This is a genomic window from Cytophagales bacterium (assembly GCA_033344775.1).
Taxonomy (GTDB): domain Bacteria; phylum Bacteroidota; class Bacteroidia; order Cytophagales; family Cyclobacteriaceae; genus JAWPMT01.
In genome coordinates, this window is sequence record JAWPMT010000005.1 from 1,707,918 (window position 1) to 1,765,588 (window position 57,671).

Here is a 57,671-nt window from a genome sequence, read left to right on the forward strand (position 1 = left end):
GTATGTGAAACATCACCATTCCTATTATGTTCCACTTCGCCATCTCCCCAATCAATTGTAAAGTCATATCCTTCCCCGATGGTATTTATAAATACCTGATTTTCTGCTGATATTCCAGGATTATCCGTTTTCCAAACGGTAATAAATTCACTTTGTGCTGAAAGCTGGTTAACAACACCAATAAACATTAATAAATAGCAAATCAATTTGCTCGAAACGCCTCTCATTGTTTGAATAGTTTAGTCTTCATTCAAACTTAACGAATATTCAGATCAAGGGTAGTCGCTTTATGAACAGAAGCTCTACATTTGAGAGATGGCCAATTCCCCGTTACCTCGCTGGCATGAGCTGGTAGAAAAGCAAGACATCTCCATCTTCGACGAGATCTTCCATGATGATTGTGTGTTCTATTCTCCCCTGGTTTTCCAACCCAAGGAAGGCAAAGCGCTTACCAAGCAATTCTTGTCAGCGGCTGCAAGAATGTTCAATGAAGCAGAGCATTTTACCTATGTAAAGGAAGTGGTCGATGAACAAAGTGCCGTGTTGGTTTTCCATTCAAAAATCGAGGGTATTTTCATTGAAGGCATTGACATGATCACCTGGGATGAGCAAGGTCTGATCACCGAATTCAAAGTGTTCATACGGCCGATGAAGGGCATCATGAAAGTCGCCGCTACCATGCAAAAGCAATTGGGACTCAAAGGACCGACCTTTGGGCAACGGCTAAAGATGTTGTTTAGTGGGGGGTGAATCCCTTTTTAAGGCAGCAACTCATCAAACTAAATCGCCAAAAGAGATACCCTAGTCAGGCACTCGGTCTTTTTTGCCCTCCTATCAGAACTTAAGGTCAAAAAAACCCCTGCCGGGCGCCCGGGATGACGATTTTAGCTCAACTCAATTTCTGTTTCAGGAATAAGCCGATCTCTTTTTGGAGTATATTACTGTGTGCTGGATAACCAATGCCTTCCTTGAACATGAAGGGCAAGAAAAGAATTGCTAATTCCGTCATGCCCAGAAACATCAATAGGCTACCAAAAGCACTTGGAGGTGTCCAATGGATAGAAAGTTCATTTTTATCTACAGAGATCTGCGCTCCTACCAGGGTTGATTTACCAACGATGATGCTTTGCTTGCCTGCTCCATAAGTTCGGACAGAATATTTTTCTGAAAATCGATCTTTAAGGATAGCTGTCAATTCAGGAATAGAGGGCAGTTGCTTAGAAAATTCGATCCTCACGTCTTTAGTAGTTGGTTATCTTTTTTTGTGAATACGTCAAAAAACAAAACAAGTTTATCCTCATTCATTTGATCACGGTAAATTCCTTCCTAATGCTCGTTCAAATTCACTTCCAAAGGGCGCATCTAAATAAGGAAGAACAGCACCGTCGTAATTAACGATCGTATTTATGTCGTAAACAGAAGTATTAATTGGATCATTGACGTAATCATCAGACTCATCTCCAGCAAAAAAGCGCCAGCCACTGTCGACATCCAGAGTTGGAGCTTCCCGATACATATATCCTATTTTATCTCCTTGAACTGTGATTCGATCTGTGGCAAAGCAAGCCCCTCTGTTCGGGGCAGTTTCAATAATCTCTTCCCTACCTAGTTTTAATGTTTTCTTGGTCATCTTCTATAAAGATAACAGTTACCTCAAGGATGGACATTCACTCATCCCGCAATGACTCCACGGGGTTGGCGACAGATACGCGATAGGTTCGTGCCCAAACGGTGATTAAGGCTACCACTACAATCATCAAAGCGGGTACAATAAACAACAGTGGATTCAGCTCAATCCTAAAGGCATACCTGCCTAACCAGCTTTGTACCAAATACACCGTCAGAGGCATGGCTATGCCCATACCGATCACAATCAAGACAATGAATTCCTTAGAAATCAGACTCACCACCTGTGCCACTGAAGCACCCAATACTTTTCGGATCCCTATTTCCTTGGTCCGCTTGGCCACGGTAAATGACGCCAACCCAAACAAGCCCAGACATGTGATGATCAAGGAGAAGATGCTCAGGCTTCCAAATACCCTTCTGAAACGCTCGTCTGCTTCATATTCTTTTCCAAACTCCTGATCCAGGAAAAAGAAATCGAAGGGACTGTTCGGAAACAACTCCTGAAACTGGCCTTCAATGGCTGCAATCTGTTGAGGCAAATCCTCCGTACTGAGCTTGATACTCATGTAATTACCCCATTTGCCCTGATTTGGCGGAAAGATCATTGGGATGTAATTATCCTTGATGTTCGTCTGGTGAAAATTCCTGATCACTCCAATGACCCTACGTGGTGCCCCCCACATGTCAATCTTTTTGTCGATCACCTCAGCAGGATTAGTAAATCCCCATAGCCGAATCGCCTCCTCGTTCACCATGACAGTACTGAAGGTATCAGAATTGATGAAATTCCTACCTGCCAGTAACTCCATTTCCAGTGTTTGCAGATAAGCCGTATCGATGAAGACGACATAGAAGTTGAAATTCCTCTCTTCCTCACCCAGGATATTGAGCCCGGTTGTACTCCCCATCTGAGAAGTCGGGAGTCCTGGCACACAGTTAGAAAGCGCGGACGTTTTGACAAACGGGTATTGCTCCACTTTTTCCTGAAAAGTCTCAAATTTGGACATCTCCTCTCCTAATGGTGTTCTGATGACCATTACTTCTTCAAAGTTGGCCCCCTTATCCAGGTTCCTCAGAAATTGCAATTGTTCATTGGCGGTGATCGTCTGAACCAATAAGAATAGCGCAATGGCAAATTGAAAAATTACCAGCCCTTTTCTAAGGATCGTCCCCGACTGACTGTGACTGTACTTCCCACGCAAGATGGTAACCGGTTTGAATCTAGCGATAATGAACGCCGGAAATGAACCAGACAACACCACACTGACCAGAAAAAGTGCCACGAGCGTTAGCCAGAAGTCTTGTTCCTGAAATATATCAAGCTCCATTGGTAGCCCGGCCAGAAATTTAAATGGATCCACAAATAGACCCACCAGAAACACGGTCGCTAAAATTGAAAGAAAGTTGATGACCAGTGATTCGGTAAAGAATCTCATTCGCAATTGTCCGATAGAAGAACCGATCACTTTCCTTATCCCTACTTCCTTGGCCCTGTCCATCGATTTGGACGTAGACAGATTGACGTAATTAACCATAGCGATCAAAATCACTAAAAAGGCAACTCCCATCAGAAAAAGCACGGTGGTCGCATCGCCATTCTTTTCTACTTCAAAAGACTTGTCCGAATACAAATGAATGTCCTTGATGGCTTGTGCGATCACCTGTTCTTCGTCAAAGTTTTCTACCTCCATCATACGAACTGAAAAAGGCACCAGGGCTTTTTGAAAATCGGCAACCATACTGGCATCCTTAAGTTGAAAGTAGGTATAAGTATCGTTCATGTTCCATGGACTCTCCCGACTGGCCAGATAAGCATTTTCAGCGGTCTCATATGAAACCAAAATATTGACCTTGAGATGCGTATTGGGTGGGCTATCAGGAATGATTCCCACAACCTTTGCTTTGAAAGCGAGCATGTCCACAGTCTTACCCAGTATTTCTGTCGTACCAAAGTATCTTTTTGCGTAAGATTCGGTCAAAATCATCTCATTGGGCTGCTCGAATATGGCCTCCGGATTCCCTTTTAAAAGTGGGTAATGGAACATCTGGAAAAATTCAGGTTCCACAAAAAACGCTCCCCCAACAACCCTAAAAGTCTTCCCGCTTTGCTCAGACCGCATCAATAACTCATCAATTTCAAAGGCATGCGCAAAAGCTTCGACTTGCGGCAATTCATCGGCAATCATCTGTCCCAGGGGATGATAGGTTTCACAATCCTGGTCGCTTACTGTTTCACCGTCGAAGTAGTCCGTGGTGAGACGAACAACCCTGTCAGCATTGGGATTATAGCTTTCATAGCTTTGCTCAAAACCAACGTACCAAAAAATCAAAAGCGCGATGGCAAAGGCAGACGACAGGCCAATGATATTAATCGCGGCATATAGCTTTTCACGTCGGATCAGCCGAAAAGAAGTTTTAACATCATGAAGAAACATAGTATATGGATTGAGTTTTTGATCTTTAATTGATTTCAGGATTCCGGGACGCAGGAATTTCACTGCTTGCCAGATGTATCGCCAACTAGCCTTCTTATTGCCTTTTAGCGCTAATTGTTCCTCGAATTGCTCTTCCAGATCACCTAATACAAACTCTATCAGCTCTTTCTTACACAAGCGTTGTAAGAGCCAAACCATGAATGCAGGAGGTGATCTTTTTTCACCTGACATCAGATGGAATTCATTTGCAATTGTGGGATCATTTTCCAGAGTTCGGTTCGAGATTCCTTCATTTCTCTGAGTAACGCGAGCCCGGCATTGGTGATCTGGAAGTAGCGCTTGCGACGACCACCACGTGCAGCAGTAGCTCCTCCTACCTTGGAAGAAACAAGGCCTTTTTCTTCCAATCGATAGAGGGTCACATGGACCGCACTTAAGCTAACCTCACGGTTTTGGTGTTCTTTTATGGCCTTAACGATGGTATTACCATAAGCTTCATCCTTTAATAAGATAACCATCGTTACCACCAACTCTTCAAATTCACCAAGGTACAACTTTCCCATTTGTATATAAATTGTTAAACAAATATACGGAGCATTTGTATATAAGTTGTAAAAGAAATGCTCAGGTGACTCAACAGCCCTCTTAAACTCAACAAAATTCAAGTGTACGCAATTCAAAATTTTAATATTAATTATGACTTTGAAGTGTCACAAAATGCAGGAGCTTTTGTCTTTCGTAATAGACCTAAAATCCTGTAATGAGCGACATTGAAATGCGGACTTTTGCAAAAGGCATGATGCCCATTTTGCAGCAGTATAAGCAAACTTCCTATCGAAAAGCTTTTTGGCAATTAAGCAATTCGATCATTCCTTTCATAGGGCTGTGGATTGCCATGTACCATGCCTTCTCTTATCACCTCCTCCTTTTTTTCGGGCTGGGCCTCATCAATATGTTTTTCCTGGTCAGGATTTTCATCATCCAACATGATTGCGGCCACCACTCATTTGTGAAGTCCAAAAGAATGAGAAACGTCGTTGGATTCCTGTGCAGCATCTTTAGTGCAATGCCTTTCACCTATTGGGCTGACTCTCATAGTTACCATCATAATCATAATGGAAAGCTGGAAAATCGGGACATTGGCGATATCAACACACTGACGGTAAAAGAATATCAGTCCATGAATCGATGGGACCAACTGAAGTACAAGATCTTTCGATTCCCTCCTGTGACGTTTCTCATTGGCCCTATCATCTACTTCATCAGAAATATGCGACTTCCACTGGTCGTTCTCAACAACAAAAAAGCCAGGGCTTATTGGAGTGTGATTATCAATAATATTGTGGTCATCGGAGGCATGCTTACTCTGTGCCTGGTCCTGGACTGGAAAGCCGCTTTGGCAACGTATCTGACCGTACTTTATTTTTTCTCTGTGATCGCTATTTGGTTCTTTTTCGTTCAGCACCAACATGAAAATGGCTATAAAAGATGGGAGGACAATTGGGATCATTTTGTGGCTGCATTAAAAGGCAGTACCTATTACAAATTGCCCCGATTGATGAATTGGCTTACCGGCAACATTGGCGTACACCATATTCATCATCTCTACTCCGCCATCCCAAACTACAACCTGGTACGTTGCATCAAAGAAAATCCAGAATTCAGTAAGTATTCCACGGTGGTTACTTTCAAAGAAAGTCTGAGTTTCATGAATCACAAACTATGGGATGAAGACAATCAGAGAATGATCACTTTCAGGGAATTTAGACGGTCGTATTAATGCAAAACCACGTAGGTCAGCTGCGGATAAACATGTTCATAAAGCAAAAAATCCTACTTGTCCAGATCAAAAAAAGCTAAAGTCACACTTCGAGAACCTCAGCGTGACCTTAAGAATCCATAATCAAAACTTCCGCACGTAACTTACATAAGGTATTGGCGTAGTGTCCGTTACAATCAATCCCAGGTCAAAAGAGTTTTTCTTACCGATGATCCTTACCCCCTGGATACCGAAATATGGAAGATCACTTTCACCAAATGGGAGGAAATAATTCTCGGAAAGGAGCGCGAAGGAGGTACTAAATCGATGGAAGCCTGAGACGGACACAAGACCGCCATTGTCTGCATCACCTTCGACAAAAGGAATTCCGAGAGAAATGGACATGTTGCTTTCTGTTGTACCAAAAGTGGTAACACCATAAGGCAGCAAAAACTGGCCACCTCCATTAGGTAGCACGACAAGCATGCCGGCCCCTACGTAGATTTTTTCGCTTGTCTGATACCCCCATTTTGGGGTGAGAAAGAAAATGGGCTGCCCCAGAAACGTAGAAACAAGCTCCAGTCCTCCTCCTACAGAGAAATGATCTGTAAGTCCGAAATTCACGAAATTGGATGAAAGCAGCACATTCTGATAATACCCTTCCCCTTGTTTAAGCGGGATAGCTGTTGGGGCAAAGAAATAGCGTGTTTCGTTCGGATTGGGATACCGAAACCTGGTATCAGTCATCTCATCCAAATAATCCACAGACTCAATCTGTGAGGTAGGCACATTGATCTCTCCTCCCGCAGTTTTCAATACCAAAATACTGGCATCCTGAGAAACAATGCTTCCGACATAGACTTCTTTATTCTTGAGGTTGACCCGGATCAGTTGCGCGCTTGTGGAGTCTGTTTCCTGCGCATTGCTCAAATAACCAATAATCAGTAAAAATGCGAGTATCGCAATCCTTTTCATGTTTTGCAGCATAAGGTTAGGCATAAGGTAATGACACCTAAGCAACGAATATAGTGTCGGAATATTTTTGCAGAACTTAACGAAAAGGCATACCATTAACCCAGCCTACTAACGACATGCGCGTACCGCTGGTGATTGGCGTAACTCGATGCATCACATAAGAAGGAAAAATAATCATGGTTCCTGGTGTTCGAGGGGCATTATGTGCCTGGTCGTTGATCATAAACTGCAAATCACCTCCTTCGTACTCGTTTGGCTCACTTAGTTGCACAGACATACTCAGTTTTCGCTGAGAGACAGGCCCCGCTCCAAAATCCATGTGCCAGTTAAATTGGTCATTCTTATCGTACCTGGCCAATTGAAGCCCTTCATTTAACCCAAGTATTTCGAATAGAAAACGCCTGTTATTCTCTTCAATGGCACATCTCGCCAATCGTTCAAAAATCCAATTGACAGAGTCATGTGGGTTGATAAAATTGATGGAGGAATTTCGAAGCTGTTGATCATAAGGACCACTAGCCGATCCAGCCAAATGTGCTGCTGACGCTCCTACCGGATTCCACAATTCCCGAATAGCGGCTACTTCCTGTGGCGCAAAAACGTTTTCAAGAATAACATAATCAGCATAGTCGTTTTTTACTGGTAAACCAAAGGTGTATTGAATGGGCATAAATAGGAAGTTGATGATATAAATTACTGGAAAATTAGAAGGTATTACCTTAATGACACTCAACGAAAAGGTGTACCATGAACCCATCCAACCAGGGACATCCTGGTTCCAGAAGTGATTGGTGTCACTCGATGCACCATGTAGGAGGGAAAAACGATCACCGTACCGGCAGCACGCGGCATATTATAGTGTTTGTCATTGATCATGAACTGCAAATCACCACCTTCATATTCTTCCGATTCACTCAACTGAACAGAGACACTTAATTTTCTGGTAGAAGCAAGGGCACCACCATAATCCATGTGCCAGTTGAACTGATCCGTTTGATCGTATTTGGCCAGCTGTAGCCCCTCATTTAAGCCATGTAATTCAAAGTTGAACCAATGTGTATTTTGTTCAATGGCGGCTCGAGCGATCCGCTCAAAGATCCAACCCATCTTTTCATCGGGTAGCAGCAAATTCAAAGAAGATTGACGCAGGTTCTGGTCCTGTTGATTGCCTTCCGTGCTGTTGAGCAAAGAATCATATACATTTTCAGGATTCCACAGGTTTCGAATAGCAGCGAGTTCATCATTCGAAAAGACACTTTCTACCACGACATATTCAGCATATCGAGTTTTTATCGGTAATCCGAAAGTATATTGGCCGTTCATTGGTTGTATAGTTTTTTGCTAATATTGTCAAATTCGAGGAAACATAAATTGGCCTTATCGCCAAAATTTCATTCTGTTCATGCGTATCCTAAAAATCCTTCTTAAAATCATGCTCGTCTTTGTGGTCATTGTCGTGTTCTTTGTGGCTGGAGTGGCCATTTTCATGTATACCTCCCCACAATTTGGTGGTAAACCTAGCGCAGAACGTCTGAAAGAGATAAAAGCCTCTCCAAACTTCAAAGACGGAGTTTTTCAAAATCAGATCGAGACGATCATGGACATGAGTCTGAGCAAAATGCCCGATCTATTGAGGGAGCAATTTTTTGGTAAGCAGGTCCGATCCCCAGAAAAATCACATCCTGTAAAATGGGATGAAGGCAATGCAAATCAGGTAGATTCTTTGGTGTACGTTACCTGGTTTGGGCACTCAGCTTTTCTGATCGAAATGGAAGGGAAACGCATTTTACTGGACCCTATGCTTGGAGGCGCCAGCGCACCGGTTTCTTTTTTGACCAAACGATTTAAGTATGATCTACCTATTGATCTGGATGACATTAAGGACATAGATGCGGTGATCATTTCGCACGACCATTACGATCACCTGGACTACCCTACCATCGATAAGATCAAAGGAGAAGTAAAGCACTTCTACACTGCTTTGGCGGTTGGCGAACATCTCAAACGTTGGGGTGTTCCTGCGGAAAATGTCACCGAAATGGACTGGGGACAATCCATCAAATTAGGCGACCTGGAAATAGTTTGTACTCCTTCGCGCCACTTTTCAGGACGTGGATTCTCTGATCGCAATAAAACCCAATGGGCTTCCTGGGCACTACTCGGTAAAAACAGAAAAGTCTATTTCAGTGGAGACAGTGGCTATGGCCCACACTTCAAGACCATTGGCGAGCAATACGGCCCGTTTGATTTCGCCTTCATCGAATGTGGGCAGTATAACGAACGCTGGTCCGCAATACACATGTTCCCGGAGGAGTCCGTTCAAGCCAACATCGATGTAAACAGCAAGGTGATGATGCCTATCCATTGGGGTGCTTTTAACCTGTCCCTACATGACTGGCGGGACCCAATACAACGCGCTCGCAAAGCAGCGGATGAAAAAGGAGTCAAAGTGGTCAACCCGTACATTGGCGAGCGATTTGAGATAAGTCAGGAGGACATCAGTGAGCCCTGGTGGGAATAAATGGAAAAACTGGTATTCTTACTTATTCATTTTTCAATCGCTTACTCATCTCATCCGCATCAATCAGGAACTTTTCGGCCTCACCCGTCAATAAATAACCTGAATAGCCATTCGTGGTAACCATAAATGCGAGCCCGAGATCGTCATACAATTTGAACTGTGACATAAAATCACCGTTGTTTCCTCCATGCTTAATTACCTTGCCATAGGGAGTGGTCTCTATGAACCATCCCAGCCCCACGTGTTCGGTAATGTCGGATAACCCTTCATCATTTTCATCATAATATTCGTTCTGCTTGCCCAGCATCATCTCATAAGTTGCTGGCTTAAGGCCCTTTCGCTGATGGATAGCATTTGCGAACTCCATGTAGTCTGCGGGCGTAGTAACTAAGCTCCAGGCCACACCAGGTTCATTCGGAAAATCGATCATTCCAGGATAACCATCATAATGGCCATTGGACTTATGTTCGATCCCGTATGGATGCGTTTGGTAGTAAAAGTTTTTCAAACCAAGCGGCTCGATCAATTCTTCCTGAAACAATTGATTCATGCTTTTCTTGGTAATGGCAACGAGGACTCTTTTCAAATATTCAAAACCCTCACCCGAGTAACCATAACCTTTCCCTGGTTCAAACCTGAATTCAATTCTCGGGCCATTGGACCAATTGGGAAAACCCGTCTGATGAGAAAGCACATGCCTTGCGGTAATCAATTTTGAATATTCCTGATCCTTGATCAGGTCAAATTCCAGGTGTTTGTAAAGTGGTTCATCCAGATCAATGATCCCTTTTTCGTATAAGCGCATCACCACAAAAGCGAATGTGGGTTTGGTAATGGAAGCCACTTCAAACAGCGTATTCTCAACTACAGGATCCCCAGTATAGTTGTTTTTGACCCCATAGGTATTTTGATGAGTGATTTCTCCATCCTTCCAGGCTGCAAATGACGCCCCTTCAATTTCATAATAGTCCATGTAGGCTGCTATGGTGGCATCAATCTTTTTCCGGGAGGCATCCGTCATATCACCCAATAAGTTGCCTGAGCGAGGCAGATTGGGCTCAGGGTAAAGTCGCATCACCAATTCACGGACATTGTTTTGCTCAGGTTTAATGGTCACTTGTTGGTTCAAATCAGGATCTACTCGATAGTAACCTTCATCCCGAAGAAAGGTATTGGCACCCAGATTCAAAAGCCATTCTCCTGAAGGTAAAACAGCAGAAAAGTCCCCTTCCTCACTCACTGGCAGGTAAAACCATCGATCATTATTTTCTACCGATCGGGCACTTACAAAACTTGGTATAAGGTTGGTAGTATCCTTCCAAACCACTTTCCCGGAAAGGGTACCAACAGTCAATTCGTCATCGGCAAAAACGATTGAACCAATTCTACCCGGTTGAGAATTCGAGCTTTTTCCGCTTCGACCTACCCAACCTAATACCGTTTGTTCTTCCTCATCCTGATCTACCACCATATGCCCTACTCCTATGACTTGACCAATAGTGATGGATTCATTCAAGGTATATTTCAATTCGATGATTGTCGCATTTTCCGAGGTATTGATTTTGTAATCCACTTTCTCCCAGGAAATGTAATCCTGCAACAATGGATCCCAATGCTGCGCAGGGTTGGTCTGATCTTTGAAATTTTCGGCCATGGTGTACCGCACAATTCCCGACCCTTTCAGGTCATATTGTTCATTGACATAGAAGGAATAAGTGTCCTGATTGTTCCAGGCCGGTTCATCCTTTTTAATGAGATCATCATCCTTGATGACCATACCAAAATAGAGTGCATTTTCTTTCAAGGAATAACCGGTTTGAAACGTAGCCGTGAGGTCCGACTCAGCATTTAGATCTGCCCCCCACAGCTTATTTTTGACAGCTATAACTACCGCTTCTTCAGGCCAGTCGCTGAGATCACCATCGATGGAAATATCAGTAATTGGGTAGGCATACGTAATGAATTGATTTGTGGTGGACTGCTTATTCTGTCCCAATAAGAGAAGGCTGCATGTCCAAAAAGTAAGGAATACTGAGATTTTGACTTTCATCTGTTGTTAGGTTAATTCTGATTCGAAAAGTTGTTATTCAAATCAAAGACCTCCACAGATTGAAATGGTTGCATTCGTTACTAAGCTTAAGAACCTGAATATCTCATTAGCTGGCTCACCAGAGCCATTCCTATCCTATCCTAAAAAAACAAGAAAACGAATTAACCCAATAACCACTAATTACTACTCTTCTCTCAAATAGCGGATCGGATTCGAAAGTGCCGCCTTTACAGACTGAAAGCTCATGATGAACAGTGAAATGCCAAGCATTAACAAGCCTGCCCAAATAAACGTCCAGAAGCTGATTGGTGCTCGATACATAAATTCCTCAGACCACCGGTTCATGACCCACCAGGAGGCTGCAGAAGCCAATACAAAACCAATGCCCATCAACCTCGTGAAGTCAACGGTCAGAATGGTCAGTAAATGCGCAATCGGAGCACCCAGGACCTTTCTAACCCCGAGTTCTTTGTTGCGGCGTTCAATCATGTATGCCAACAAACCCGTCAAGCCGAGTCCGGCAATTAAGATCGCCAGCGCAGCATAGAGATTGATCACTTTACCCAGGCGTATAGTAGGTGCAAAAATTTGCTCATATTCCTGATCGGAAAACGTATATCTCAATGGCCTGTTAGGAGAGAAAGCCGACCATTCTTTTTCAATTTTCTGTAGCATTTTGGTCATTTCCTCACCTGAAGGTTCTCTTTTGAAAGTCACTGAAAGCATCCTTCTCGGCAAATGGATATTCCCCCCACCTTTGTAGTACAACACAATAGGCGACTGCTCCCAGTTCACTTCTGTGATAAGAGGTTTGAAAACGCCAATGATCTGCGTCTTCAGGTTGTCATAAAGCAATGTACGACCAATCGCTTCCTCCGGACTTTGAATATCAAAACTTGCAAGTACCGACTCATCTACCAATATGTGGTTCTTATCCGCCGTAGACCCTGTAAAGTTTCTACCTGCGACCAACTCCATGCCATACATGTCGATGAAATGCTCATCAATGTCCATGAATGAAAATTGAATCTCTTTTTCCGACTCAGCGAGTTTTAATCCTTCGTCAATATCCCAGAGATAAGGCGGCGTATCTGACGAAAAACTCACCGCTTCTACTTCAGACATGGCTCTTATTTTTTCTTCAAAAGAACCCATGGATTGCTTAAGCCGGTTCACATCTTCGATGACCAGCTTGTTGCTGCGATCAAAGCCCAGGTCCATTTCCATCCAGTGCTGCACATGCTGCCGAATGATCATCGCTCCAGAGATCAAACCAATGGAGATCGTGAATTGTAAAATCACCAGGGCATTTCTTGTTAAGATTCCCGATTTACCATGCTTCAGCTGACCTTTCATCACTTCCAAAGGCCTGAAAGCGGACAAAACAAATGCTGGGTAAAGGCCTGCCACGACACCAACCATCAATATTGAAGCAATTCCTGCTCCTAATATGATCGGATCAAATAGTAAATCACCAGGAAGCGGCTTACCCGTGATGAAGTCCATGAAGGGCAACAACAAACCAATCAGGACAAAACTCAGCACGATGGCCAACGCGCTAAAACACATCGCCTCCACCAGAAATTGTTGTACCAATAATTTTTTATTGGAGCCCAAAGTCTTTCTGATGCCTACTTCCTTCCCTCTTTTAGCTGCCCTGGCAGTGGTGAGGTTCACGAAATTGATGATGGATAATAGCAGGATCAAAACTGCGATCGTGCCAAGGATGTAGATCGTCTTGATGTCTGTGGTTTGATTGAGTCTCGAAAAAACATGATGTGAGAACAAACGGATATCCAGCATGGGTTGAATGTACATATCCCATTCCTCACCTGATGCCAGGAATTCTTCATAGGTGATGCCTTGATATTTCGGCAAAAACGACCCCAGGTATTTTCCAGGAACTTGCGCAACTTTCTGTGCAACAAGCTCCGGATCTGCATCCGGTCTCAATCTGCCAAATGTCACGAAAGTAGTCCACCACCAGGTATCACCACCATGTTTCAGCCGTTGGATAGTTGACATGGAAGTCAAGGCGTTGAATTGGATGTGCGAATTGCGAGGAACATCTTTCGCGATCCCTGTCACCTGATAAGAAACCTGATTACCGATCTCTCCCAACAAGATCTGCTGACCGTACGCACTTTGATCTCCAAAATATTTCTTAGCGATTGATTCGGTCAGTATGATGCTGTTGGGATTGACCATTGCTGTATTCGGGTTTCCCTGCAACAAAGGGAAAGTAAATACCTTGAAGAAGGTAGAATCCACTGCATAGAGCTTTGTCTCCTCCAGCATCTTACTTCCCGCGACCTGGGTATGGACCAACTGATCGTCGATGGGATGCACCCTTGTCATAACATCAAATTCGGGAACTTCCGCCTGAATGGCTGGCATGACTCCCGGTCCCGTCGAACCGAATAAGTTGTCGGTATCACCCCAGATAAATGTCTGGTTGATGCGATAAATATTGGGTGCGTGCTCGTGAAAAGTATCGTATCGCGCTTCATCAAGCACGTACATGCCAATGTAGAGGCAAGCAGAGAAGCCCATGGCCAGTCCCAGTACATTCAGGATTGAAAAAACTTTCTCCTTTCGGGCACTGCGCAGTGCCATGGTCACGTGAGAATTAAACATATGATTAGATGTTTTCTTTCGAAATGGTTTGATCAGGGAAGGGCGTAACAGCGCCATCACATCCTTCCATAGAGAAAAGTTGCTTTTGAACCGGCTGCTTTGAGCAGCATTGCGGTCAAAGCGCTCCATCAGGTCCCCTTCAAGGTCTTCCAGAAATTCTTCACGGCAAAACCACCTTAAGCAGCGAACTGCCCATTTAGAAGGTTGTATTGATTCATTCATCGTGCAGTACTTCTGTTGGATTTCTGGTGGCCGCTTTCAATGCTTGTGAACTCACCGTTAAATGTGTGATGAGTAGCGTACCGATTCCGGCTAGTACGAATACCCACATCTCAAGATCTACTTTGAACGTGTAGCTGGCCAGCCAACTGGACATGAGGAAATAGGAGATTGGAATGGCAAAAATGAGCGCAATCAATACTAACCACGTGTACTCCTTAGACATTAATTGCCAAAGGTTCAGAATAGAGGCCCCTAACACTTTTCGAATACCGATCTCCTTGGTACGACGTTCGGCCGAATAAGCGGCCAATCCCAATAGGCCAAGGCAGCTGATCAAACATGCCAACAAGGTAAAGAAGCTACTCAGCCTACCTACTCGCTCTTCCAAATCAAATTTTCGGGCATAAACATCATCCACGAATTCATAGTGGAAAGGGGTATTCGGCAGTAACTCATCAAACGTTTCTGAAATGGCAATCAAAGCCTCAGATGTGCTAACCTCAGGATTGATGCGAATGAACGTATTGCTCATTTCCATATCCGCCAGTATCATGATGGACTCCTGTACAGGCTCAAAAGGAGACCCCTTCAACAGATCCTTCACCACGCCAACGATGCGAAATTTTTCAAGACCCGCATATCCTCCTCTGGACGTTATGGTCTGTCCGACTGGGTTCTCCATACCCATCACCTTCTGAGCAGCTTCGTTAATGATGATTCCACCACCTTGATCACTGGTAATATCCCGTGAAAAATCACGACCTTCCACGACTTCCCAGCCGATGGTATTGCCATAATCGTAGTTGACGATCACCATGTTAAAAGTAGGATCATAATCTGCTTTTCCATCCCACATGAAATCATCCATATTGCCCAAAGTGGTTGTAATCGGATAATTGGCCTGAGCGATATCCGTCACCATTCCTGTAGCAATCAATTCCTGGCGAAGCAGCTCATACTTTCCCTCAAATTCAGGCGAGGTGGATCGTAATGTCAACAAACCGCTTTGGCTGTAACCCACCGGGCGACTTTTCACGAAGTTGATCTGGTTTTGCACCACCAAACTGGTAATGATCAGGATCATCGAAATGGTGAATTGAAAAACAACGAGTGTTCTTCTTCCCAAAATGGAGGAGCGGCCAGAAAACCCGATCTTTTTGAGCACAGAAATGGGCTGAAAGTGTGATAGATAGAACGCCGGATAACTTCCTGAAATCAAGGCCGTAGCCAATGTAAGTGCCAACCCTGCTAACCAAAAAATGGGCTGATCAAATGGCATCACTAATTGCTTATCTGCTACTTGATTGAACCAGTCCAAAAGTGACCAGGCAGCAACAACGGATAACAAAAAGGCTAAAAACACATAAAGGAAAGACTCAGTAAGAAACTGACGGATCAACTCTATGCGAACGGAACCAAAAGTTTTTCTAATGCCTACTTCCTTCGCTCGCTTTTCGGAACGTGCGGTACTCAGGTTGATGAAATTGATACAGGCAAGCAACAAGACAAAAATGCCTACCATCCCATACAAGATGACGAACTTCCATGTCTCACTTAATACAGGAACACCATTCTCAAAATCTGACTTAAAATGCCAGTCGTTCATGGGATGAGCAAAAGCCCTTGGATAGCCATTCTGATTCCCGGTATGGCCTTTCATCAGATGTTCTATGGATTCGGAAGCGGCTACTGAAGTAGCTCCTTCCGACAGCTTTCCATATATCCACATGTTGTAATTGTCCCAGGCGAAAAGCCAGGGCTTCCCAGTGATGAACCGATCTAAGGAAATGAAAAACGATGCATCATTAAAAGTAGAATTTCTTGGGAGATCTTCATAAACCCCGGTTACTTCAAGGTCCACAGCATTATCCATGGTGATGAATTTCCCAATCGGGTTTTCACGATCAAAGAGCTTATCGGCCAGGGTCTGGGACAAGAAAATGCTATTCACATCTTTCAATCCACTTCGAGACCCCTGAAGCATCTTAAGAGAGAACATCTCTGCTCCTCCATCTTGCATGTAATACCCCTTCTGTGAAAATCTTTTGCGGCCATTCGCAAAGGCACGCTCCTCCAGTCTGCCCCGAATGATCACTATTTGATCAAATAAGTCTTTGTACTGCTCGTCAAGGATTGGCCCCAGCTTTCCTGGCAATGGTCGGCTCACAAATGTCTCTCCCTTTGAGGAATTCTTGCGCAGAATCTGTACGATCCGATTCTTCTGATCGTGTACTTCGTTGAACGTGAACTCATCGTGTAGCCAGAGCCCGATCAGGATAGCAATGGTCATACCGAGTGCCAGCCCTCCGATGTTCAGGAATGAATACCATTTGTTGCGCAGCAGATTACGGTATCCGATTAAGAAATGATGTCGTGTCATTGCATTTGAGTGTTGAGTGTTGACCTTGAATTGAATGATCCCTGGCCGAAACAATTTCAATACATCGAGTAAGAATTGCTTTCGGGCATAGGATCGACCTTTATCTTGCATGTTCAATTCATAGCGCTCCTGCAGATCTCCTTCCAGATCTTCCACATAGTCTTCCCGACAATACCACCTAAAAAAATTCAGGGGCCATTTGGGCGCTTGATGAATTTCTTCCATAGTTAATCTTTGAGAGCAATTTGAGGAATCGCGTTCCAGAGTTTCATTCGTTGTTCTTTGGTTTCTTCAAGTACCTTTCTACCTTGCGAAGTGGGTTTAAAAAAGCGTTTACGCTTGCCGCCTCTGATCTTCGTGGCTTCACCCAGTTCCGATTCCAACAGTCCCTTATCTTCTAATCGTCGAAGGACCGTTTGCAAAGAACCAATGCTTACTTTCCTGCCGAGTTGCTTTTCCATCTCGTCAATGATGGCAATCCCGTATGCCTGACCATGCAATACACAGACCGTCAACATGACAACTTCTTCAAACTCCCCAAGGTGATATTTTCCCATCGAATTAATATTTACCTTAAATGTAGTTTATAATAATACGGAGATGCAAGGAATAAGGTTTAATTTTTACCTAACTTGTAGTTTTTAATCAATCAAAGCCATGGAGGCCCTTCAGAACCTGGCCATCTTCTTTTTGATCTGTCAATTCCTCTCCGGGACGCTCCTAGTCATCGGTGTTCAATTTGATGAAGAAACTTTCAAAAAATCCAGCATTACGAAACACAGAGCAAGACCTGGGGTTTTTAAAGCAGCAAGACTATTTAGCTCAACATCACGTCCATTTTTCATGGCGATCTACTTATTGAGTTTGATTTTCGTCCTCTTTTCGTATTTCGCTGTTTTACTATTGGTAGGTCACTCGATCTTTACTCTGATCAGTTGATCATCGTGTGATATTTCTGATTGATTTCTGTTAAAATCCCCCAACCCCTTTTGATAAACAAGGGGGAATATTGGCCTCAAATCAGAAAAATCATAGTGGGTTGATGCTTCTTACTGATCTATCTTTGATCAAATAAACGCTTATCCCTTGAAACAAAGCATTGCCCATGTTGCGCTAGTCGTCAATGATTACGATGAAGCCATTGCATTCTACACGCAGAAACTAAATTTCACACTGATTGAAGATACTCCACTCAGTCCTGAAAAAAGGTGGGTGATCGTCTCCCCTCCCGGTGCGAATGAATGCAGTCTGTTATTGGCTAAAGCTTCTGGTGACGAACAACAGGCAAGTGTAGGTAATCAAACCGGAGGCCGTGTCTTCTTATTCCTGTTTACTGATGACTTTTGGAGGGATTATAATGGCATGGTGGAAGAAGGCATCAAATTTGTTCGAACAGCAGAAGAAACAGAATATGGGAAGGTTGCTGTGTTCGAGGACCTGTATGGAAACAAGTGGGACTTCATTGAGCCGACGCATAAGAATAAGTGGTTTAGTCACATACAAGGATGAACTTCTTAATTCTCAGAGTCTTCAGAGAATGACTCTGAGTAGGCTTAAAATGATCTACAAGAATCTCAATCCAAGGAGCAACCACTAACAAACTTTGAGATTCCGGTATTTCTCCGTGTCACTCCCAAAACCGGAATGACGGTTTTTATTAAGGTGAAGTACACATTTAAAAGTATAGTATTAACCGGCAATGTCGATCTTATCAACCGATCGAAAGGAATACCGCATTTGCAGTAAACTACGGTTTCAATCATTGGTGGTAACAATGCTTCAGGTAGTTTCCCAAGATTTGTATTTTGTACAATCACTTAGACAAATCAGATCATGGGACTATTCAACAATCTCTTCGGCAAAAAAGGTATGCAAGTCAAATTCGACAAGGACATGGAATCCTATGCCGTAAAACTCCACACCAGTATTCTATTTGTGGGCACCAAGGAAAAGTGTCAAACTTTCGTTGAGAATTATGGGCAGATGAATTGAGGAAATCACAATAATGCAATCGTCAACTTAAGTCAAAAAAGTAAACGTCATTCCCGGCTTGATCGGGAATCTCAATATTATTTAGCATATCCATTATTGAGATTCCTGCCTACGCAGGAATGACGCTTAAGTAGACGATTTAAAAGAATGCCTACTGCACCGCTTCCAGGGCGTCGATCAATCCATAGCCATAATTGCTATTTCTGGAAGGATAGAAATCAGAAGCGTTTTTCAAACGATTCAATACTTGGTCGCGGGTTTGATTAGGATTAGTGGCCCAAACCAAAGCTGCTATACCTGCGGTAGTGGCCGTGGCAACAGAAGACCCGCCTACATTCGAAGGTTGATTGCCGCTTTCTGCCAGGGTCAATGAAGTGCGGTCATTATTAGAACCACGCTGCATTACTGCTACAAAATCTACCTTACTTCCTTTATGACAGGTGTTGCACTGGTTGTAACCATTGTCCTTGATTCCCGTCACCGCCACGGTTTCGTTCATGGTAGCAGGGAAGATCACTCCAACGAAACTGGTGATGGAAGTTGAAGTACCTGCTGCGGCAAAGATCAATTTGCCTCTATTGTAAGCATATCGAACAGCATCAGCTACCTGGCCGCTGGAAAAAGGTGTTCCCAAAGACATGCTGATGATCTTTACATCGCTGCGATTTCCGGCCAATACCAAGGCGTCAGATACGCCATTTTTCTCACGACCACTTTCAATCACGACATCTCCCGTACCTCGAATACTCACGAGATTGGCATCATACGCCACACCTAAAGATGAGCCTCCACTTGAACGTGGAGCAGTAGCTGCACCTGACATTTGGGTTCCGTGACCACACTGATCATCCGGACCGTCAGGGCTGGCCCACCACCACCAGGAGCTCACATAGGTTCCAAATTTTGCTCGATACCTACCAGTAGACTCTCCTGAGCTGAACTGACTGTTCAATTTTGCCTGATCGGGTGAGATCCCTGTATCGATGACTGCTACTGTTACATTATCGCCTGTACTGATGCTCCAGGCACTGGGAATGTTCATGTTGTAGAAATTCCAGGGAATTTTAGCAGACGGAGAAACGGTCACATAATCGGAAGAAGGAATACTGAAATTGGGATCATTGCCACAGCCCAACTTACTTTCAATCCGTAATTCGGAACCGATCGCTCCTTCAGCAGGAATGTATGTAGCGGGTTCAGAGTAGCGTACCTGGGTCAGTTGTCGCAATCGATCCAGTACTTCCACTTCACTAACTTTCAGGTGAAAATAAGGCAAACTTTCATGCACATTCAGGACTTGCTCCCGCGCAATCTTATTTACCCCGAGTTGGTCATAGACTAGCTGAATCTGATTGATCACGTTGGTTCGAGCCTCTGTCCACAGCTGGCTTTGCAGGTCTAGCTGATGTATCTGCTCATTGACATTGCCAAAGCCTTCTGGCTCATAGCCAATTACCAAAACGGAATCGTGATTGACCAGTACATTCCAGACAACTTCAGTGGAAGCCATGCTCCATTCAAACTCTCCATTCTGCCTTAGAATGTTATCGATTTGAGAAGAAACTTGTTGTTGGGAAAGCTGGGTGACTTGCCGTTGTTGGATCGGCAATACTTCTGATTCTTGATTCGATTTGCAACCAATAAGGCATATGAGCCCTATGATCACAGGAATTCTGAGATTTTTCATTAATGGGTTTTAGGTTGATTAAAAATTCTCTTGGAAGAAAATGAATTTCAGCCAGAAAGGGAAGGAACTAATGGAAAATATTATGCATGCCGAGTATTTCTAAACAAAAAAACGTCGCATATGGGGCCGTAGCGACATTTAGCACTCGGATTCCTGATACGAAAAGGCTGTCCAGTCATGGAAGGGTCTAGCCTTAGTCGGTGTTATTCCAGGGACATACTGAGCTAGACAGTCGTTGACCAAAAGACGCAATCGGCAGCAACTATCTGGGGTATTCGATTTGGAGGCATGCAAAATGATCATCAAAAGAGATACCCTGACCGGGCGTCCGGTATTTTTTAGCTCATTAAAAAGTTACTTCAAATAAACCGGATGACGATCAAATTATTTAGTCCGCTGTAGACTGACTGATCTGATTTTCGATAAATGTTGATACGCTGAACCAAAGTTGTTTTTCGTTGGTCAATTCATCTACACCTGTTTCCCGCTGATTGAGGTCTAATATATATTGATCCAGGGCTTTGGCTGAAAGCTCATATTTCAGCATCAAGCTGTCACGGACTTCAGGTTTGTTTACGAACTGCTGGTAAGCGATGGTTTCCTGCGTTTCTTCAAATACTTTCTCAGCTTTGCGCCTTTCTTTCTCGGCCGCAGTAAAAAAAGTAAACGGCCCATGGATGACCATTCCAAGTCCAAAAATGGGCACTTCATTGCTTTGTGCAGGGGATTTCACCGCTCGAATGTCACCTGCTTCAAGGGACTTCTTGGTGACTTCTTGGCCTATGCCATCAATTTTAATGGGTTGTGGCCGATACCTTCGGGGTACGCGGTAATTCACCTCCGCGAAAACCATGACAGAAGAGAGTTCCATTACTGTTGCAGAAAGTGTGATCTCCAGGCTGCGATTGACCATGGACGCATCAATCACCACATGATGTGGCTCATATCCAATATGCGTCACTTTCAGCGTGTCTCCAACTTGCACATCCATGCGAAACAGTCCTCGCACATTGGAAACAGTCCCAACATCTCTGTTCAAATTGATGATATGCGCTCCGATCAGCGGAGCATTGTCTCTATCCATTAGATAACCTGAAAGGCGGTCCTGCGGCAGGTCCTGGGCGCAAACAACTCCTCCAAATAGACATAAGATCAACACTACGTTTCGCATCGCACCGTGAATAACGTCACATTAGATCAAATAGTCATGCATGTGCGACGACATTTAACCTTTTTTGTGATAAGACTCCTGGTCCTATCACACCCCCATTTGGCTGATTATTTGTCCTTTATTTGTCTGGCTAGTTGTATTGGCAGGCGACCTGTGAAAGGTCGTTGTGTATTGAGTAGTAAAGTGAGCGGCACTTTTACGCCATGTGACTTTTCATGAAAGCCCGGCATTTGGCTTTGGTACCTACAAATAGAATACTGGCATTTTCACGAACCACTGTATAAGCATCAAGGCCTTCATTGAACTGAATTCGCATGCCCTTTTTGAAGAGGAAATTTCTGATGAAGTTCATAGTTTTATTATTTTATTTATATTTTAACTCAATTTAATACCATTTTGTTGCTTTTTCACCCACTTATTTCAAATATTTTTTCCATCAGACGGTCTCGAAATGTGTATGCGCCAAATACCCTTTTCATGAGATTTTTCCCCTCTAAGCACCTGATGTCAAAGCATTCTTCTTAATTTGTTCTCGTAATAACCGTTTGTAACTTTTATGAAATCACTGCCTGCATTGTTTCTGGCATGCCTGTGCCTGAATTTTGCCTATGCGCAAACGGTAGTTTCCGGGAAAGTCACCGAAGAAGGGAATGACATTGGGATTCCGGGAGTTACCGTTGCTGCAAAAGGATCATCCGCCTCGACCATTACTGATGTATATGGAGAATTTCAACTTTCCGTTCCCGAAGGAACTGCTGCTCTGGTCTTCTCTTCGCCAGGAATGCTCACCAAAGAAGTGCCATTAGGATCACAGACTGTGTTCAATACGTCCCTGGAGCCTGACAATTCCGTGGGATCTTCGGATGCCGTATCGATTGGTTTCGGGGAACAATCTGCTTCCGAGTTGACCAGTAGCATTGCCCAAATCAAATCCGATGATATTAGCGACGCACCCGTCGTAGACCTGGAACAAGCCAATCAAGGACGGGCCTCCGGTATTTTTATTCAGAATAATAGTGGTAAACTAGGAGAAGGTACTTCCATACGTATTCGTGGTGGATCTTCTTTATCTGCTTCCAACCAGCCCCTGTACATCGTTGATGGTATTCCGCTTGCTTCGGGTTCTCAAAATGACATTAACCCTGCCAACATTGAATCGATGGAAGTGCTTAAGGATGCCTCAGCATCTGCGATCTACGGTTCACGGGCCGCCAATGGGGTGATCATCATCACTACTAAATCCGGGAAGTCCGGTAAAATGAAGATAGAAGCTGACTATCAATTTGGGATTGGCCAAACGCCTAAAACCCTGGATCTCTACACGCCACAACAGTACAATCAACAGGTGATTGAGTTTACCTTGAGAGCCATTAGCCTTGATGGAGAGATTACCCGGGCAAATCTTGAAAGATGGGCTGCTCAGGGAAGCAGCACCATTCAACTATCAGGAACAGATCCCTCAGGAATTGATGAAATACGAATTCCGGTACTGGATTCTTTGACATTTAATACCGACTGGCAGGATGAAGTATTCAGAAATGCCATTTCCAATCGGGCCAACGTGAATATCTCCGGAGGAACTGATCAATTCAACTACTTTGGCGGCCTTTCTTTCATGGACCAAGAGGGTATTCTGATTGGCAATGACTTTCAGCGATTAAGCGGACGTTTGAATTTAGGCAGTCAGATCACTTCTGCATTATCTGTCGATCTGAGCCTGAACTATGCCGGCACCAAAGACAATCGACTGAATGATGACCAGGACCTGGGTTCTCCATTACAAGCCATTGTGTTACCCCCCTCCGATTCATTCGATCCGAATGATGCTTATCGCTTACGGGTAAGAAGTCTGGAATACAACCCACTGACAGAGATCAATTTTGCGGACAATATTGAAACTGGCAACAGCCTGATCGGTAATCTGAATTTGAAGTATGATTTCACTGATCAATTATCTCTGAATGTACAAGGTGGTACGGATTTCTTCGATTCGAGGATCGAACGACGACAAGGGCCAGAAACGCTGGAGGGTGCGGGAACAGGCTTATCTCGACTCACGGAGATAACCGTAACCAACAACATTTTTACCGGCTTTTTAGATTACAGCACCACGGTAAATGACAATCGACTTTCCGCGGTATTAGGAACTTCTTATCAAACATCTACGACCGAAACCGCATTTAGACTAGCGCGAGTAAACTCCATCAGCACCTTGGATGGGCTGAGCAGTACAGATGCCAGTTTGCAGGATGTCCCAATAGCAGACTCGAAGTTTTCCTTCCTCTCCTTCTTTACCCGGGTGAATTACAACATTGATGATAAATACATTTTTCAATTGAGTGCACGTGCAGATGGTTCCTCCCGGTTTAGCGAGGACAATCGTTTTGGGTACTTCCCCGCACTTTCTGCCGGATGGAATATCCATAACGAAGATTTCTTCAGTTCAAACACCTTCGGCACGCTAAAGCTCAAAGCTAGTTACGGATTGATCGGTACCACTCCTGAGGAGGATTTCCTATATCGATTGAATTACATCAGTGTTAACTACGGCATTGAAGACGGCATCCGAGTGGCCAACCTGGCTAATGCAGACCTGAAATGGGAAACCACAGCACAGACAGATATCGGACTGGAACTTGGGGTGCTAAATGACCGGATTACAGCATCAGTAGATTACTACCTCAAGCAAACGGAGGATTTACTTTTTCCAGTACCCGTGACACAGACTTCCGGCTTTTCGGCAGTGCTTCAAAATGTCGGTAGTATGGAAAACAGTGGTTTTGAATTTAGCATCAGTAGCCTGAACGTATCAACTGGTGACTTCTCCTGGTCTACCAGTTTCAATATCTCTACGAACAAAAATGAGATCACAGACCTGAACGGTCAAAATGCCATCGTTGGTGTTAATGCTTTTCTGGAAGGCCAGGCATCAGGAGTATTTTATACCCGTCGATATGTTGGTGTAGATCCAGGGAATGGTCAGGCACTGTATGACAATGGGGTCGGCGGAACTACCACGGATTGGGAATCGGCACCCAGAATGGTGATCGGTGATCCGAATCCTGATTTCTTCGGCGGTCTGACGAACAATGTCTTCTACAAAGGACTAGAATTGGATTTCTTGTTCCAGTTTGTGCAAGGTGTAGACATCTATAATGCCACAGGAGAGTTCTTATCGAATAGTGGTATCCTGAATCTGGGGCAAACAGCGAATCAGGTAAATCGGTGGTATGCACCTGGAGATAATGCACCATTTCCGGTCATGAACCCTTTTCAGGAAAACACGAACCCCTCTTCACGATTTTTGGAAGACGGCAGCTATATCCGTTTGAAGACACTCACCCTGACCTACAATTTCCCTAGCGAAATAGTCTCTAACTGGGGATTGAGCTACTTCAAATTCTATATCGGTGGGCAGAACCTCCTGACCTTCACTGACTACTCGGGTTATGACCCGGATGTCAATTACATCGACCCGAACTTCGGGACCATCGAACGGAACATCAGCCGAGGTATCGACAACTTCACTGCGCCGCAGGCCCGAACCATTATTTCAGGAATTAAAATCGGATTTTGATCATGAAAATGTTTAGATATACCACTCTTTTTGTGCTGTTGCTAACCGCTTTTTCATGCGACAGTCTACTAGACATAGATGCTGATGGCACCATCAGCGGTGATGTGCTCACCAATGACGCTGCAATTGAAAGCGCATTGATTGGTGCTTATTATAGCTTCGGAGGTATTTCCGACGGAAACGACGGAGGAGAATTACTTGGCGGTGACTTCTCAATCATTGCCACACTATTGGGAAGAGCCAATGGTCAGGAGATTTTCTGGTCTTCTGCAACAGGTCCTGCTTACGCCAATTTCATTGACAAGGACATCATTAATACCAACACGCGGGTGGAAGCCAACTGGCGAAGAGGTTATGAGGTGATCAATTCGGTGAATGGTATCCTGGCCAACATTGAGAATGTGTCTTCAGCCGGCGACCGTGATCGCATTCGAGGTGAAGCACTGGCCATACGGGGCATCCTCTATTTCGAGATGGTCCGACTGTGGGCACCACAATATGATGCAGATGGCGTTTCTCCTGCCTCTACTCCTGCTATTCCAATTATCGATTCGCCAATCACTGATGTCAACGAGATTTCAACTCCTTCAATCAGTACCATCGAACAAGTATACCAACAAGCCGAGAGCGACCTGACAGATGCTTCCAATTTACTACAATCACTGGGCACAAACGGCACACGCTTGTCATACTATGCATGCCAGGCTTATTTGGCCAGAATGTCCATGCAGCAGAATAATTACATCGATGCATTGCTGTACTTGAATGAAGTGATCACATCCGGGGCTTATGCCTTGACAAGCACACCAATGGGTGCTTTCAACAATAGCGTCAACTCTACAGAAGACATCTTTGCGATTCAGCAGACTTTGTCCAATACTTCCGGAGATCGTACCACAGGAACGGGTTTGGTCAACTTTCTGTCGCCTTTGTCTGAAAGTGGTTTGGGAACCATGTCCATCATCCGGTCATCACTGACTTCTTCCACACCTTTCAATAGCCCCCAATTTGATGACGAGGACCTGAGATGGACACTGGATGTAGATGTCAATGCAGCCACAATGTTTGCTGATGTGAATACAGCCTTCATCAAGAACATCCCTAACAACAATAACGATCTGTTGTCTACCACCAAGTACCTGCGTGGTGATCGGGTGTTACCAGTAATTCGACTGGCAGAAATGCACTTATCAAGAGCAGAAGCCCTCTACGAGATCAATCCTTCTGTGATCAACACAACGGCTCTGGATGACTTGAACCTCATTCGAAACCGGGCTGGTCTTCCCGCACTTGCTTTGGCAGATTTTGCTGACCCGGCAGCCTTCCTGGCCAGTGTGAAGCTAGAACGCAAACGAGAATTATTGTTCGAAGGGCAACTCCTTCATGACCTCCGTAGATGGGGAGAATTCGTAGGTACACCATTTGGATTGTCCGACCCATGGGGCGACAATTTTGTGTTACCGATCCCACAAACTGAAACGGATACTGGAACTGGGGGATGATTAGTTTATAGGTATTCGTTCCTGGTTTGGAAATGAAATTTGGAAGCCGGTCTCAATGGATCGGCTTTTTTATTTCTTGCCATTCCACCACACCAACTGATCATCATTAATGCAGAGATATGAGTCAGCCATTTTGATTGCTGATCCACATAAATCAGGCAAGGCAGTTTCCTTCTTTTCTCCGGAATTGAGATCTATTTGAATTAAAGAAGTACCGAAGGAATAATACAATTGATCTCCAATCAGTCTAACAGCAGAAGCATCTTCTTCCTCTACTTTCCGAATAAGATTCCCAAAGAGATCAAAAATGAAAATACCCTGGTATTGATCCACTAATATCAGTTGCTGCTGGCTGGCTCCGAAATACACCAGGCCTTCCAGGTCAAACCCTATTTGTAAGACGACTTCATGCAATACATTGCCCGAAAACCGGTCCACCTTGGTGATGCGAAATGGGTCGATCTCCAGCAGCCAGAGTTGCCGGTCCACACTGGGCGAGGCTAACCACACAAATGATGACGTCCATTGGTTCAGGTCATAAACGACCGGATTGGCCAGGAAACGGTCCAGAAACACGACTTGTTGATTATCCCTAACAAAGAAGAAAGGATTGAGGCTATTCTGTGCTTCCAGCGAGGTAAAGGGAGCCAAATTAGGCTGGGAGAAGTTCGCCAGTTCCTGCCCTTCCTTATCTAACTTCAAAAGTTGATCATCAGCCAGGGCGACAAAAATGTTCTCTTGAAAGTCAATAGAAACAGCCACAATCTCCGAATCGAAAGCTTTGACAGTAGTAGCTTCCCAGGACTGTGCCTGCGTGGCCTGAATGACAAAAAGGAATAGCCAGCAGCTATTGCTCCTCAAATTTCTCCAGCAGCAGTTTTTCACCATCGAATGAAGCATAGGTACAATGTTTAATCCACTCCCCCAGGTTTACATAGCGTGACTCACCTACTTCGATATCCAATGGTAGGTGCCGGTGCCCGAATAAATACGCATCGTAGTGCTGTTGCTGCTCATGAGAACGAACAAATTGCAACAAGTATTCTTCTTCACCCAGGAATTCTGCATCCTTTACCGCATTCTTATTCCTGCTTTTATTGGACCAGGCCTTCGCCAGCCAAACACCTACATTAGGATGCAACCATTTGAACAACCACTGGCAAAGGCCGCTGGCAAAAAAGCCTTTCAGGAACTTATAGAAGTGATCACCAGGGCCTAAGCCATCGCCATGTGCCACAAAAAAGGACTGTCCAGCCATCTTAAAATTCACAGGTCCATAATAGACAGGAATACCCAGTTCTCTTGGGAAATAGTCGAACATCCACATGTCGTGATTTCCGGTAAAGAAAATGATTGGAATACCTCGCTCTCTCAACGAGGCGATCTTTCCTTGAAAGCGAATGAATCCCATTGGGATCACATTGTTGTATTCGAACCAAAAATCGAAAATATCACCGACCAAAATAATCCCTGCGGCATCCGATTCGATCTGATCCAGCCATCGGATGATTTTCTTTTCACGCGCCAGACTTTCCTCATGATTGGGGGATCCCAAATGAAAATCACTCGCAAAGTAGATCTTCTTACTTGCGGGTATTTCTCTAAAATCAATATTGACTTGAATGTCTTTTTCTAATGTGCTCCCCAAAATCGGTTGATAAGGCAGTTCGGAAGCAATATTAGCAGAAGCAGGGGAGGACTAAAAGTTTGTGCGATCAGTTTGGTAGGGTGGCATCTGCATCTTTGACCAGACGGACACTAAAGCCATAGGTCTTGTAGGCATAATTTCTGTAGAGCCGGCCTTCCTTCTTTTGGATGAATCGCAAGGCAGCCAGATCCGTCTGTTTCATGCTGGTATCCGTGGCGGTCCAGTAGTAGCCACTTTCCTCCAAAAACGCATATTCATCCCCATCAAAATGAAGAAATCCGCCATAAAGGCCTTTAAATCCAGATTGACCATCAGTTTTCAGGGATCGGCCTATGGGATTTCCCCGCCAATCCAGCGAATCGGTTGTTCGGGTGTCCATGCCTAGCGTCTCTTCGAGCTTTTTCCAATCTGCATCACTGGGCAATCGCCAACCGTCAATCTGATCAGCGACTTCTTTGGCCTCATACCAATTGTACAACGCTCCATAAGTCTCACAATTTTTATCGTCTTCTTCGTAGCAGGTATTATTCTCACCGATTTTTGCAAGGTTATTGGCCGTCCACCACTGGTCACCTATTCGTATCGCTTCAAAGGCAACATTTTCAGCTTTCCAAACAGCCGTATCCAAAGCCAGTTTCAGGCGGATAGTGGTCGTATCGAATGGGTTAAAAACATAATCCTGATCAAAATTTCCATAACCAAAGGAGCCAATCACCTGGATTTTATAAGTATCAGGAGCCATTTTACTCAGATAACTCGACCAATCTTTGACCGTATCTTCATTGATGATCACAATGGCATCCTTATCGTCCAGTTCCAAATTCACAGATACGGTCGCTTTGGCCTTACAATCCACCACAATTTCTTGTTCCAGCTTTGAAGGGAATTTAAATTCCTGGTCAAAATTGCAGATGTAAGCATCATCCATACTGCTAACTTTCAGATGGGTCTTTCCGGGGATCACGGATACTTTAAGCGGGGTAATACCTACGTTTTTCCCATCAATGTTCACCAGGCATTTGATGTTGGGAATACTTGTTTTAATATCAAGTGAAACCGTCTTGAAAATACTGAAATACTGGCATCCGCAGAGCAGGAGGAGAAGGGCAAATCCGGTTCGTGAGAAAGCTTTCAAAATAGTCTAACTGGAGTATCTGAAAACCAATTTACGAAGGATTGCGTGAAATGGAAACTTTCAGCCTCTAAGGCGTACTGAAAAACGCCAAATCAAAATAAAAGAAAAGAAATCACGATTCGATTAATGGCTATTGTATCTAAGATTAGCACAAGGACGTTTTGTCAAATCCCTTTAGGAACTAGAACATAAAGAAAAATGAGCGTGTCATTTTTCTGGCTAGCCTCAGGCAAGTCATCTACGTTGTTAGCCTCAGATCGAGGTATGTTTATACAACTTCCCTCGGCCGCCTAGTAGACGACATACCTGAGACTTTTTCAGAAAGCCTTACTTATTCCTCCGAATCGGAATCAGTCACCTCTGATACAGGTTTCAAATTCGCCGGAATTTCATCCTCTTCCATGTAAGGGTATACTTCGACGATGTTCGTTTTGGTGATGGATGGGATTTCGAATGGGACCAGCATCGAGCTCAAGTTGTCTTCTACCCTTACAAAAGCCTGACGAACATCTTCGGCTCCAACCAGGAAATAGGTATTGATCTTTACTTCTTTTTCACTGTCACCATCGACCGTGGAATAGGTCACTTTACACTTGTACCAATAATCCGAATCTTCGTAATTGATTACTTCCGAAATGTTGGATTTGGTAATGGCAGTGATGGCAAACTCTCCGGCAATGTTCTGTTCCATCGCGGCATAGATTCTGGTTTCCGCATCCGTATAAGAAACAGCATCGACAAGGTACGCTTCCGTAACTTGTTTCATGATGCCTTCATCATTTTCCTTGCCATACTTTGCCTTGCAGGTGAACCAGATTTTCATTCCCAGAGGATTTTTTTAGTGAAATAAAGGCGGCAAAAGTAGAGTAGTTACGATTAGATCGTTAGCCCAAAAGCAATAAGTTTTCCACTATTTATTGATTCGCCTGATTCACGATCTTAGCCAGGTGGCGAGGCTTGGTCCAACGGAGTTTATTTTGCTTGGCGTATTTCTCCAGCACGGACAAATCCTCACCGAATATTTCGCCTTTCACTTTTTTGGAATTCTTGAAAGGTATGATCTTTCCGGATGGGTTCTCTACGAAATAGTCTACAAAATCGACATATTTCACATTATTCTGTTCATCTATCTGCGCCAGCACATTTCTATCCTCGCGTTGTGCTTGTTTACCGGGTTTCGCTAATAAATAATAATCCCCCGCAGCCAGTTCAATAAAGAAGGGATCCATCGGTTTTTTTATCTCCTTAACGGGAACCAAATGACGATGAAAAGTATACGTAGAATCTTCGGCTGCAACGGAAAATGACTTGACCCGGATCGGCGCCATCATGCGAGGTTCAGCGTCTTCATCCAGTTTAATGAGCAGACGACCATGCAAGAGATTGAATTTCATGATCACGTCCGAATATTCATATCCTTTTACCGTACGGATCGTTCCTTTCAGCCATTCGTCAAACAAGAACGGTGAGCCCTCCTGATTTGCCAGAGAAGGCCTAAACGGATTAGGCCAGCTTTTCAGCGACAGTTCTCCGAGCGAAGGCTTATCCTCAGATTGGGCCTGAACAGGCTGCAATACAAATAGCCAACCTGCAAGCATTAGCGGCATCAATAGCTTCATGGGCTTTTGGATCAATACTGTTTCAAACATCCAATTAAAGCTAATCACTTACCCTGATTATCAAAAATCGCTACCCTTCCGCTTGTCAAAAACTGCGACCAGGTATTACTGGCTATCCCTTAATTTTCCTTCACAATTCCACCTTATAAATTGACCTCATGAAGTCTATTGCTACTTTTCTGATCTTGTGTTTTACCTTCACCGTAGCTGCGCAGCGCATGTTACCCGTAGACACTACTGTAGTGACCAATCACCAGCTGACGGTGAAAGGAAAGAATTTTCCCTACAAAGCCACGACGGGCACGCAGCCTGTCTGGGATAAAATGGGCAACGCTTCTGCTTATCTCCACTATACGTACTACGAACGAACAGACATCAAAAACAAGGCAACACGTCCCTTATTCATCTCTTTCAATGGCGGACCTGGTTCAGGTTCGGTTTGGATGCATCTGGCTTATACCGGGCCTAAGATTCTGAAGGTAGATGATGAAGGATTTCCGGTTCAGCCCTATGGCGTCAAGGACAATCCATATTCTATCCTGGATGTCGCGGATATTGTTTTTGTAAACCCGGTCAACACCGGATATTCCAGGATCGCAGACAAAGACGCGAAAAAAGAAATGTTCTTTGGGGTGAATGCAGACATTGAATACCTCGCTGAGTGGATCAATACCTTTGTGACCCGAGTCAACCGATGGGAATCTCCAAAATACCTGATTGGCGAAAGCTATGGAACTACGCGTGTTTCTGGCTTGGCCATGGCCCTGCAAAATCGCCAGTGGATGTACCTGAACGGGGTGATCCTGGTATCACCTACTGAACTGGGCATTGATGCCGGTGATGGCCGACGTGCCGGACCTTTGGGCGCTGCACTTCGTGTTCCATACTTCACCGCTGCTGCGTGGTATCACAAGCAATTGCCTGCAGATTTGCAATCAAGAGATTTGGAAGAACTACTACCTGAGGTAGAAGAATATGCTGTAGACGAATTGATGCCCGTGATTGCTAAAGGCGGATTTGTGGATGAGGCCACCAGAAATGAAGCGGCGCGCAAAATGGCTCGTTATTCTGGTATCTCGGATAAAGTGATCCTGCAATACAACCTGGACGTTCCCACTTCTTTTTTCTGGAAAGAATTACTTCGTGAGGAAGGCTTCACTGTGGGCCGTTTGGATTCACGTTACAAAGGCATCGACGAAGTAGAGGGCGGTGATCGCCCGGATTTCAATTCAGAGCTTACCTCCTGGTTGCATTCGTTCACCCCTGCGATCAACTACTATTATCGCAATGTATTGAACTTCAAAACCGATGTGAAATACAACATGTTTGGCCCTGTTCGTCCATGGGACCGTACCGGCAATCGCACTGGTGAAAACCTACGACTGGCCATGGCGCAGAACCCTTACCTGCATACCATGATCCAATCTGGCTATTACGATGGTGCCACCAAATACTTCGACGCAAAGTACACCATGTGGCGTATCGATCCTAGTGGGAAAATGAAAGATCGCTTCAGCTTCAAAGGCTATCGCAGTGGTCACATGATGTACCTGAGAAAGGAAGATCTGATCCAGGCAAATGAAGATATTAGGGATTTCATCGAGAAGTCTGCATCGAAGGGGCAATCAGCCAAATATTGAGTTTCTTATTATATCGAACCTCTTTTGTCCAGTTATTTGAGATTGGTTAGTTTTAGAGTATTAAAACAATTACAAACCAATTTTCTTAATAACTATGAAAACTAAATTTTTTATTACCCTATTCATGATTACCGGAGCTCTGACTCTAAACAGTTGTACGGAAGAAGAGATAGCCACGGTCGAAACACTGGAAGATCGCGTGAATAATGCTGCGATCATACCTGGTGAAATTCCATTTTTCAACGACAATGTGCAGTTGACCGAAGCGGACCTCAATTCGCTTAATCACCTCTACATTGCTATTCCCGGAAAGAACGGCTATTTGAAAATAGAAAGAGATTCCCGTGAAGAAAAAGAACGTATCGTTGAGTTGGTTTATCAACGTTTCGAAAAAGAATTCAAGGAAGCAAGATTGAAAGGAAATCAAGAAGGGCGTACAGAAGGTTGTACCGATTGGGTATCCATGGATGGATCCAGTGGTAATTCAGGATACATCCGCATGTGTCTTTTGGATTATGGCGTATTGATCGAAACTTGTTCTTGCCCCTATTGCTGTGACTAAATTCAACGCGCATCCTTTGAAGTTTTAACTACAGACGTTATTACCCTCAATTGATAAGATAGAGGTCAACATAAAGAAGCCTGACAGTCGGTACGCTGAACTGTCAGGCTTTTTTTATCTTTCCAGGGCAAATTTGATCGCATGAAAATCATCTCTACCAATATTGGAAATCCTACCACAGTAACCTGGAAAGAAAAGGAAGTGACGACTGGCATCTTCAAATATCCAGTCGCACAACCCATATTTCTGGAAGCAACAGATGTGAAAGATGATCATGTCATAGACAGGAAACACCATGGTGGCATTTACAAGGCCTGTTACCTTTATGGTGCCAACCATTACCCCCATTGGAAAGCTTTATATCCAGAATTGGATTGGAATTGGGGCATGTTTGGTGAAAACATGACTGTAGATGCGTGTGACGAGGAAAATACATTCATTGGGTCCATCTATCAAGTTGGCTCTGCCAAAGTTCAGGTAGCTCAACCACGCCAGCCATGTTTTAAGCTGGGCATCCGGTTCAATGATCAGGAGGTTCTGAAACACTTCATCAACGACACCCGGTCCGGTATTTACTTCAAAATATTGGAACCGGGAGAAGTAAGAGAGGGCGACGAATTTCGTTTGGTTGAAGCAGATTCCACCGGCATCACGGTGGCTCAAATCTTCCAAATGCTATTCCGAAAACTAAGCGACAGGCAAGTAATTGAAAAAGCCGTTGAACATCAGGCATTGCCAGCTGGTTTAAGGGAATATATAGCCGGGTTAGTGGATTAGGCAACAAGGGTTGTTATTATCTCACTACCACTTTTGTTATTTTTATATTGTGAAAAAGCTAGCCACCATCCTTGTTTTAGTATTGCTTTGCTTTGCTACAGACACATTTGCCCAACGTAGTTTCATTGAAACTTACGCCAGGTTCCTCCCAAATGCACCTCTTATTGAGGGACGACCTCACAACAATTCCCAATTTGTTCGATTGAAATCCAAGGGCGACACCATCTACCTCTACCCCAACGATGTGATCTCTTATGGATTCAAAAATGGAAAAGTTTTTTATTCCCGGAGGATCGAACTGAAGGGCGAAACATTACGCGTATTTGTAGAGAATATTCTTCCAGGAGAGATCAATCTCTATTATTATGTAGACAAAGAACAACGGGCGTATTATTTGGAAAAAGGAACCAGTGGTCTGGTAGAAATTCCCTTTGATGCCAAGGCACGATTAGACACTTTGAATAAATATGTGGGTGACTATCCGTGGATGAAAGACCCTATTAGACAAACACGCTACAGTAGAAGCTCACTCAACCGATTGGTCACCTTGTACAATAGAGGTCGTAATAGGCCTTTGTCTTATTTCAAATGGGGTGTTAACGCAGGTTTGATCAACACGACCATTGGAGTGCCTATACCCGGAAGAGCAGATCCATTGGCGGGTTTGCCCAGAAACAGCCGTTTCCCCTTACTAGCCACAGCAGATTTCTCACCGGCCAATACGGTCTTCGTTGGCCTATTCGCAGATGACCCAATCAAGAATTCCAGCTTCTCTTATCATTATGGTATCGGTATTTCAAAAAGTTTTTTGGAATCCACGCATAGCCGTTTTATTACTGACATTAACAGCAGGCGGTTCAGTTCCGAAATCAATGCGGAAATCGAGTTGATCACATTGGATTTCCCATTCATGATTCGATATACGCTTCCTGAACGCAGGCTCCGTCCCTTTATCAATCTGGGCATGAACATGTCTTACCATATCAGGAATCACTACCGTATCGAGGAATTCAGACCTGATACGGGCAATACGATCGTCACCAATCAGGTTAATGGCCCACAGCTGGTTTCCATCGACATGTTTGGATGGATTTTTGGCGGTGGGGTCCAATATCAATTGAAAAGTCGTCATAACCTGACTTTTGAAGTCCGCCGGAATGATTTCTTTGAAGAAAAGGACCGGCTGAATAAACGGCAAATCCTGTTCGTCTTCGGCGTTTCTTTGTAATCTTGATCATCTAGAAGTTTCTTAAAAAGGCTACATAAAGTTTTTTTTTGAAAACTCCGTGTAACCTTTCTTCAGAAGGGCGGTATTTCCTTTACAAACTCAGAATAAAACCCTAGACCATGAAGAGATTATTCATACTCCTCGCTGCACTGACCCTTCATCTGGCTACCCAGGCCCAGGATAAAGACAAATATGAAGGCTTGAAAAAAATCAGCCCTGACAGACCCAAAGGTTCAACAACCATCATTCATCTGGACGACCTGGATCTTGCAGATTTAGACATAGATCTGAGTCGTTTGGAATCACTCAGCTCACTCAGTGACCTTTCTTCCTTAAAGGAGCTTTCCAAGCTAAGTGCACTTGGCGAACTGGGAGAATTGGAAGAGCTAGCGGAACTAGAAAACCTCTCCGAGCTTGAAGAATTGGATGAACTTCTGGACAGGGAGTTTCTGGGCGAGATCATCGAAATCTCTCTAGATGCAAGTCTCAAATCTCTGGAAGCCTTGAGAGAACTGGAAATCAAACCTAAAAAAGAACAAAAATAGACTACTGAGCTTGTCGGTAGTATTCCAGTGCTTTCGGCATATTTTGCTGCAGGTCGCTGATTCTTGTGCTATGCGAAGGGTGTGTAGACATAAATTCCGGGGGAGCTTTTCCCCCGCTTTGTGCTGACATACGTTCCCAAAAAGCGGGTGCTTGCTGCGGATCATAACCCGCCATTGCCATAAAATACAAGCCCAACTCATCCGCTTCGGACTCGTGCTTTCTGCTGAATTTTAAGATTCCCAGATTGGAAGCCGCTCCAGCTCCTTGCAAGACCATATCTCCGGTGAGAGAAGCCCCGGCACCACCCAACGCGATGGTGGCAAGGCTCAAACCTGTTTGTACTGCCAAAGTATGGCTGATGCGCTCTCGGCCATGATTGGCAATGGCGTGAGCAATTTCATGCCCCATGACCACCGCCAGGCCGGTTTCATCTTTGCAAATCGGAAGTATCGCCGTGTAGAAAGCCACCTTTCCTCCAGGCATGCACCAGGCATTGACCGTCTCATCATCTTTGATCAGGATGTACTCCCATTCATAATCGTTCAGGTAGCCACTCTGCCCTTGCTCCGCAAAATATTTTTCAACGCCCTTCTGGATTCTGGTGCCCGCTCGCTTGACCATCTCAGCCTGCTCCCCGGAAGTGATCACCTCATTGGTTTTCTTCACCTCCTCATATTGCTCAAAACTCATGGGCAATACGTCTTTATTGGGAATCAGACTCAGTTGCGACCTTCCGGTGATAGGTACTTTGGCGCATTGTGCCATCAGTAACACAATAAACAAACCCGTCAATAGTCGGAAGGAACAACGCTTCATACCTGTTTATTTAATGAAGGATCAACTTTCGTAAGTGATCCGATAGATCGTACCTGAAAGATCGTCAGAAACAAGAATAGAACCATCTTTCATCACTAAAATATCTACAGGTCGACCCCAGGCTTGATTGGTTTCTTGATTTAACCAGCCTGTAATGAATGGTTCATAAGAAGTCCCTACACCATTGGACTCACTCACCATGGACAATTGATGACCTGTATGACCAGCTTCCGGAGTTCGGTTCCAGGAACCATGTTCCGCTATCAGGATCTTGCCTTGATATGCTGCTGGGAACATAGATGCCGTATAAAATTTAAGTCCCAGAGGAGCTACATGAGGACCAAGGTTTTGTGCAGGTGCTACATATCCATCACAAGTTGGCTGCTTCTTAAATTCTTGCTTATCATCATCAATCCCCGGATCGACGACCGAACCCGCATGGCAATAAGGATAACCAAAATGCTGACCTTGCTCAGTCGCCCGGTTCAACTCACAAGAAGGAGAATCATCACCTAGCCAATCTCTTCCATTATCAGTAAACCATAGATCTTTGGTATCCGGATGCCAGGTAAAGCCCACTGTATTTCTTACTCCGGTCACATAGATCTCACGATCAGACCCATCAGCATTCATGCGCAAAATGGAGGTGTATATCTCGTCACTTTCACAGATGTTGCAAGGTGCTCCAACAGGAACGTATAATTTACCATCAGGACCAAAAGCAATGTACTTCCAACCGTGATGACGCTCTGTCGGCAGGTCATCGTAAATCAATACGGGCTCTCCGGGGTTATCCAGATTCGCTTCAATGTTCTCAAACTTCCAAAGTTTACTCACTTCAGCCACATACAAGTCTCCGTCCTTGAACGCCACACCATTGGGCATATTCAATCCTTTCGCTAAAGTATATCTTTCGTCAGCCTTGTTATCTCCGTCCGTATCTCTCAACGCCTGAACATTTCCGGTAGTTGATCGGCTACCAATGAACAAAGTACCACCCGGGCTCATGGCCATGGATCTTGCTTGCTTCGCACGGCCAAAAAGATCTACTTTGAAACCATCCGGCAGATTCAGTCGATCAAGCTCCAGGCCCTCTGAACTTCCAATGGCGATCTCTACTTCCTCTTCAGCAGCAGGTTCTGCATTGGATTTTTCAGACTCGGCCGGGTTGCCGGGTGAGCATGCGAAAACAACAAATAATAACAAGGGTAAGAAAAGCTTCTTCATAGGTTGGAAATTATACGATCAAATATAGTAGCAATTGGAAGTGTCACCAATGACAATGGGTTCAATGGTCGGCAATAATGCAATACGGAAACCCTCCTATGATGAAATGAGTTCGATAAGTCATAACAAAAAAGGGAGTAACCAAAGGCTACTCCCCCAACTCTAGCATCTTTTAGAAGCAACTTATTTTGTCACGATCATTCTTCGTGTACCTATGGTTTCGCCATCAGCCACCATGACATACACATAAACGCCAGGATCGAGCTTATTGGAACTGACATCCAGTGAACGCTTTCCCTTTTCCAGATCATAGTTACCAACCAATGCACCTTGCATGTCATAGATCTGGAGGTTTGCCTCTTTTACGGACTCTCCAAGGGTGTAATTGATTTTGGTCTCCTGTCCGAATGGATTAGGACTATTTTGACCTAAGGAAGTTTTATTCGCTTCGATCAAGTCACGAATTTGATCCATTTGACCTGTTTCTATGGCAGACAACAAACTTCCGAACCGCTCAGCAAGCAATTCATTCTCCGCTTTCAAGGCATCCAGTTCCATTTGGTAACCTGCCAGCGTGGATTCATGCTCCTGGACTATTTTAGTCAGAATGGGAATGAGTCCTGTGTAATTAACGGATTTGAACTCAATTTTCTCTGTTTCAGAAGGCACCTGGTTTCCGTTAGCATCTGTCACAAAAACAGGTTCTACTACGTTTTTTACAAGGTCAGGAAAAACTTCCTCTACTTCCTGAGCGACAAATCCATATTGTAGCCCTTTGGTGAATTTCATCTGATCCGAATTCTTATAATTATAGGTGGCCGGTTTCAGCTTCATAAAGCTACTGGCCACCTCTTGCTTGACAACTTTCTTAATGTCCTTCTTGAATTTTTTATCAGAAGCATGCGTAAGCGTTCCCGACACAAATACATCCCCTGAGAAATAGCCTGCCCAAACCGTGCCATTTCCTGTGGCCCTTCCGTAAATACCATAAGTGGTACTAAATCCAGCATTGGTATTGGTGATATTCGAATACACACCATACAAATAAACGCCGCTACCATTTGCACGATTATCATTCACAATCGCACCGTAAGAAGAGAAATCATCCATGGTGTTATAGATTCCTGACAACACATAGGAAGATCCGCTTCCAATGCTATTGTACAATCCATAGCCATAAGTTGAGGTATTGATGTCTACGGTATTACGGACACCATAATTGGTGGAAGAAGCGGTAACGGAAGAAACATCAAAATGTGCAACAGGTGCTGTGACTCCCACACCTACTTTCCCATCGGAAGCCATGGTCATCACCTCTGTGAGTGCAGATGGGTTCGTAGGATCCTGAATGAAACTAAAGCGAAGTTTGCTATTCACATTATCTCCCCATTCGACGGCAAGATCTTTTATGGCTCCGTTTTCTTTAAGACTGAATATACCAGCTTCTCCATCCCATTGAGCACGAAGGCCATAGGCCGGGACTTTCACGATGCTGCCAGGCGAAATGGTAGGCTGACCGATGCCGATCCACTGATCTGATGCCCCTAAGTTTCCAAACGTTCCCGATTCTCTATGCCCGAGAAGTCTCCCAAAGCTGTTGGTTGAGAAGAAGTTTAGGGTGTTGCCATCGGGCTTTCCAATGGTCTGGGCGTTTGTTTGTAAGCTGACTGTAATAAAACAGCCAAGCAAGAACAGTTGAGTAAGGTTCTTCATGGATTAGATTAATTTGTTTGTTTATAATAAAGAACTATACCAGTTAATTGTTAATATATTATCTGGCGTGATAGAATAACTAGCACTAACTCATTTGGTTCAAAGTGGAATTTGAAATATTTCATTTGGCTGGTCTCAAAAAATGAAATTCTAATAAACCACAGGAAGACTCTTCCAGTTAATTGATGATGATGGAATTATTGGCAGAGGATCGCAACAGGATCGTGGAAATGGCATGGGAAGACCGAACTCCTTTTGAGGCTATAAAAGCTCAATTTGGCCTGTCGGAAAAGGATGTGATCAAGGTTATGCGTAATGAAATGACGGAAAAGAGCTTTAAAATGTGGAGAAAGCGTGTCACCAATCGCGCCACCAAACATCTCACGAAAAGAGGTTCGGATGTTGATCGCTTCAAGTGTACCCGTCAACGATCCATCAGTAGAAACAAGATCAGCAAGCGATGAAAAAAGGTGATCTGCCCTCCAAAATATGCGTGGTTTGTGCACGGCCCTTTACCTGGCGAAAAAAATGGGAAAAATATTGGGATGAAGTGAAATACTGCAGCGAGCGTTGCCGCCGAAACCGCACAAAGCTCAGTAAGTCACCCGCGTAATGAACTGATCGGCGAGTTCAAAAATCTTCTTGCGTTTTTCTTCCGCCATCTTATCCAGCGTTCGCGTCATCATGGACATTCGAGGGTTTTGCTCGAATACGGCCCTGTTTTTGTCTACAAATCTCCAATACAAGCCATTCATGGTATCCACCCATTCGCCATTGGGATAATGACTCATTTTTCGAATGTAGTTGCCTCCTCCGATATAGGGTTTCGTCGCGAAAATTCCCCCATCGGCAAACTGACTCATACCATACACATTGGGCACCATTACCCAATCTGCCGAATCCACAAACATTTCCATGAACCATCGATTAACCTCATCCGGATGGATCTCGCACAGTAACATCAAATTACCCAAAACCATCAGTCGCTCAATGTGATGCGTAAACCCATGCTTCTGAGCTTTCATAATACTATCATCCAATACCGAAATCCCGGACGTTCCGTCATACCAACAAGGTCGGAGCTTTCTTACATGATTAAAGTAATTACCTCGCAAGTCAACATCAAACTCGTGGTACATTCCCCGAATGAATTCTCGCCAGCCTATGACCTGACGCACAAAACCTTCTAACGAGGGGTAATGCACTTCATGTTCGCTGGCAAAGACCAGCGCTTCATCCAACAGCTCTTCCGGCGTGATCAGTCCCATGTTCAAGTAAGGAGACAGTACTGAATGAAATAAGAACGGATCTTCCTGATCAATGGCATCCTCATAAGGACCGAACTGTTGAAATCGAAGTGAAAGGAATCGAGACCATTCATCAAGTGCTCCCTGACGAGTCGTGGCCCAGTTAAAATTTTCTATTTTGCCAGGATGGTCAGAAAACAGTCCATTGACCAGAACTTTTACGGCATGGGTATGATCTGTTTGCTCAAAAACTTTCCGCTGAGGGATATCTAATCCTTTTGGCATTTTCTTACGATTATCCAGATCAAAGGACCACTGTCCATGCAGAGGCTTGCCCACTTCATCAACCAACACCCCTAACCTTCGCCGCTGACGCTGGTAAAAGGTATGCATAAACGGCTTCTTGACTTGCTTGAGATAATCCTGAAATTGCTCCCGAGTCGTAACAAAGCCTGGTGACGGTCGATATTTAATGGTCAATCCATGTTTCATACAAAAAAGATTCATTGCTTCTTCGAAGAAATGGTCCTGTATTTCATAAGTGACCAGTTGTTGGATATTATGCTCAAAGATCGTTTGTAACAGCTTGTCGAAGTAAGTTGTAGATTGATTTTTTTCGTCCAATTGGTGATAGACCAAAGACCAACTCGATTGAATGACTTCCGCATGAGACCGCATGGCTGAAAGGAACAAAATCAGTTTGTGCTTATGGTACCGATAGTGGGTACATAGCTGATGATCTTCTGCCATAAAGAACAGGGTTTCAGCATCTGGTTTTAATGCGTGATGGTTGGGGAAAAGCACATCTCCCAAGATGATCGCAAGCCGATTGTAGTCACTCATGGATCAGGTAACTTGCTCAGACTTGCATTAGTTCTGCAAGCAACTACCTAATCAATATTCCGATCATTTTCTCTTAGAATTTGATATTAAAACGCCACCTTGCCGGTACTTCGATTGCACCCAGACAGGGAATAAGGATACATCTGTCCTCACTATCACAAGTGCACATTTTTAAGCCCCTGATGTGCTTCAGATGCATAAAATAGCCTAAAATCAGCAAAAAAAGAGGATGATGAGGTTCATTAAAATTTTACATCAATACTACATCACCCCCTCGGATTATGGTCTCAGTGCTTTTTGGTCGCCTTAAAATCTTCGATATTGTGCTTCGTTTTGCTGCGAACACGTGAACAGGTGTAGTATTTAGAGCGTTCACTTAGAAGATTAAGAGAGGAGATCATGCAAAAATTATCAGCACTTATTTTCATTGTTTTATTGTGTGCCTGTGGTGGCGCAGAAAAAAACCCTGAGACCTTGAAACCAGCGTCTGAAATCTTTGGAAAACCAGAATACCGGGCCATCTCATTTGGTGGCTATCGCGAGAAGTCAAGAGAGCAAGTTCCATCTGTAGAAAATCTCAAAGAAGACATCCGTATTCTGCATTCCATGGGCGTCAAGTTGCTCCGGACTTACAACACCCAACAGTTTGCGCAGGCGAGCAATTTGCTCAAGGCCATTCGGGAAGTCAAGGATGAAGATCCAAACTTCGAGATGTATGTCATGCTCGGTGCCTGGATCGATTGTCAGGGAGCCTGGACCGGTGACACGGATCACGAAAAAGAAAGCCTTGCCAATAATGAGGCGGAAATCGCCGCGGCTGTGGCCATGGCCAATGAATATCCTGATATCGTCAAAGCCATTGCCGTTGGTAATGAAGCCATGATCCATTGGGCTTCTTCTTACTATGTAGTTCCTGGGATCATTTTGAAATGGGTCAATCACCTACAAGGCCTTAAATCAGAAGGCAAACTTCCTAATGGCGTCTGGATCACCAGCTCCGATAATTACGAATCATGGGGTGGTGGCGGAAAAAGCTATCACCTGGATGACCTGGACAAATTGATCAAAGCAGTAGATTTCGTATCTCTACATACCTATCCCTACCACGAAACACATTTCAATCCTGGATTTTGGCTAAGCCCTGAATCTGAGGATGGCTTGTCTGATATCGAGCGAATCAACAAGGCCATGGCACGTTCTATAGAATTTGCCAAGGGCCAATTTGAAAGCGCGGCTGCCTATGTTCGAAACATTGATCCTAACAAACCGATCCACATTGGAGAAACCGGATGGGCAACCATTTCCAGTGAACATTACGGAGATGATGGTACCAAAGCCTCAGATCAGTATAAAGAAAAGCTTTATCACGATATGCTTCGCGAATGGACAGAAAAAGAAGGCATTGCCTGTTTCTACTTCGAAGCATTTGATGAGCAATGGAAAGACGATGACGATCCTGACGGTTCTGAAAACCACTTTGGACTGATCAACCTTAAAGGCGAAGCCAAATATGCTCTTTGGGATATGGTAGATGCCGGCGTATTCAAAGGTTTGACCAGAAATGGTTATGAGATCACAAAGACATTGGGCGGGGATGAAGAAGCCTTACTTTCTTCTTTACTTACCCCTCCAAGCATCAATGATGGCGGCGGGTTCCAGCTTCCAGGCATGAATGAATCCCGCAATCCGGGAGAAGTCATCACCGAAAAAACCCTGGTCATGGTTCCAAAAGACATGGATGCTCCCTTGGCTGCTGATGCGACTTATCCAAGTACAATCTTCCGAATCACTTCCTGGGAAGGCTCATGCCACCTGGAATTGACGGAAAATGGCCATTTGGATATCGTCACCGGTACAGGTGACTGGTGGGGTGGCGCCATGGAAATTACAGGACCTAATGGTGAAAACCTGACCGCATTCGAAAATGGCACCCTGAACTTTGATATCAAAGGAGACACGAAAGCGTCTTTCGAGTTGGGATTTCAAACCGGGGCTTTTGCTGACGGAGATCAAGTCAATCATTCCATTTTCTTCTCGGCAGATGACTCAAATTACCAGTTGAGTGACTCATGGAAAAGCTATTCTATTCCATTGAAGACACTCTCCGAACAGAACATGTTCACCAATGTGCGATCACTTTTCTTCGTAAGAGGTGCTAAAAATTTCGACGGAAAAAAGATCGAATTGCGCAACATTCGATACGAACAATAAGCAAAAAGCAATACTCTAATACCTTTTCACTTAGCAGGTAAACCTATGTCTGAAACTATTTTTGTTGGACAAACCCCTCTGAAACCAGGGACCGGTCAAGTCGCAGGGAGTTATGAAACACTGGATGGCCAGGGGTTTTATAAGATCAGCAACTATGACCTGATACCTCCGTTTTTCATGACTATCGTGAGTGACTCCAATCATTGGATGTTTATCAGTAGCAATGGAGGACTCAGCGCCGGACGGCAAAATTCAGAGCACTCGTTGTTTCCTTATTATACGGATGACAAGATCACGGATTCCGCAGATCAAACAGGAAGTAAATCCATCTTCCTGGTAAGCAAGTCAGGTAAAAAATATTTGTGGGAGCCCTTCTCAAAGCAATTTGATGGGGTATATGCTTCCGAAAGGAACTTGTACAAACATCCGACAGGTAATCAGATCATGTTTGAGGAGATCAACCATGATTTAGGATTGACCTTCCGTTACGGCTGGAAATACGCTGAAAATTACGGTTTCATCAAGGAATCTTACCTGACCAATCAAACAGAGGACTGTTCGGTAGAAATCCTGGATGGCATCCAAAATATCTTGCCTTATGGCGTAGAGCCTGATACGCAGGTAAAGTCCAGTAACCTGGTTGATGCTTACAAGAAAAACGAACTGGAAGTAGCAACGCAATTGGGTATGTTCATGCTCAGTGCTGTGATCGTGGACAAGCCAGTTCCCAGTGAAGCATTGAAAACCACTACGGTCTGGCATACCGGGCTCTCGGACACAAAAATGCTCTTGTGTGCTGATCAATTAGACAACTTCCGAACAGGAAAGGGTGTTCACCAGGAAGTCGACATCAGAGCCAGAAGAGGTGCTTACTTCGTAAACGCCAACATCTCATTAGGCAAGGGTGGAGAACAAACCTGGCACCTGGTAGCAGAAGTAGAGCAAGGACCTTCAGAAGTGGCCGCATTGATCAGGTACCTGAAAGATCAGGGACAAGACAAAGCACAAGCCCTTCAGGCAGATGTAGCAAAAGGCACCAATCACTTACTAAATCTGATCGGAAAGGCGGATGGGCTGCAATTGAGTGCTGACCAACTAACCGCCAGCCGACACTTATCCAATGTACTGTTCAACATCATGCGTGGTGGTCAGTTCGAAGACCAGTACGATGTGGAGTTGGCAGATTACAAAGATTTTCTGCGCGGTGCAAATCAAGGTGTTTACGAAACATACGCAACAGCTATCGATGCATTGGCTGCGCGATTGTCTTACATTGATCTGCTTGATTTTGCGAAAAAACAAAAGAATGCTGACCTCTCTCGTTTGACGTATGAGTACATGCCTTTGACATTTAGCCGCAGACATGGCGATCCAAGTCGACCATGGAACCGGTTCTCCATAGACACGGTAAAAGAAGACGGCACAAAAAACCGGAGTTATGAAGGCAACTGGCGTGATATTTTCCAGAACTGGGAAGCACTGGCACTATCCTATCCGGAATACCTGATCTCTATGATCTCCAAGTTCGTCAATGCGTCCACCATTGATGGATACAATCCTTATAGGATCACTCGAAATGGCATTGACTGGGAGAAAATTGAGCCGGATGATCCATGGTCATTTATTGGATACTGGGGCGACCACCAAATCATTTACTTACAGAAGCTACTGGAAGCCAGCAACAATCATCATCCAGGGTTACTGAAAAACTTATTGGCCGCAGAGGAATTTTGCTATGCCAACGTACCCTATCGCATCAAGTCATATGCTGATATCGTACGCAATCCGCAGGACACCATCGATTTTGACGATGAAGTAGATGCGCTTACCGAAGAAAGGTTCCAGGTATTGGGATCAGATGGCAAGCTAATTTGGGGCAAAGACGGTAAAGTATTGAAGGTCAATTTGCTTGAAAAGCTGTTGGTTACTTTGCTTGCGAAACTGAGCAATTTTATCCCTGATGCAGGAATTTGGTTGAATACGCAGCGGCCCGAGTGGAACGATGCCAACAATGCCCTTGTAGGGAATGGCGTATCCATGGTCACCGTTTACTACATCCGCAGATATGTGGCTTTTCTGTTGCCATTGATGGAGGAATTGGATGGCGACTCCCAAATAAGTGAAGAAGTAGCTGAATTGCTTTCGTCTATTCACACAACTTTCGGAAAATATGAAGGTCATTTGGCCACCGGCATCGATAACACAATCAGACGAAGCTTTGTGGATGAATTGGGCATCGCCGGTGAAACGTATCGCAACAAAGCTTACGCTGGATTCAGCGAAAGGAAGCGCAGCGTTTCCAAAGGTGACCTGACCGATCTCCTTCAAAAATCATTGACTTACATTGATCAGACGATCAGGAATAACAAGCGTGAAGACAACCTGTACCATGCCTACAACCTGGTTAAACTTGGTGAGGGTACCATCAGCATTGATTATCTCTACGAGATGCTGGAAGGACAGGTCGCGGTGCTGAGCGCAGGATCGCTGGGTGCAGAAGAAGCACTTCAGGTGATGTATGCGTTGAAAAACAGCAAGATTTATCGAGAAGATCAATACAGCTACATGCTGTATCCGGATCGTCAACTTCCAAGATTCCTTGAGAAGAACAATATTCCGGCTGATTTTGCAGAAAACTCGGCTTTATTCAGTGCACTGGCAGCAGCTGGCAATGTCCAATTGATCAACAAGGATTTAAATGGAAACTTCCACTTCAATGGGGCTTTCAACAATGCGGCGAGCGTAGCAGAAGGTCTGAATGCACTGGAATCAAACGAAGCATTCGCAAGTTTGGTGAAAGCCGAACGTCAGGGCGTGCTGGACATCTTCGAAAAGATGTTCAATCACTATGCATTCACAGGAAGATCGGGGACCTTCTACGGATACGAAGGCCTGGGCAGCATCTATTGGCACATGGTGAGCAAGCTGGTACTGGCCATCGCTGAGAATTTCCACAACGCCAAAAGAGATGGCGTGCAGTGGGAAATATTGGGACAATTGATGGAATTCTACTATTCCACCCGTGCAGGGATCGGCCTGAATAAATCCCCGGATCTGTATGGCGCCTTCCCTACTGATCCATATTCGCATACGCCTGGCAACAAAGGCGCTCAACAGCCTGGCATGACGGGTCAGGTGAAAGAAGATGTGATCAACCGATGGTTTGAACTGGGTGTACTGGTACATGGAGGTAAGATCCACTTTGAGTCAGGACTTTTGAGAGACAATGAATTCCTGGAGGCATCCACCAACTTCGACTATTACGATTTGGAGGATATCCTTCAAAGTGTGGCGCTCGACGCAGGAACTTTAGGATTTACTTACTGTCAGGTGCCTTTTGTATATCACAAGGATGGCGAGCAAAAAGTGAGCCTCGCTTTCAGTGACGGAAGCACACAGGAAATCGCAGGACTAGAACTGTCAGCAGAGATCAGCCAGGAGATCTTCCAGCGAACAGGAAAAGTGACACAAGTCACCGTATCAGGGATCAGACCCTGATCTATCTTTTCATAAAACACTTATAGAGGCTGCTTTGCTATTGAGTGAAGTAGCCTCTTTTGTTTAGTTTATAAAACTGTTTCAAAGGGCAATATCCATTCACCCCCCCCTCTCCGATACTATGAAGTTAAGCCCACAAGAATTATAACCGTCATTCCGATGGCACCACAGTGGTGGACCGTGGGCCACTGGCGAATGCCGGAATCTCAAACTTAGCTCACAGAAATAATGATTGAGATTCCCTGGTCGGGCACCCCGCCTACGCGGGAATGACGCTTAACTTAATAGCATTGCGCTCCTTTCAAAAGGAGAGAATTTCATGTCTGATGAATCATCGATATCCAAAGATTATATCATTTTCAAAAAAGAGTTGCCTGGTATGGAATGAAAAGCTATTTTCGATTCATTACGACACATGGAAACCTCTTCTAAACACACACTTCTATTTTCAGTTATTGCTGCGGTACTGGGCCTGTTCCTCTCTTTCCTATGGATATTCAACGGCTTTAAATCTTCTACAGACTTACCCAAAACCGTACCCATCATGGAAACCAAAGATGGGAAGACTAAAAGATTGGGAGCCCTGAAATTTGAGTCGGGAATCAAAAAGGAAATTGCTTCTGCTTCGGAGAAGATCAAATCCGCAGAAATCTCAAGAACTGAATCGCTGCACACGGAAAACTTACTTTTCCATTACAATCCCTATCTACTGATTTGGGGACTCACAATCGTCATCCTGACCGGTCTGGCATCAGGTGCCATCCCATTGGTTCGAGATCGAATATTAAACATCCATAAGGTGTTCAAAATCCATTGGAGTGTACTGGCCATCATGGTCGGTGGGGTTGCCTTTGTAGGTTTCATCATGTATAAGACCATGGCCCTGCCCAGCTATTTGAGCTATTACACCTTCTGGACACCTTTCGCAGATGTTATTTTTGAGGATCATTCGACCATGAAATGGGTTGCCCGAGGCATTTTGGCCCTCGCACTTCCTTCATTATTAGGAATTGCTTTGCTTTTCAGAGCCGGACAAAAACTTCAAAACAGCCTTACAGACAATCTACCAGAAGCCAAAAAAACGTTCCTCAAAAAATATCAAGAGTTGCGAAGTGCACTCTCCTTTTTCCTGATCATTCTGACCATGCTGATCACCTTAACTGTCATTGCAACAGGCGCTTTCCGGAAGGCACTATTAACTGCTGTTGTGGTAGAGGGCCTCGATATTGCTCCGGTGGAGTTTGTCTACTTGTATGGCTTGTTTTTTACCGTTTTCCTCGCGTTGTTCTACACGCCAGTTTACCTGCAATTGTTGGACCTGAAGCAACGAACCAAATCTGTCAAAGATCTTCGTGAGTTTCAGGAAAGCGACACCTTCAAAGTCACCAATTGGGAAACGATCAAAATCCTGGCTTCTCTACTGGCTCCACTCTTATCGAGTATCCTTCCCGGTTTCTTAAGTTAAGCTGATAACCAAGAGACTCGGAATGGAACCATAGAAGTTTTAACTTCACCTCCATGAAATACCTTCCTGTTTTATGTGTGGCCCTTTTGGTCATTCACTGCACCCCAAAAGAGGAAGCCCCCATGAACATCCTGCTAATCGTCGCAGATGACCTGGGCTACACTGATCTCGGGTGCTTTGGTAGCGAAATCCGAACGCCAAACCTCGATGCTTTGGCCACGGAAGGGATTCGATTTACGGATTTTCACACAGCAGCCACTTGCTCTCCTACCCGTGCCATGTTGTTAACAGGGGTCACCACGCACAAAAATGGTTATGGCACCATGGAAGGAGATCTGGCAGAGAATCAGGTCGGATTACGAGGCTATGAAACGCATTTGAACTGGGACGTAGTAACATTCCCGAGCTTGCTACGTGATCAAGGCTACCACACATCGATTGCCGGGAAATGGCACCAGGCCTTCCCTCCTGACGATGCCAGTCTCTGGGCCGATAAACGCGGGTTTGATCGTTCCTTTTGCATGAATCAGGGTGGTGCAGGGCACTTCGATGACAAACAAAAACTTTTCGGATTTCAGGATCGGGCCATTTATGTGGAAGACGGGAAAGAAATTGATCAATTACCCACAGGATTTTACTCCAGCGAATATTACGCGAGCAAAGTGATCAGCTACATCAATGAAAGCCAGGAACTCGGAAAACCTTTCTTTAGCTTCTTGTCCTTTACCGCCCCTCATTGGCCGTTACAAGTTCCGGATCAGTATGCAGTCCTGTATCAAGGCGTTTATGATGAAGGATATGAAGTGTTGGCTGCTACACGTCTGGAACGGGCAAAAACAAAAGGTGTCGTACCTAAAAACACGAAACTTCCCGCATTCCCGCATTTGGTAGCAGCCTGGGATGCGCTCTCAGTAGAAGAGAAAAAAGAACGGTCCAAAACCATGGAAATCTACGCGGCCATGATCGAACGACTAGACCATCATGTGGGTCGTGTGATTGATCACTTGAAAAAGGAAGGGCTGTACGAAAACACGCTGATTGTCTTCATGGCTGACAATGGCGCCGAAGGCAATGATGTTTTTACTATCAAAGGAACTGAAGAATGGGTCGCTGAGAATTGGGACAACAGTTTTGACAACATGGGGCGAAAAGGCTCCTACATCCAACAAGGCAGGGACTGGGCTTTGGTATCCAGTATGCCGTACAAATATTACAAGGCCTTTGCCAGTGAAGGCGGGGTACGCACGCCTATGATCGTTCGTCATCCCAGGCAATCAACAAAAACAGGAAAAATCGAACATCAATATCTCTCTGTGATGGACCTGGCACCTACATTCCTGGAAGCCGCTGGAGCAGCTTTTCCTATTGATAATACCTATCAGGGAAGAGAAGTTTTTCCAATAGAAGGCGCTTCAATGGGGTCATTTTTAACTAACAAAACAGCGCTTGTTCACCCTGCAGAGAAGGCGCACGTATGGGAGCTTTACGGCCGAATTGGCGTGAGAAAAGGGCAATGGAAAGGCCTGAAACTGGAGCCACCTTTTGGAACCGGTGATTGGGAATTGTATGATCTGTCTACAGACATTGGAGAGCAAAACGATGTAGCAGCCAGCAATCCGGAACTCGTTGCAGAAATGGAAAAACATTGGCAGGCTTACGCAAAAGAAAACAACGTGGTACTACCTGAAAACTTTATTCCTTATGGCTATTTGCCGGATAAATAGTTGAAATTATGGCCATGGTTGAAAAGCTCGAACCGGAAATCAATAAAGTCTACTTCATCAATCAGTATACGCTGATCCATATCCTGTCTGGTACAGGTGCCATAGAAGTAGATTTCAAGCATTACCTGGATTGGGAAGACAAAGCCATCTACCTGGAAAAAGGCCAGTACATCCGCTTTCGTTCCGACGATTTTGTGGTTCGAAAAATTGAATTCCCTACGGAACAATTATTCCGAAATAAAGACTTCAGGGTATTATTCAAACACCTTATTTCTTTGGGCTACATCCATTTCGATGAATGCAGCGATTGTAAGAAATACCTGAATGAAAGTGTATTTCATGACCAATTGGATGCCATCGTGGATGTATCCTCCGAACAGTGGTTTTGGCAAAATCCTTTTGGAGCAAACCGCGAAGAATATCAGGTGATCTTTGATATCAAGGACTTGATTGATGCGGAATTCTCCAATCATCTGACGAGTTCCGAAGTGGTGGACATGATCAACCAGCAAGGCTACAATGCCAATGCCCTGGTGCGAGAAAGAGTAGGGTTGTCCATCAAAAACCTGATGTCTCGAAAACAGCTGGTAGAAAGCCAAAAAGAGATTGCTTTCACAGACAAAAACATCCAGGAAATTGCTTTTGAATTGGGGTACTCCGATCCCGCTTATTTCAATCGCTCTTTCAAGAAAGCAACAGGTCAAAGTCCTGTCGAGTATCGCAAAAACTACGATTTTGAACACAAGGATTTATTCATTCAGTACTTGCTCGAGTTGATAAAAACATTCCATACTCAGGAGCGATCACTGGAATTCTACGCCGATCAGATGAACCTATCGGTGAAAACACTTTCCAGAAAAGTAAGTCAAAAAATGAACCTGACCCTGGGAGCCATCATCCGGAATGAAGTGCTCGAAACAGCTAAAAGATCCTTGCTTCAAGGAGCTTCTGTCAAAGAAGTAGCCTTTCAATTGAAATTCGAAGAACCCAATCATTTTACCGCATTTTTTAAGCATTACGCTGGCAATACTCCCAGCGAATTTCTCGCTAAAAAGTACAATTCATAGTCCTTTTTTTGTAGCCTTTAGGCTGTTCCAGCGCTTCACTTTTGCATCATCATCATTTGCAAAAAATAAGCACATGGATATTTCAACTCAAGTTCAAAAAATGGATGCATTGGTTGCTCAAGGAGCCATCGTCGATGCAGTTCAAAGCTATTTTGCTTCAGAGGCACAGACCTCAGATTACAACAATGTAACCACTACTTCTAAAGACCAAATGGTCGCCAAAATGGAAGGTTTTGTAGACAGCATTGCCAACGTCAATGGTATCACTCATCACCTTACACTGATTGATGGAAATGCAAGCGCTTCAGAATTCACATTTGATTTTGACATGACGGATGGAAGCAAGATCCATTGGCACGAAATCATCAGACGAATTTGGAACGAAAACGGCGAGGTGATCGCAGAAGAATACTTTAACGCAGGCTAATTAATCAATCAAGAAATTTAAACACAATGAAAAAAATAACCACATTCACCCTGGCATTGGCTTTCACAGTGATCGTCTTTGGTCAGGATAAATTAGCAAATAATATTGATGACAGTCACATTGCTCTGCAGGGTTACAGCCCCGTTTCTTACCTTGATTTGGGCATTGCTCAAAAGGGAGTAAAGGAACACAAGGCCACTCACAAGGGGATCAACTATTACTTTACTTCGTCCGAGCAGAAAAAAGCGTTCAACAAGAATCCTGAGAAGTATTTGCCCCAGTATGGTGGCTTTTGCGCCTTTGGTGTGTATGCTGGAGCAAAGTTCCGACCGGACCCAAATAAGTTTGTGGTCTCAGATGATAAGTATTTCCTGTATCTCTATAATCTCGAATTGGATGCACAAGAGCTATGGTTGAAGGAGGACGAATCCAAGTTGATCAAAAAAGCCAACGAGAATTGGAGAAGTCTGAGTAAAAAGTAAAATCGATTTAGAAACGAATGGTCTGAATTGCCCCATGAAGCACTGCTTATATGCGGCAATTCTTTTATTTTACTTTCATCATTCATGGATCAACTACTCTCAGACATCCGGAATTGCACCATCTGTCAGGAGCACCTGGCCCTTGGACCAAGACCTATTGTAGCTGCTTCGCCTGAAAGCAAGATTGCAATCATAGGGCAGGCTCCGGGATCGGCTGTCCACAAAAGTGGCATTCCCTGGGATGACAAGAGTGGGGACAACCTGAGAAAGTGGATGGAAATTTCTAAGGAGATTTTCTATGATCCTGAGACAATCGCCATAGTCCCGATGGGATTTTGCTATCCTGGCAAGGGAAAGTCAGGTGACTTGCCACCCCGACCGGAATGTGCTCCCCAATGGCACGCTCCTCTCCTGAATCAGCTCAAAAACATTCAGTTGACCCTGCTAATTGGAAAATATGCACAGGATCATTACCTGGAAGATCGTGGGATGAAGACATTGACTGAAACGGTCCAGAACTTTGAAGCTTACCTACCTTCTCATTTTGTATTGCCACACCCTTCGCCACGCAACAACATCTGGCAAGCAAAACATCCGTGGTTTCCGGAACAGGTCTTACCCAAATTGAAGGAACGGATCGCAGAGATACTGTAAAAAATCCCAGTGTTCTTCGGTCACCGATTGCAGCATTTGCTTATTGATTCCAACGAGCAATCGCTAACTTTCTAATCTCACTTCAAAGCTCATGAGTAATCGTCGGAATTTCATAAAAACCATCGGAACAGGCGCTGCATCTCTGGCTTTACAACCTGCTTTCTCCAACATCATCATTCCTGGACAAAAAGTATTGGGTGTGGCGTTGGTTGGACTAGGATATTACAGCCGCGACCTGTTAGCACCGGCCTTACAACGAACCAATCATTGCAAACTGACTGGCATTGTCACAGGAACACCAGCAAAGATCTCAAGATGGCAAAGGAACTACAGCATCAAAGACAAGAATGTCTACAACTACCAGAACATGCATGAGATTGCCAGTAATGATGAGATTGATGTGATCTATATTGTGTTGCCCACCGGGCTCCATGCCAAATATTCCGTGATTGCAGCCAATACAGGCAAACATGTGTGGTGTGAGAAACCCATGGCTGTAACAACTAATGAATGTCAGCAAATGATTGATGCATGTCGCAAAAACAAGGTGAAGTTGTCCATCGGTTATCGCATGCAACACGAGCCAAATACGCAAACGGTCATGAAATATGCTGTAAGTAAACCGTATGGAAAGATCACTGCACTGAAAGCCGAAGCAGGTTACTATGATGGCCGGACCAATCACTGGAAACAGAACAAAGCTCTTGGCGGAGGGGCCATGTATGACATGGGAGTCTATCCACTCAATGCACTGAGATACGCAACAGGTCAGGAACCGATTCGAGTAAGTGCGCGCCATGAAACCAATCGCCCCAAGGTGTATGATGAGGTAGATGAAACGACCTTCTTCGAGCTTGATTTCGGGGCAGGACTCAAAGGTCAGGGAGCCACAAGTCTCGGCGCTGGCATGAATGAGCTTACCGTAACTTGCGAAAATGGATGGTACAACCTGATCCCCATGCAGGCCTATGGTGGTGTACAAGGAAGGACCAGCGATGGGGTTCAATTGAACCAACGCATTGATAACCAGCAAGCCAAACAAATGGACGATGATGCCCTGGCCATCATCAATGATTCACCTGTCTTAGTTCCCGGAGAAGAGGGCCAACGGGATATTCGAATTGTAGAAGCGATCTATCAATCTGCAAAAACCAATCAACCTGTAGACCTTTGATCTTGCGGTTTTTGGTGCACTAGCTGACACTTCCTACTGAAAAATCACACATATGCCAATTTTTTAGTAAGAATGCTCAACCTTATCAGGTGTTATCCTGTAGTCTACTTTAACCTAAGATCGACCAGACATGAGAACGCTATTCTTTGCCTTAATCTTATCCCCATTCTTCGCAGCTGCTCAACCTGATTTTTTTTCAATTGCTAACCAATTCTTCAAGCAACGCATGGTCAACAACCGCTTGAATTATCAATTGATCAAGGATGATTCGCAACAATTAGATTCATTGGTTCAAATGATCGCATCAATGGATGCTGATACGCTCTCAGAAAATGAATTCCTGGCTTTTTACATCAATGCGTACAACCTGTTGGTGATTAAAGGTGTGGTGGATCGCTACCCATTGAACAACATGCAAGATATTGAGGGGTTTTTCTCAGAACTTAAATTTCAAGTAGCTGGTGAGCAAATTACCCTGGATGAAATCGAATTTAAGAAGATATTTGAGAAAAAGGCGGATCCACGGTTCCATTTTGTGCTCAATTGTGGAGCATACAGCTGTCCTACCCTTTCCAATGAAGCCATGTTACCGGATGAGATAGAAGACCAGCTGAATTTTGCCATTCAGATCGTGATGGACAGGGATGATTATGTATTGATCGATCATGATTCGCGATCTGTTTATGTGAGCAAAATCTTCGATTGGTATCGGGATGATTTTACGAAAACCAGCACTATTCGACAATTCATCAATGAACATCGCTTTGTTTCCATCCCACAAGCCTATGATATCAAGTACATGGAATACGACTGGCGTTTGAATGACTCCAATTCACAGTAATTGTGGATAATCCTGTGCATAAGTGAATTCCACGTGGATTACAGGTGGATTGCCTGTTAGTTCCTGTGTACATCTTCCGGAGTAAAGTGGATAAGTACATTTTTCCGTGGATAATTACTAAAGTTGACAATAGCCAAAGAAATCATGTGAATCTGGCCAGGGTCTCGAGATAGAATTAGCTTATCGACCGAAGTTCAGCATTAAAAACGGCCCGAAATCACTCCTCAAAAAAGCTCAATGACATTTTTTTACATGAAAATTTTTAAGAAGATTAAGTAACTGATCTACAAGCATTTAAATCCCTAAAAACAGAACAATAACTGCTGTACTTTTTTCCTCTCCTCAAAAATTGGAACGGACTTTGAATAGATGAGGGCAGGATCAAAAACTACAGATATGAAAACTTTTACTAAAATCTTATTCGTTCTTTTATTACTTGGTCTGTTCTCCTGCTACGACGAAACCGTAGTGGTCGAAGGCCCTCAAGGACCACAAGGAATTCCCGGTGCTACAGGAGCTGCTGGCGAGAGTGGATACGTCTTTGAGTTCAGCGATATTGATTTTGTCGCTCCGGAGTATGAAGTTTTTCTTCCTTTCCCAAATGATTTTGAGGTATTGACCTCCGATGTGGTACTGGTCTACTTGCTTTGGGATGTGCAAGACATAGATGGCATCCCAACAGAAGTTTGGCGTCCATTGCCACAGACGGTATTCACATTTGATGGTACCCTGCAGTACAACTTTGATTTCACACTATTGGATACTCGCTTGTTCCTGGATGCCAACTATCCTTTGGATTGGCTGGAAGCCCGTGACACGGATCAATGGATTGCCCGAGTGGTGGTGGCACCTGGTAACTTCTGGGGTTCAGGCCGACTGGGAATTGTGCCTTCTTACGAAGAAGTAAAAACCACGTTAGGATTACCTGAATTGGACACCAAACGTACCATAGGAATCGATAGACGATAAATAAAACCTTACAACAACAGTTTAGAAAGCCATGACGACAGTCGTGGCTTTCTTTGTCTAATTCATTGACTTTTGCACTTCTACAATCAACGATTGTAGCTGAATTGTACACTTATGGAAGAATGGGACCTCTACGATCGAGAAAGACTCAATACAGGAAAAACAGTCAGGAAAGGAGAACGGTTTAATTCCGAAGAATTCCATTTGGTGGTCCATGTTTGCATGATCAACGCAAGTGATGAAATGTTGATACAACAAAGACAACCATTCAAAGAAGGATGGCCAAACATGTGGGACCTGACCGTTGGTGGAGGTGCCTGCAAAGGCGAAAGCAGTCATCAGGCAGCAGAACGGGAGCTATTTGAGGAGGTTGGATATCAAGCTGAGCTAAACCATACAAGACCTATTTTTACCATCAACTTTGAAAGGGGCTTTGATGACTACTATGTGATCGAAGCCAACCCGGATTTGAGCCAACTTCGATTACAGGAATCTGAAGTTCAAGCCGTAAAATGGGCATCCAAATCCGAAATCCTGAAGCTCATTGATGATGGCGATTTTATTCCATATCATCATAGTGTAATCAACATGATTTTTGATACGAGAAAAGTATTCGGGGCGCATGCCAGATAAAACTTCTCTCTATCACGCTTGATTCCCGAAAAGCAACAAGAATCCTATAAATTGAAGCCCATCACAGGGGTATCATTCAACACATCAACAATCTAAACTATTTCCATGGAGCCAATATTCAATTACAAGGCAAATGCCCAATTCAAAGGAATTTGGGAGTCTAAAATTGTCAAAGGTCAAACCACTGAAATTTTCTCTGAGATTCACGGCCCTGGGATCGTACAGCACTTCTGGCTGACGACTTTTCCCGTGAATCGAGAGGTGGATTTAGCGCTGGCCAATGATTTAGTGCTTAATATCTATTGGGACCATTGTGATCACCCAGCAGTATCTGTACCGCTGGCAGACTTTTTCTGTCAACCTCTCAAGCTCCAATTGATCAACAATCATTTCTTCAGATCTACGAATGATCAATTGCTGTTTACAACGACCATACCCATGCCTTTCCTTGAAATGGCCCGATTTGAATTAATCAACCAATCTGAAAGGGAAATCGAATTGTTTTTTGGAATTGATGTGGAGTTCAAAACCTTAATCAGGGAAGCGATGTATTTACACGCGCATTGGCAAAAAACCAACGACCTACAGACTGGACAGTCATTCAATATCCTGCCCAGCATAACAGGAATGGGAAGATATCTAGGCACTCACATGGCCGTCCAACAAAACAACGTTTTGAAAAATTGGCCCTGGTACACCCGACCAATTACCGTCCGATTAGATGCAAAATCAGCAGAAGATTTACCAAGCTTATACATCAAAACGATCGATGACTTTTTTGGATCCGGGTGGTGGGATCGTGAAGTACCTCACAATACCTACATGTTCCCACATGTGGGAAGGTCGTTGATCGAATTGGATGATAATGATCACCTTTCCACTGTTATGTATCGCTACCATGTTCAGGAAGCCTTGTGGTTTCATGAAAGCATTTCGGTCGAGATCGGCTTTAACTGGAATTGGGGCAACCAACAGATCGGTAAAGGAG

Annotated in this window: 52 protein-coding genes (2 of these 52 cut by a window edge); 28 read left to right on the forward strand and 24 right to left on the reverse strand. The window is 44.3% G+C overall.

Features of this window, described 5'->3' with window-relative positions; genetic code table 11:
* Positions 1 to 227, reverse strand: the 5' portion of a protein-coding gene (locus tag R8G66_24900; GenBank protein ID MDW3195639.1) for a BspA family leucine-rich repeat surface protein. 6,730 nt of this gene lie to the left of the window's left edge; 227 of the gene's 6,957 nt are visible here — the first part of the coding sequence; it begins with the start codon at positions 225 to 227; the stop codon falls past the left edge of the window.
* A gap of 88 nt (positions 228 to 315) precedes the next feature.
* On the opposite strand from R8G66_24900, the gene R8G66_24905 reads away from it, so the two are divergent.
* On the forward strand, positions 316 to 750 hold the full coding sequence (locus tag R8G66_24905; protein ID MDW3195640.1) for a nuclear transport factor 2 family protein: 435 nt from the start codon (positions 316 to 318) through the stop codon (positions 748 to 750).
* A 139-nt stretch (positions 751 to 889) separates the two neighbouring features.
* On the opposite strand, the gene R8G66_24910 is transcribed toward R8G66_24905, so the two are convergent.
* The 4 genes from R8G66_24910 to R8G66_24925 all read right to left on the reverse strand — a co-directional run bounded on the left by R8G66_24910 (position 890) and on the right by R8G66_24925 (position 4,627).
* Positions 890 to 1,237: a hypothetical protein gene (locus R8G66_24910; protein MDW3195641.1), complete on the reverse strand. Its 348-nt coding sequence runs from the start codon at positions 1,235 to 1,237 to the stop codon at positions 890 to 892.
* Between the two features lie 72 nt (positions 1,238 to 1,309).
* Entirely contained in the window at positions 1,310 to 1,630 is a 321-nt protein-coding gene (locus tag R8G66_24915) for a DUF2185 domain-containing protein (protein MDW3195642.1), read from the reverse strand.
* Between the two features lie 37 nt (positions 1,631 to 1,667).
* Entirely contained in the window at positions 1,668 to 4,295 is a 2,628-nt protein-coding gene (locus tag R8G66_24920) for an ABC transporter permease (protein ID MDW3195643.1), read from the reverse strand.
* Complete coding sequence (locus tag R8G66_24925) at positions 4,295 to 4,627, reverse strand: PadR family transcriptional regulator (protein MDW3195644.1); 333 nt, start codon at positions 4,625 to 4,627, stop codon at positions 4,295 to 4,297. Before R8G66_24925 ends, R8G66_24920 begins: the two co-directional genes overlap by 1 nt.
* 197 nt (positions 4,628 to 4,824) lie before the next feature.
* Between R8G66_24925 and R8G66_24930 the strand changes: the two genes are divergently transcribed.
* Positions 4,825 to 5,844: a fatty acid desaturase gene (locus tag R8G66_24930; protein MDW3195645.1), complete on the forward strand. Its 1,020-nt coding sequence runs from the start codon at positions 4,825 to 4,827 to the stop codon at positions 5,842 to 5,844.
* A 123-nt stretch (positions 5,845 to 5,967) separates the two neighbouring features.
* On the opposite strand, the gene R8G66_24935 is transcribed toward R8G66_24930, so the two are convergent.
* From R8G66_24935 to R8G66_24945, 3 genes are all read right to left on the reverse strand, one after another.
* Positions 5,968 to 6,798 (reverse strand): hypothetical protein, encoded by an 831-nt coding sequence (locus tag R8G66_24935; protein MDW3195646.1) that lies wholly within the window; start codon positions 6,796 to 6,798, stop codon positions 5,968 to 5,970.
* A 76-nt stretch (positions 6,799 to 6,874) separates the two neighbouring features.
* The gene (locus tag R8G66_24940; GenBank protein MDW3195647.1) at positions 6,875 to 7,468 is read right to left on the reverse strand and encodes a 2OG-Fe(II) oxygenase; all 594 of its coding nucleotides are present in this window, start codon (positions 7,466 to 7,468) and stop codon (positions 6,875 to 6,877) included.
* Between the two features lie 59 nt (positions 7,469 to 7,527).
* The gene (locus tag R8G66_24945) at positions 7,528 to 8,121 is read right to left on the reverse strand and encodes a 2OG-Fe(II) oxygenase (GenBank protein ID MDW3195648.1); all 594 of its coding nucleotides are present in this window, start codon (positions 8,119 to 8,121) and stop codon (positions 7,528 to 7,530) included.
* A gap of 79 nt (positions 8,122 to 8,200) precedes the next feature.
* Between R8G66_24945 and R8G66_24950 the strand changes: the two genes are divergently transcribed.
* Positions 8,201 to 9,319, forward strand: a complete 1,119-nt coding sequence (locus R8G66_24950; GenBank protein MDW3195649.1) for an MBL fold metallo-hydrolase — start codon at positions 8,201 to 8,203, stop codon at positions 9,317 to 9,319.
* A 22-nt stretch (positions 9,320 to 9,341) separates the two neighbouring features.
* Here R8G66_24950 and R8G66_24955 read toward each other — a convergent pair whose 3' ends face one another.
* The 4 genes from R8G66_24955 to R8G66_24970 form a co-directional block, all read right to left on the reverse strand.
* The gene (locus tag R8G66_24955; protein MDW3195650.1) at positions 9,342 to 11,369 is read right to left on the reverse strand and encodes a serine hydrolase; all 2,028 of its coding nucleotides are present in this window, start codon (positions 11,367 to 11,369) and stop codon (positions 9,342 to 9,344) included.
* A 183-nt stretch (positions 11,370 to 11,552) separates the two neighbouring features.
* Positions 11,553 to 14,228 carry an ABC transporter permease gene (locus R8G66_24960; protein MDW3195651.1) on the reverse strand — a complete coding sequence of 892 codons (2,676 nt, stop codon included), beginning with the start codon at positions 14,226 to 14,228 and terminating at the stop codon, positions 11,553 to 11,555.
* Positions 14,221 to 16,833: an ABC transporter permease gene (locus R8G66_24965; GenBank protein ID MDW3195652.1), complete on the reverse strand. Its 2,613-nt coding sequence runs from the start codon at positions 16,831 to 16,833 to the stop codon at positions 14,221 to 14,223. The genes R8G66_24960 and R8G66_24965 overlap by 8 nt, the downstream gene beginning before the upstream one ends.
* Before the next feature lie 2 nt (positions 16,834 to 16,835).
* On the reverse strand, positions 16,836 to 17,165 hold the full coding sequence (locus tag R8G66_24970; protein ID MDW3195653.1) for a helix-turn-helix transcriptional regulator: 330 nt from the start codon (positions 17,163 to 17,165) through the stop codon (positions 16,836 to 16,838).
* 100 nt (positions 17,166 to 17,265) lie between these two features.
* Here R8G66_24970 and R8G66_24975 point away from each other — a divergent pair, with 100 nt between their 5' ends.
* From R8G66_24975 to R8G66_24985, 3 genes are all read left to right on the forward strand, one after another.
* The gene (locus tag R8G66_24975; GenBank protein ID MDW3195654.1) at positions 17,266 to 17,547 is read left to right on the forward strand and encodes a hypothetical protein; all 282 of its coding nucleotides are present in this window, start codon (positions 17,266 to 17,268) and stop codon (positions 17,545 to 17,547) included.
* A 147-nt stretch (positions 17,548 to 17,694) separates the two neighbouring features.
* Positions 17,695 to 18,117, forward strand: coding sequence for a VOC family protein (locus R8G66_24980; protein MDW3195655.1), 423 nt, complete (start codon positions 17,695 to 17,697; stop codon positions 18,115 to 18,117).
* 324 nt (positions 18,118 to 18,441) lie between these two features.
* Entirely contained in the window at positions 18,442 to 18,600 is a 159-nt protein-coding gene (locus R8G66_24985; protein MDW3195656.1) for a hypothetical protein, read from the forward strand.
* A 151-nt stretch (positions 18,601 to 18,751) separates the two neighbouring features.
* On the opposite strand, the gene R8G66_24990 is transcribed toward R8G66_24985, so the two are convergent.
* From R8G66_24990 to R8G66_25000, 3 genes are all read right to left on the reverse strand, one after another.
* A complete protein-coding gene (locus tag R8G66_24990; GenBank protein ID MDW3195657.1) occupies positions 18,752 to 20,287 on the reverse strand; it encodes a S8 family serine peptidase in 1,536 nt (511 codons plus the stop codon).
* A gap of 388 nt (positions 20,288 to 20,675) precedes the next feature.
* Positions 20,676 to 21,458 (reverse strand): carboxypeptidase-like regulatory domain-containing protein, encoded by a 783-nt coding sequence (locus R8G66_24995; GenBank protein MDW3195658.1) that lies wholly within the window; start codon positions 21,456 to 21,458, stop codon positions 20,676 to 20,678.
* A gap of 196 nt (positions 21,459 to 21,654) precedes the next feature.
* Entirely contained in the window at positions 21,655 to 21,810 is a 156-nt protein-coding gene (locus R8G66_25000) for a hypothetical protein (GenBank protein ID MDW3195659.1), read from the reverse strand.
* A gap of 204 nt (positions 21,811 to 22,014) precedes the next feature.
* Here R8G66_25000 and R8G66_25005 point away from each other — a divergent pair, with 204 nt between their 5' ends.
* Positions 22,015 to 25,035 carry a TonB-dependent receptor gene (locus tag R8G66_25005; GenBank protein MDW3195660.1) on the forward strand — a complete coding sequence of 1,007 codons (3,021 nt, stop codon included), beginning with the start codon at positions 22,015 to 22,017 and terminating at the stop codon, positions 25,033 to 25,035.
* A 2-nt stretch (positions 25,036 to 25,037) separates the two neighbouring features.
* Positions 25,038 to 26,537, forward strand: a complete 1,500-nt coding sequence (locus R8G66_25010) for a RagB/SusD family nutrient uptake outer membrane protein (GenBank protein ID MDW3195661.1) — start codon at positions 25,038 to 25,040, stop codon at positions 26,535 to 26,537.
* 69 nt (positions 26,538 to 26,606) lie between these two features.
* Here R8G66_25010 and R8G66_25015 read toward each other — a convergent pair whose 3' ends face one another.
* The 5 genes from R8G66_25015 to R8G66_25035 all read right to left on the reverse strand — a co-directional run bounded on the left by R8G66_25015 (position 26,607) and on the right by R8G66_25035 (position 30,969).
* Positions 26,607 to 27,437 carry a hypothetical protein gene (locus R8G66_25015; GenBank protein MDW3195662.1) on the reverse strand — a complete coding sequence of 277 codons (831 nt, stop codon included), beginning with the start codon at positions 27,435 to 27,437 and terminating at the stop codon, positions 26,607 to 26,609.
* Complete coding sequence (locus R8G66_25020; GenBank protein ID MDW3195663.1) at positions 27,385 to 28,185, reverse strand: UDP-2,3-diacylglucosamine diphosphatase; 801 nt, start codon at positions 28,183 to 28,185, stop codon at positions 27,385 to 27,387. Before R8G66_25020 ends, R8G66_25015 begins: the two co-directional genes overlap by 53 nt.
* 67 nt (positions 28,186 to 28,252) lie before the next feature.
* Positions 28,253 to 29,320 (reverse strand): FISUMP domain-containing protein, encoded by a 1,068-nt coding sequence (locus tag R8G66_25025; GenBank protein ID MDW3195664.1) that lies wholly within the window; start codon positions 29,318 to 29,320, stop codon positions 28,253 to 28,255.
* Between the two features lie 331 nt (positions 29,321 to 29,651).
* Positions 29,652 to 30,143, reverse strand: coding sequence for a DUF4494 domain-containing protein (locus R8G66_25030; GenBank protein ID MDW3195665.1), 492 nt, complete (start codon positions 30,141 to 30,143; stop codon positions 29,652 to 29,654).
* Positions 30,144 to 30,234: 91 nt separating this feature from the next.
* Entirely contained in the window at positions 30,235 to 30,969 is a 735-nt protein-coding gene (locus tag R8G66_25035; GenBank protein ID MDW3195666.1) for a hypothetical protein, read from the reverse strand.
* 128 nt (positions 30,970 to 31,097) lie between these two features.
* On the opposite strand from R8G66_25035, the gene R8G66_25040 reads away from it, so the two are divergent.
* From R8G66_25040 to R8G66_25060, 5 genes are all read left to right on the forward strand, one after another.
* Positions 31,098 to 32,579 (forward strand): carboxypeptidase, encoded by a 1,482-nt coding sequence (locus R8G66_25040; GenBank protein ID MDW3195667.1) that lies wholly within the window; start codon positions 31,098 to 31,100, stop codon positions 32,577 to 32,579.
* Positions 32,580 to 32,673: 94 nt separating this feature from the next.
* Positions 32,674 to 33,141 carry a hypothetical protein gene (locus tag R8G66_25045; protein MDW3195668.1) on the forward strand — a complete coding sequence of 156 codons (468 nt, stop codon included), beginning with the start codon at positions 32,674 to 32,676 and terminating at the stop codon, positions 33,139 to 33,141.
* A gap of 141 nt (positions 33,142 to 33,282) precedes the next feature.
* A complete protein-coding gene (locus R8G66_25050) occupies positions 33,283 to 33,918 on the forward strand; it encodes an MOSC domain-containing protein (GenBank protein ID MDW3195669.1) in 636 nt (211 codons plus the stop codon).
* A gap of 49 nt (positions 33,919 to 33,967) precedes the next feature.
* Positions 33,968 to 35,146, forward strand: a complete 1,179-nt coding sequence (locus R8G66_25055) for an outer membrane beta-barrel protein (protein MDW3195670.1) — start codon at positions 33,968 to 33,970, stop codon at positions 35,144 to 35,146.
* Between the two features lie 119 nt (positions 35,147 to 35,265).
* The gene (locus tag R8G66_25060; GenBank protein MDW3195671.1) at positions 35,266 to 35,691 is read left to right on the forward strand and encodes a hypothetical protein; all 426 of its coding nucleotides are present in this window, start codon (positions 35,266 to 35,268) and stop codon (positions 35,689 to 35,691) included.
* A 1-nt stretch (position 35,692) separates the two neighbouring features.
* On the opposite strand, the gene R8G66_25065 is transcribed toward R8G66_25060, so the two are convergent.
* The 3 genes from R8G66_25065 to R8G66_25075 form a co-directional block, all read right to left on the reverse strand.
* Entirely contained in the window at positions 35,693 to 36,508 is an 816-nt protein-coding gene (locus R8G66_25065) for a M48 family metallopeptidase (GenBank protein MDW3195672.1), read from the reverse strand.
* A gap of 21 nt (positions 36,509 to 36,529) precedes the next feature.
* Positions 36,530 to 37,735: a PQQ-dependent sugar dehydrogenase gene (locus R8G66_25070; protein MDW3195673.1), complete on the reverse strand. Its 1,206-nt coding sequence runs from the start codon at positions 37,733 to 37,735 to the stop codon at positions 36,530 to 36,532.
* Between the two features lie 183 nt (positions 37,736 to 37,918).
* Positions 37,919 to 39,448 carry a tail fiber domain-containing protein gene (locus tag R8G66_25075; GenBank protein MDW3195674.1) on the reverse strand — a complete coding sequence of 510 codons (1,530 nt, stop codon included), beginning with the start codon at positions 39,446 to 39,448 and terminating at the stop codon, positions 37,919 to 37,921.
* A gap of 191 nt (positions 39,449 to 39,639) precedes the next feature.
* Here R8G66_25075 and R8G66_25080 point away from each other — a divergent pair, with 191 nt between their 5' ends.
* Positions 39,640 to 39,912, forward strand: coding sequence for a TIGR03643 family protein (locus R8G66_25080; protein ID MDW3195675.1), 273 nt, complete (start codon positions 39,640 to 39,642; stop codon positions 39,910 to 39,912).
* Positions 39,909 to 40,061 (forward strand): DUF2256 domain-containing protein, encoded by a 153-nt coding sequence (locus R8G66_25085; protein MDW3195676.1) that lies wholly within the window; start codon positions 39,909 to 39,911, stop codon positions 40,059 to 40,061. The genes R8G66_25080 and R8G66_25085 overlap by 4 nt, the downstream gene beginning before the upstream one ends.
* On the opposite strand, the gene R8G66_25090 is transcribed toward R8G66_25085, so the two are convergent.
* Complete coding sequence (locus R8G66_25090; protein MDW3195677.1) at positions 40,042 to 41,538, reverse strand: cryptochrome/photolyase family protein; 1,497 nt, start codon at positions 41,536 to 41,538, stop codon at positions 40,042 to 40,044. The two genes, R8G66_25085 and R8G66_25090, sit on opposite strands and share 20 nt — an antisense overlap.
* Before the next feature lie 399 nt (positions 41,539 to 41,937).
* On the opposite strand from R8G66_25090, the gene R8G66_25095 reads away from it, so the two are divergent.
* The 13 genes from R8G66_25095 to R8G66_25155 all read left to right on the forward strand — a co-directional run.
* Positions 41,938 to 43,749: a glycosyl hydrolase family 17 protein gene (locus R8G66_25095; protein MDW3195678.1), complete on the forward strand. Its 1,812-nt coding sequence runs from the start codon at positions 41,938 to 41,940 to the stop codon at positions 43,747 to 43,749.
* A 45-nt stretch (positions 43,750 to 43,794) separates the two neighbouring features.
* A complete protein-coding gene (locus R8G66_25100) occupies positions 43,795 to 47,247 on the forward strand; it encodes a hypothetical protein (GenBank protein MDW3195679.1) in 3,453 nt (1,150 codons plus the stop codon).
* Positions 47,248 to 47,662: 415 nt separating this feature from the next.
* Positions 47,663 to 48,712: a hypothetical protein gene (locus R8G66_25105; GenBank protein MDW3195680.1), complete on the forward strand. Its 1,050-nt coding sequence runs from the start codon at positions 47,663 to 47,665 to the stop codon at positions 48,710 to 48,712.
* Between the two features lie 53 nt (positions 48,713 to 48,765).
* A complete protein-coding gene (locus tag R8G66_25110) occupies positions 48,766 to 50,436 on the forward strand; it encodes an arylsulfatase (protein MDW3195681.1) in 1,671 nt (556 codons plus the stop codon).
* 14 nt (positions 50,437 to 50,450) lie between these two features.
* Positions 50,451 to 51,503 (forward strand): AraC family transcriptional regulator, encoded by a 1,053-nt coding sequence (locus R8G66_25115; GenBank protein ID MDW3195682.1) that lies wholly within the window; start codon positions 50,451 to 50,453, stop codon positions 51,501 to 51,503.
* A gap of 73 nt (positions 51,504 to 51,576) precedes the next feature.
* Positions 51,577 to 51,930, forward strand: a complete 354-nt coding sequence (locus tag R8G66_25120) for a hypothetical protein (GenBank protein ID MDW3195683.1) — start codon at positions 51,577 to 51,579, stop codon at positions 51,928 to 51,930.
* A 26-nt stretch (positions 51,931 to 51,956) separates the two neighbouring features.
* Positions 51,957 to 52,412: a YHS domain-containing (seleno)protein gene (locus tag R8G66_25125; protein MDW3195684.1), complete on the forward strand. Its 456-nt coding sequence runs from the start codon at positions 51,957 to 51,959 to the stop codon at positions 52,410 to 52,412.
* Between the two features lie 84 nt (positions 52,413 to 52,496).
* The gene (locus R8G66_25130; protein ID MDW3195685.1) at positions 52,497 to 53,066 is read left to right on the forward strand and encodes a uracil-DNA glycosylase family protein; all 570 of its coding nucleotides are present in this window, start codon (positions 52,497 to 52,499) and stop codon (positions 53,064 to 53,066) included.
* A gap of 91 nt (positions 53,067 to 53,157) precedes the next feature.
* Positions 53,158 to 54,240 carry a Gfo/Idh/MocA family oxidoreductase gene (locus R8G66_25135; GenBank protein ID MDW3195686.1) on the forward strand — a complete coding sequence of 361 codons (1,083 nt, stop codon included), beginning with the start codon at positions 53,158 to 53,160 and terminating at the stop codon, positions 54,238 to 54,240.
* Between the two features lie 130 nt (positions 54,241 to 54,370).
* Positions 54,371 to 55,081, forward strand: coding sequence for a DUF547 domain-containing protein (locus R8G66_25140; protein MDW3195687.1), 711 nt, complete (start codon positions 54,371 to 54,373; stop codon positions 55,079 to 55,081).
* A gap of 396 nt (positions 55,082 to 55,477) precedes the next feature.
* Positions 55,478 to 56,050: a collagen-like protein gene (locus tag R8G66_25145; protein MDW3195688.1), complete on the forward strand. Its 573-nt coding sequence runs from the start codon at positions 55,478 to 55,480 to the stop codon at positions 56,048 to 56,050.
* A 114-nt stretch (positions 56,051 to 56,164) separates the two neighbouring features.
* Positions 56,165 to 56,683: an NUDIX domain-containing protein gene (locus R8G66_25150; GenBank protein ID MDW3195689.1), complete on the forward strand. Its 519-nt coding sequence runs from the start codon at positions 56,165 to 56,167 to the stop codon at positions 56,681 to 56,683.
* Positions 56,684 to 56,788: 105 nt separating this feature from the next.
* Positions 56,789 to 57,671, forward strand: partial view of a DUF2961 domain-containing protein gene (locus R8G66_25155; protein MDW3195690.1) — the 5' portion only. Its footprint extends 47 nt past the window's final position; the window shows 883 of its 930 coding nt (coding positions 1–883); the start codon lies at positions 56,789 to 56,791; its stop codon lies off the right edge, out of view.

Coding starts and splice junctions, on each gene's coding strand:
- R8G66_24905 (MDW3195640.1), top strand. CDS start 316: ATGGCCAATTCCCCGTTACCTCGCTGGCATGAGCTGGTAGAAAAGCAA.
- R8G66_24915 (MDW3195642.1), bottom strand. CDS start 1,630: ATGACCAAGAAAACATTAAAACTAGGTAGGGAAGAGATTATTGAAACT.
- R8G66_24920 (MDW3195643.1), bottom strand. CDS start 4,295: ATGTCAGGTGAAAAAAGATCACCTCCTGCATTCATGGTTTGGCTCTTA.
- R8G66_24925 (MDW3195644.1), bottom strand. CDS start 4,627: ATGGGAAAGTTGTACCTTGGTGAATTTGAAGAGTTGGTGGTAACGATG.
- R8G66_24930 (MDW3195645.1), top strand. CDS start 4,825: ATGAGCGACATTGAAATGCGGACTTTTGCAAAAGGCATGATGCCCATT.
- R8G66_24935 (MDW3195646.1), bottom strand. CDS start 6,798: ATGAAAAGGATTGCGATACTCGCATTTTTACTGATTATTGGTTATTTG.
- R8G66_24940 (MDW3195647.1), bottom strand. CDS start 7,468: ATGCCCATTCAATACACCTTTGGTTTACCAGTAAAAAACGACTATGCT.
- R8G66_24945 (MDW3195648.1), bottom strand. CDS start 8,121: ATGAACGGCCAATATACTTTCGGATTACCGATAAAAACTCGATATGCT.
- R8G66_24950 (MDW3195649.1), top strand. CDS start 8,201: ATGCGTATCCTAAAAATCCTTCTTAAAATCATGCTCGTCTTTGTGGTC.
- R8G66_24955 (MDW3195650.1), bottom strand. CDS start 11,369: ATGAAAGTCAAAATCTCAGTATTCCTTACTTTTTGGACATGCAGCCTT.
- R8G66_24960 (MDW3195651.1), bottom strand. CDS start 14,228: ATGAATGAATCAATACAACCTTCTAAATGGGCAGTTCGCTGCTTAAGG.
- R8G66_24965 (MDW3195652.1), bottom strand. CDS start 16,833: ATGGAAGAAATTCATCAAGCGCCCAAATGGCCCCTGAATTTTTTTAGG.
- R8G66_24970 (MDW3195653.1), bottom strand. CDS start 17,165: ATGGGAAAATATCACCTTGGGGAGTTTGAAGAAGTTGTCATGTTGACG.
- R8G66_24975 (MDW3195654.1), top strand. CDS start 17,266: ATGGAGGCCCTTCAGAACCTGGCCATCTTCTTTTTGATCTGTCAATTC.
- R8G66_24985 (MDW3195656.1), top strand. CDS start 18,442: ATGGGACTATTCAACAATCTCTTCGGCAAAAAAGGTATGCAAGTCAAA.
- R8G66_24990 (MDW3195657.1), bottom strand. CDS start 20,287: ATGAAAAATCTCAGAATTCCTGTGATCATAGGGCTCATATGCCTTATT.
- R8G66_24995 (MDW3195658.1), bottom strand. CDS start 21,458: ATGCGAAACGTAGTGTTGATCTTATGTCTATTTGGAGGAGTTGTTTGC.
- R8G66_25000 (MDW3195659.1), bottom strand. CDS start 21,810: ATGAACTTCATCAGAAATTTCCTCTTCAAAAAGGGCATGCGAATTCAG.
- R8G66_25005 (MDW3195660.1), top strand. CDS start 22,015: ATGAAATCACTGCCTGCATTGTTTCTGGCATGCCTGTGCCTGAATTTT.
- R8G66_25010 (MDW3195661.1), top strand. CDS start 25,038: ATGAAAATGTTTAGATATACCACTCTTTTTGTGCTGTTGCTAACCGCT.
- R8G66_25015 (MDW3195662.1), bottom strand. CDS start 27,437: ATGCTTCATTCGATGGTGAAAAACTGCTGCTGGAGAAATTTGAGGAGC.
- R8G66_25030 (MDW3195665.1), bottom strand. CDS start 30,143: ATGAAAATCTGGTTCACCTGCAAGGCAAAGTATGGCAAGGAAAATGAT.
- R8G66_25035 (MDW3195666.1), bottom strand. CDS start 30,969: ATGTTTGAAACAGTATTGATCCAAAAGCCCATGAAGCTATTGATGCCG.
- R8G66_25040 (MDW3195667.1), top strand. CDS start 31,098: ATGAAGTCTATTGCTACTTTTCTGATCTTGTGTTTTACCTTCACCGTA.
- R8G66_25045 (MDW3195668.1), top strand. CDS start 32,674: ATGAAAACTAAATTTTTTATTACCCTATTCATGATTACCGGAGCTCTG.
- R8G66_25050 (MDW3195669.1), top strand. CDS start 33,283: ATGAAAATCATCTCTACCAATATTGGAAATCCTACCACAGTAACCTGG.
- R8G66_25060 (MDW3195671.1), top strand. CDS start 35,266: ATGAAGAGATTATTCATACTCCTCGCTGCACTGACCCTTCATCTGGCT.
- R8G66_25065 (MDW3195672.1), bottom strand. CDS start 36,508: ATGAAGCGTTGTTCCTTCCGACTATTGACGGGTTTGTTTATTGTGTTA.
- R8G66_25070 (MDW3195673.1), bottom strand. CDS start 37,735: ATGAAGAAGCTTTTCTTACCCTTGTTATTATTTGTTGTTTTCGCATGC.
- R8G66_25075 (MDW3195674.1), bottom strand. CDS start 39,448: ATGAAGAACCTTACTCAACTGTTCTTGCTTGGCTGTTTTATTACAGTC.
- R8G66_25080 (MDW3195675.1), top strand. CDS start 39,640: ATGGAATTATTGGCAGAGGATCGCAACAGGATCGTGGAAATGGCATGG.
- R8G66_25085 (MDW3195676.1), top strand. CDS start 39,909: ATGAAAAAAGGTGATCTGCCCTCCAAAATATGCGTGGTTTGTGCACGG.
- R8G66_25090 (MDW3195677.1), bottom strand. CDS start 41,538: ATGAGTGACTACAATCGGCTTGCGATCATCTTGGGAGATGTGCTTTTC.
- R8G66_25095 (MDW3195678.1), top strand. CDS start 41,938: ATGCAAAAATTATCAGCACTTATTTTCATTGTTTTATTGTGTGCCTGT.
- R8G66_25100 (MDW3195679.1), top strand. CDS start 43,795: ATGTCTGAAACTATTTTTGTTGGACAAACCCCTCTGAAACCAGGGACC.
- R8G66_25105 (MDW3195680.1), top strand. CDS start 47,663: ATGGAAACCTCTTCTAAACACACACTTCTATTTTCAGTTATTGCTGCG.
- R8G66_25110 (MDW3195681.1), top strand. CDS start 48,766: ATGAAATACCTTCCTGTTTTATGTGTGGCCCTTTTGGTCATTCACTGC.
- R8G66_25115 (MDW3195682.1), top strand. CDS start 50,451: ATGGTTGAAAAGCTCGAACCGGAAATCAATAAAGTCTACTTCATCAAT.
- R8G66_25120 (MDW3195683.1), top strand. CDS start 51,577: ATGGATATTTCAACTCAAGTTCAAAAAATGGATGCATTGGTTGCTCAA.
- R8G66_25125 (MDW3195684.1), top strand. CDS start 51,957: ATGAAAAAAATAACCACATTCACCCTGGCATTGGCTTTCACAGTGATC.
- R8G66_25130 (MDW3195685.1), top strand. CDS start 52,497: ATGGATCAACTACTCTCAGACATCCGGAATTGCACCATCTGTCAGGAG.
- R8G66_25135 (MDW3195686.1), top strand. CDS start 53,158: ATGAGTAATCGTCGGAATTTCATAAAAACCATCGGAACAGGCGCTGCA.
- R8G66_25140 (MDW3195687.1), top strand. CDS start 54,371: ATGAGAACGCTATTCTTTGCCTTAATCTTATCCCCATTCTTCGCAGCT.
- R8G66_25145 (MDW3195688.1), top strand. CDS start 55,478: ATGAAAACTTTTACTAAAATCTTATTCGTTCTTTTATTACTTGGTCTG.
- R8G66_25150 (MDW3195689.1), top strand. CDS start 56,165: ATGGAAGAATGGGACCTCTACGATCGAGAAAGACTCAATACAGGAAAA.